The organism is Streptomyces sp. NPDC045021, assembly GCF_056432645.1.
In genome coordinates, this window is the sequence record NZ_JBWKIQ010000010.1 from 173,015 (window position 1) to 230,685 (window position 57,671).

General features: G+C 69.1%; 47 protein-coding genes and 2 pseudogenes (1 of these 49 cut by a window edge). 26 read left to right on the plus strand and 23 right to left on the minus strand.

What is annotated here, in order from left to right; translation table 11 throughout:
• The first annotated feature begins 1,044 nt into the window (after positions 1-1,044).
• The 3 genes from AC07DC_RS28015 to AC07DC_RS28025 all read left to right on the plus strand — a co-directional run bounded on the left by AC07DC_RS28015 (position 1,045) and on the right by AC07DC_RS28025 (position 2,860).
• Positions 1,045-1,542, plus strand: a complete 498-nt coding sequence (locus tag AC07DC_RS28015) for a pyridoxamine 5'-phosphate oxidase family protein (RefSeq protein WP_250979942.1) — start codon at positions 1,045-1,047, stop codon at positions 1,540-1,542.
• A gap of 152 nt (positions 1,543-1,694) precedes the next feature.
• Complete coding sequence (locus tag AC07DC_RS28020) at positions 1,695-2,093, plus strand: dihydrofolate reductase family protein (protein WP_478917425.1); 399 nt, start codon at positions 1,695-1,697, stop codon at positions 2,091-2,093.
• A 41-nt stretch (positions 2,094-2,134) separates the two neighbouring features.
• Positions 2,135-2,860 carry a PIG-L deacetylase family protein gene (locus tag AC07DC_RS28025; RefSeq protein ID WP_478917259.1) on the plus strand — a complete coding sequence of 242 codons (726 nt, stop codon included), beginning with the start codon at positions 2,135-2,137 and terminating at the stop codon, positions 2,858-2,860.
• Positions 2,861-2,879: 19 nt separating this feature from the next.
• Here the strand turns inward: AC07DC_RS28025 and AC07DC_RS28030 are convergent.
• Both AC07DC_RS28030 and AC07DC_RS28035 read right to left on the minus strand, forming a co-directional pair.
• A pseudogene (locus tag AC07DC_RS28030) lies at positions 2,880-3,837 on the minus strand (IS982 family transposase).
• A 57-nt stretch (positions 3,838-3,894) separates the two neighbouring features.
• Positions 3,895-4,542: an MOSC domain-containing protein gene (locus tag AC07DC_RS28035; RefSeq protein ID WP_478917260.1), complete on the minus strand. Its 648-nt coding sequence runs from the start codon at positions 4,540-4,542 to the stop codon at positions 3,895-3,897.
• A gap of 109 nt (positions 4,543-4,651) precedes the next feature.
• Here AC07DC_RS28035 and AC07DC_RS28040 point away from each other — a divergent pair, with 109 nt between their 5' ends.
• The 4 genes and pseudogenes from AC07DC_RS28040 to AC07DC_RS28055 all read left to right on the plus strand — a co-directional run bounded on the left by AC07DC_RS28040 (position 4,652) and on the right by AC07DC_RS28055 (position 8,485).
• Complete coding sequence (locus tag AC07DC_RS28040; RefSeq protein WP_478917261.1) at positions 4,652-5,590, plus strand: alpha/beta fold hydrolase; 939 nt, start codon at positions 4,652-4,654, stop codon at positions 5,588-5,590.
• Between the two features lie 14 nt (positions 5,591-5,604).
• Positions 5,605-6,201 (plus strand): ISAs1 family transposase, encoded by a 597-nt coding sequence (locus tag AC07DC_RS28045; RefSeq protein ID WP_478917426.1) that lies wholly within the window; start codon positions 5,605-5,607, stop codon positions 6,199-6,201.
• A 64-nt stretch (positions 6,202-6,265) separates the two neighbouring features.
• Positions 6,266-6,481 (plus strand): annotated as a pseudogene (locus AC07DC_RS28050) (SAM-dependent methyltransferase); the annotation flags it as partial.
• Positions 6,482-7,027: 546 nt separating this feature from the next.
• Positions 7,028-8,485 (plus strand): RICIN domain-containing protein, encoded by a 1,458-nt coding sequence (locus tag AC07DC_RS28055; RefSeq protein ID WP_478917262.1) that lies wholly within the window; start codon positions 7,028-7,030, stop codon positions 8,483-8,485.
• 154 nt (positions 8,486-8,639) lie between these two features.
• On the opposite strand, the gene AC07DC_RS28060 is transcribed toward AC07DC_RS28055, so the two are convergent.
• From AC07DC_RS28060 to AC07DC_RS28080, 5 genes are all read right to left on the minus strand, one after another.
• Complete coding sequence (locus tag AC07DC_RS28060; protein ID WP_478917263.1) at positions 8,640-9,350, minus strand: hypothetical protein; 711 nt, start codon at positions 9,348-9,350, stop codon at positions 8,640-8,642.
• A gap of 7 nt (positions 9,351-9,357) precedes the next feature.
• Positions 9,358-10,269: a carbohydrate ABC transporter permease gene (locus AC07DC_RS28065; RefSeq protein WP_478917264.1), complete on the minus strand. Its 912-nt coding sequence runs from the start codon at positions 10,267-10,269 to the stop codon at positions 9,358-9,360.
• Positions 10,266-11,186, minus strand: a complete 921-nt coding sequence (locus AC07DC_RS28070) for a carbohydrate ABC transporter permease (RefSeq protein WP_478917265.1) — start codon at positions 11,184-11,186, stop codon at positions 10,266-10,268. Before AC07DC_RS28070 ends, AC07DC_RS28065 begins: the two co-directional genes overlap by 4 nt.
• Positions 11,183-12,448, minus strand: a complete 1,266-nt coding sequence (locus AC07DC_RS28075; RefSeq protein ID WP_478917266.1) for an ABC transporter substrate-binding protein — start codon at positions 12,446-12,448, stop codon at positions 11,183-11,185. The genes AC07DC_RS28070 and AC07DC_RS28075 overlap by 4 nt, the downstream gene beginning before the upstream one ends.
• Before the next feature lie 73 nt (positions 12,449-12,521).
• Positions 12,522-13,541 carry a hydroxyacid dehydrogenase gene (locus AC07DC_RS28080; protein WP_478917267.1) on the minus strand — a complete coding sequence of 340 codons (1,020 nt, stop codon included), beginning with the start codon at positions 13,539-13,541 and terminating at the stop codon, positions 12,522-12,524.
• A 170-nt stretch (positions 13,542-13,711) separates the two neighbouring features.
• On the opposite strand from AC07DC_RS28080, the gene AC07DC_RS28085 reads away from it, so the two are divergent.
• The 3 genes from AC07DC_RS28085 (at position 13,712) to AC07DC_RS28095 (ending at position 19,078) form a co-directional block, all read left to right on the plus strand.
• Complete coding sequence (locus AC07DC_RS28085) at positions 13,712-14,863, plus strand: LacI family DNA-binding transcriptional regulator (RefSeq protein ID WP_478917268.1); 1,152 nt, start codon at positions 13,712-13,714, stop codon at positions 14,861-14,863.
• A gap of 150 nt (positions 14,864-15,013) precedes the next feature.
• Entirely contained in the window at positions 15,014-16,993 is a 1,980-nt protein-coding gene (locus tag AC07DC_RS28090) for a DUF2264 domain-containing protein (protein ID WP_478917269.1), read from the plus strand.
• A gap of 63 nt (positions 16,994-17,056) precedes the next feature.
• Positions 17,057-19,078, plus strand: coding sequence for a heparinase (locus AC07DC_RS28095; protein ID WP_478917270.1), 2,022 nt, complete (start codon positions 17,057-17,059; stop codon positions 19,076-19,078).
• A gap of 85 nt (positions 19,079-19,163) precedes the next feature.
• On the opposite strand, the gene AC07DC_RS28100 is transcribed toward AC07DC_RS28095, so the two are convergent.
• Positions 19,164-21,548, minus strand: coding sequence for a glycoside hydrolase family 44 protein (locus AC07DC_RS28100; protein ID WP_478917271.1), 2,385 nt, complete (start codon positions 21,546-21,548; stop codon positions 19,164-19,166).
• Between the two features lie 766 nt (positions 21,549-22,314).
• Here AC07DC_RS28100 and AC07DC_RS28105 point away from each other — a divergent pair.
• Positions 22,315-22,719: an NUDIX domain-containing protein gene (locus AC07DC_RS28105; protein WP_478917427.1), complete on the plus strand. Its 405-nt coding sequence runs from the start codon at positions 22,315-22,317 to the stop codon at positions 22,717-22,719.
• Positions 22,720-22,835: 116 nt separating this feature from the next.
• A complete protein-coding gene (locus tag AC07DC_RS28110) occupies positions 22,836-23,225 on the plus strand; it encodes a hypothetical protein (protein WP_478917272.1) in 390 nt (129 codons plus the stop codon).
• Positions 23,226-23,510: 285 nt separating this feature from the next.
• Here the strand turns inward: AC07DC_RS28110 and AC07DC_RS28115 are convergent, their stop codons facing one another.
• The 3 genes from AC07DC_RS28115 to AC07DC_RS28125 form a co-directional block, all read right to left on the minus strand.
• Positions 23,511-24,215 (minus strand): alpha/beta fold hydrolase, encoded by a 705-nt coding sequence (locus AC07DC_RS28115; RefSeq protein ID WP_478917273.1) that lies wholly within the window; start codon positions 24,213-24,215, stop codon positions 23,511-23,513.
• A 472-nt stretch (positions 24,216-24,687) separates the two neighbouring features.
• A complete protein-coding gene (locus AC07DC_RS28120) occupies positions 24,688-25,476 on the minus strand; it encodes an alpha/beta fold hydrolase (protein WP_478917274.1) in 789 nt (262 codons plus the stop codon).
• A 174-nt stretch (positions 25,477-25,650) separates the two neighbouring features.
• Positions 25,651-26,694: a saccharopine dehydrogenase family protein gene (locus AC07DC_RS28125; RefSeq protein ID WP_478917275.1), complete on the minus strand. Its 1,044-nt coding sequence runs from the start codon at positions 26,692-26,694 to the stop codon at positions 25,651-25,653.
• 128 nt (positions 26,695-26,822) lie between these two features.
• Between AC07DC_RS28125 and AC07DC_RS28130 the strand changes: the two genes are divergently transcribed.
• Both AC07DC_RS28130 and AC07DC_RS28135 read left to right on the plus strand, forming a co-directional pair.
• Positions 26,823-27,758, plus strand: a complete 936-nt coding sequence (locus AC07DC_RS28130) for a helix-turn-helix domain-containing protein (RefSeq protein WP_478917276.1) — start codon at positions 26,823-26,825, stop codon at positions 27,756-27,758.
• 325 nt (positions 27,759-28,083) lie between these two features.
• The gene (locus AC07DC_RS28135; RefSeq protein WP_478917277.1) at positions 28,084-31,044 is read left to right on the plus strand and encodes an AfsR/SARP family transcriptional regulator; all 2,961 of its coding nucleotides are present in this window, start codon (positions 28,084-28,086) and stop codon (positions 31,042-31,044) included.
• Positions 31,045-31,326: 282 nt separating this feature from the next.
• Here AC07DC_RS28135 and AC07DC_RS28140 read toward each other — a convergent pair whose 3' ends face one another.
• Both AC07DC_RS28140 and AC07DC_RS28145 read right to left on the minus strand, forming a co-directional pair.
• The gene (locus AC07DC_RS28140) at positions 31,327-31,833 is read right to left on the minus strand and encodes a MauE/DoxX family redox-associated membrane protein (RefSeq protein WP_478917278.1); all 507 of its coding nucleotides are present in this window, start codon (positions 31,831-31,833) and stop codon (positions 31,327-31,329) included.
• Positions 31,830-32,390, minus strand: coding sequence for a hypothetical protein (locus AC07DC_RS28145; RefSeq protein WP_478917279.1), 561 nt, complete (start codon positions 32,388-32,390; stop codon positions 31,830-31,832). The genes AC07DC_RS28140 and AC07DC_RS28145 overlap by 4 nt, the downstream gene beginning before the upstream one ends.
• 447 nt (positions 32,391-32,837) lie before the next feature.
• Here AC07DC_RS28145 and AC07DC_RS28150 point away from each other — a divergent pair, with 447 nt between their 5' ends.
• The 7 genes from AC07DC_RS28150 to AC07DC_RS28180 all read left to right on the plus strand — a co-directional run bounded on the left by AC07DC_RS28150 (position 32,838) and on the right by AC07DC_RS28180 (position 38,374).
• Entirely contained in the window at positions 32,838-33,017 is a 180-nt protein-coding gene (locus AC07DC_RS28150) for a hypothetical protein (RefSeq protein WP_478917280.1), read from the plus strand.
• 80 nt (positions 33,018-33,097) lie between these two features.
• Entirely contained in the window at positions 33,098-33,277 is a 180-nt protein-coding gene (locus tag AC07DC_RS28155) for a hypothetical protein (protein WP_478917281.1), read from the plus strand.
• 123 nt (positions 33,278-33,400) lie between these two features.
• Positions 33,401-35,230 (plus strand): ABC transporter ATP-binding protein, encoded by a 1,830-nt coding sequence (locus AC07DC_RS28160; RefSeq protein WP_478917282.1) that lies wholly within the window; start codon positions 33,401-33,403, stop codon positions 35,228-35,230.
• A gap of 66 nt (positions 35,231-35,296) precedes the next feature.
• Positions 35,297-35,887 (plus strand): S26 family signal peptidase, encoded by a 591-nt coding sequence (locus AC07DC_RS28165; protein ID WP_478917283.1) that lies wholly within the window; start codon positions 35,297-35,299, stop codon positions 35,885-35,887.
• Complete coding sequence (locus AC07DC_RS28170; protein ID WP_478917284.1) at positions 35,877-35,999, plus strand: hypothetical protein; 123 nt, start codon at positions 35,877-35,879, stop codon at positions 35,997-35,999. Before AC07DC_RS28165 ends, AC07DC_RS28170 begins: the two co-directional genes overlap by 11 nt.
• A 90-nt stretch (positions 36,000-36,089) precedes the next feature.
• Positions 36,090-37,190, plus strand: a complete 1,101-nt coding sequence (locus AC07DC_RS28175; RefSeq protein WP_478917285.1) for a HesA/MoeB/ThiF family protein — start codon at positions 36,090-36,092, stop codon at positions 37,188-37,190.
• Positions 37,187-38,374 (plus strand): hypothetical protein, encoded by a 1,188-nt coding sequence (locus tag AC07DC_RS28180; RefSeq protein ID WP_478917286.1) that lies wholly within the window; start codon positions 37,187-37,189, stop codon positions 38,372-38,374. The genes AC07DC_RS28175 and AC07DC_RS28180 overlap by 4 nt, the downstream gene beginning before the upstream one ends.
• A gap of 246 nt (positions 38,375-38,620) precedes the next feature.
• On the opposite strand, the gene AC07DC_RS28185 is transcribed toward AC07DC_RS28180, so the two are convergent.
• From AC07DC_RS28185 to AC07DC_RS28195, 3 genes are all read right to left on the minus strand, one after another.
• Positions 38,621-40,246, minus strand: coding sequence for a glycoside hydrolase family 27 protein (locus tag AC07DC_RS28185; protein ID WP_478917287.1), 1,626 nt, complete (start codon positions 40,244-40,246; stop codon positions 38,621-38,623).
• Positions 40,247-40,610: 364 nt separating this feature from the next.
• Positions 40,611-42,071 (minus strand): non-reducing end alpha-L-arabinofuranosidase family hydrolase, encoded by a 1,461-nt coding sequence (locus AC07DC_RS28190; protein ID WP_478917288.1) that lies wholly within the window; start codon positions 42,069-42,071, stop codon positions 40,611-40,613.
• Positions 42,071-42,814, minus strand: a complete 744-nt coding sequence (locus tag AC07DC_RS28195) for a cupin domain-containing protein (protein WP_478917289.1) — start codon at positions 42,812-42,814, stop codon at positions 42,071-42,073. Before AC07DC_RS28195 ends, AC07DC_RS28190 begins: the two co-directional genes overlap by 1 nt.
• A 128-nt stretch (positions 42,815-42,942) precedes the next feature.
• Here AC07DC_RS28195 and AC07DC_RS28200 point away from each other — a divergent pair, with 128 nt between their 5' ends.
• Complete coding sequence (locus AC07DC_RS28200; RefSeq protein WP_478917290.1) at positions 42,943-44,172, plus strand: RNA-guided endonuclease InsQ/TnpB family protein; 1,230 nt, start codon at positions 42,943-42,945, stop codon at positions 44,170-44,172.
• Positions 44,173-44,234: 62 nt separating this feature from the next.
• Here the strand turns inward: AC07DC_RS28200 and AC07DC_RS28205 are convergent, their stop codons facing one another.
• From AC07DC_RS28205 to AC07DC_RS28235, 7 genes are all read right to left on the minus strand, one after another.
• The gene (locus tag AC07DC_RS28205) at positions 44,235-45,095 is read right to left on the minus strand and encodes a DUF6807 domain-containing protein (RefSeq protein ID WP_478917291.1); all 861 of its coding nucleotides are present in this window, start codon (positions 45,093-45,095) and stop codon (positions 44,235-44,237) included.
• Positions 45,092-46,138 carry a Gfo/Idh/MocA family protein gene (locus AC07DC_RS28210; protein WP_478917292.1) on the minus strand — a complete coding sequence of 349 codons (1,047 nt, stop codon included), beginning with the start codon at positions 46,136-46,138 and terminating at the stop codon, positions 45,092-45,094. The genes AC07DC_RS28205 and AC07DC_RS28210 overlap by 4 nt, the downstream gene beginning before the upstream one ends.
• Positions 46,135-47,169, minus strand: coding sequence for a glycoside hydrolase family 10 protein (locus AC07DC_RS28215; protein ID WP_478917293.1), 1,035 nt, complete (start codon positions 47,167-47,169; stop codon positions 46,135-46,137). The genes AC07DC_RS28210 and AC07DC_RS28215 overlap by 4 nt, the downstream gene beginning before the upstream one ends.
• 32 nt (positions 47,170-47,201) lie before the next feature.
• A complete protein-coding gene (locus AC07DC_RS28220; protein ID WP_478917294.1) occupies positions 47,202-48,521 on the minus strand; it encodes a glycoside hydrolase family 30 protein in 1,320 nt (439 codons plus the stop codon).
• 93 nt (positions 48,522-48,614) lie between these two features.
• The gene (locus AC07DC_RS28225) at positions 48,615-49,445 is read right to left on the minus strand and encodes a carbohydrate ABC transporter permease (RefSeq protein ID WP_478917295.1); all 831 of its coding nucleotides are present in this window, start codon (positions 49,443-49,445) and stop codon (positions 48,615-48,617) included.
• Positions 49,442-50,431, minus strand: coding sequence for a carbohydrate ABC transporter permease (locus tag AC07DC_RS28230; RefSeq protein ID WP_478917296.1), 990 nt, complete (start codon positions 50,429-50,431; stop codon positions 49,442-49,444). The genes AC07DC_RS28225 and AC07DC_RS28230 overlap by 4 nt, the downstream gene beginning before the upstream one ends.
• Positions 50,424-51,713: an extracellular solute-binding protein gene (locus tag AC07DC_RS28235; RefSeq protein ID WP_478917297.1), complete on the minus strand. Its 1,290-nt coding sequence runs from the start codon at positions 51,711-51,713 to the stop codon at positions 50,424-50,426. The genes AC07DC_RS28230 and AC07DC_RS28235 overlap by 8 nt, the downstream gene beginning before the upstream one ends.
• Before the next feature lie 254 nt (positions 51,714-51,967).
• Between AC07DC_RS28235 and AC07DC_RS28240 the strand changes: the two genes are divergently transcribed.
• The 4 genes from AC07DC_RS28240 to AC07DC_RS28255 form a co-directional block, all read left to right on the plus strand.
• The gene (locus tag AC07DC_RS28240; RefSeq protein WP_478917298.1) at positions 51,968-52,981 is read left to right on the plus strand and encodes a LacI family DNA-binding transcriptional regulator; all 1,014 of its coding nucleotides are present in this window, start codon (positions 51,968-51,970) and stop codon (positions 52,979-52,981) included.
• A 9-nt stretch (positions 52,982-52,990) separates the two neighbouring features.
• Positions 52,991-55,210 carry a glycoside hydrolase family 3 N-terminal domain-containing protein gene (locus tag AC07DC_RS28245; RefSeq protein WP_478917299.1) on the plus strand — a complete coding sequence of 740 codons (2,220 nt, stop codon included), beginning with the start codon at positions 52,991-52,993 and terminating at the stop codon, positions 55,208-55,210.
• Positions 55,207-56,655: a glycoside hydrolase family 43 protein gene (locus tag AC07DC_RS28250; RefSeq protein ID WP_478917300.1), complete on the plus strand. Its 1,449-nt coding sequence runs from the start codon at positions 55,207-55,209 to the stop codon at positions 56,653-56,655. Before AC07DC_RS28245 ends, AC07DC_RS28250 begins: the two co-directional genes overlap by 4 nt.
• A 748-nt stretch (positions 56,656-57,403) precedes the next feature.
• Positions 57,404-57,671: the 5' end (the start) of an endo-1,4-beta-xylanase gene (locus AC07DC_RS28255; protein WP_478917301.1), read on the plus strand. 1,187 nt of this gene lie beyond the right edge of the window; 268 of the gene's 1,455 nt are visible here — the first part of the coding sequence; its start codon is at positions 57,404-57,406; its stop codon lies beyond the right edge, outside the window.

The window sequence follows — 57,671 nt, forward strand, 5'->3', positions numbered from 1 at the left end:
CGCAGCACGACCTCCCGGCGGGTCCCTTCCTCCAGATGGACCCACCAGCCGCTCACTGAGCCATCAGCCGGGATTTCAGGGCGTGCGCCATAGGCTCGGAGGGTACGTCAGGGCGTGGAGCCCGACCCAGCCGCCCCTTGGTGGTGCTGTCGAATCAGGGGTTCAGGCTCAAGTTCCGGGCTCCGTCGCTACTTTGGGGGTAGTTGGGCATCTATCAGGCGTGATGGGTGGGGTTCAGGTTGCGGACCATTTTCTGCCTCGCGTCGGGGTGAAGGTCGATCAGCTGGTGCTGACGGATGCGGAGGCCCGAGCCGCTGTGCGATCACGGGCCACCTCGGCGGCCTGTTCTGGATGCGGGCAGAGATCTGCCGGTTCCTTCCGCGACGGGGCCCAGGCCGGCGCTCCGCAGGCCCTTCGCCGCAGCACGGTCAACCCAGTCCGCCGTGCCCGCATGCACGCCTCGCTCAGCAGGCGGCTCCTGCCGATGCCCGGATCCCCGCAGATGTCGACCGGCCGACACCGATCCGGGCTCCCCCCAGCCCCGCGAGTAACGCGTCGAGGCGCTCCAGCTGCCCTGATCTGCCCACCAGTTGTTCCACGCCCGCGCCCCTCATCGGTGTCCTGCCCCCACGCAGTCGATCACGGTCCCACCGTCACTCCCCGATGGTCGAGCGCCGACACCCGATTGCCCGCCCTGTGCCCGCACTGTGTCATCGCGTGCTCACTGTCCGGTCCGTCGCGGGGCCTTCCGTACAACCCACGCGAAACGCAGCGGCAGGAACGCGACGTCGCCCTGGGGATCGATGCGCATGGCGATGGTCCACTGGGAGCGACGCGACTACCCCCGACGCGGCGGTCGATCTCCCGGGCCCGGAACACCTTCCCGTCCTCGCCTTCGACGAGCAGGGCCTCGTGGCGCTCGACACCAGAAAGTTTTGAGAATTCGTGCGCCTGGGATGTCGAGAACGTGCGGCCGGCTCCGTCCCAGGGGCACAAGCGGCCGCGAACCGGCCGCTCCACGACCTCGACGAAGGAGCGATCACCATGCAGCCGACCGAGATCACCGGGATCCTGAACCGCCCGATCAGCCAGGAGCTGCTCGCCCGCGACCTGACCCGGCTGGCCTACGTCGCCACGGACGGCACCCCGCGCAGTATCCCGATCGCGTTCACCTGGAACGGCTCGCAGATCGTCCTGTGCACCACGAAGAACGCCCCGAAACTGCCCGCATTGCGCAAGAACCCGATCGTTGCCCTGACCATCGACACCGAGGTCCACCCGCCGAAGATCCTGCTCCTCCGCGGGCGGGCCGAGCTGGACGTCGTCGACGGCATCCCGGAGGAGTATCTCCAGATGAACGGCAGCTACGCGATGACACCGGAGCAGCGCACCGAGTGGGAGGCCGAGGTCCGCTCGCTCTACGACGGCATGGTCCGCATCGTCATCACCCCGACCTGGGCGAAACTCATCGACTTCGAAACCACCCTGCCCACCGCCGTCGAGGAGCTGATCCGGCAGCGCGCCGAACGTCAGTGCGCCTGAGATCACCGCGAGCCAACCAGAATCGGCCCTGCCAACTCCAAGGAACGCCGTAGCAGGCGGAGGTAGCAGGCGTGGGGCACGACCAACGTACGCGTGGGCAGGAGCGCACGGCACCATGTGACGCCCCCTGGAGCGACTTCCCCGCCGTGACCGTGACGCGCGACACGGCCGCCACCATCCGGGAGCTCAAGGAGCCGAGCGGCAGGGACATCTGGCGGTGGGGAGGCTTGACACTCATGCAGTCCCTGCTGGACACAGGCGTCGTCGACGAGATCACCCTGCTCGTCTGCCCCGCGTCACGCGGCAAGGGAACCGGCATTTTCGATGATCGGCAGGACCTCAAACTGCTTGAGGCCACCGCCTTCGAAACGGCGTGGCAGTTCTGCGGTACGAGATCAGGAAATCGGCTGAGACTCCGCTCCATCGAAGAATCCGAACGCCTGCGATGCTGCTCGTTTCGAGCAGCGGCCGGCGTCCGCTCTTCCGCTACCGGCTGCCGGCCCTCCCGTCGGGCTCCGCACATCGCGGCTCGCCGCACCGCCACGGAATAATCCCGGTCCAGATCGACCGGACAGGCCCTAACGTGGCGGAAATGACGGAGCAACTGACACCCATGCCCGATGACTGGCAGCGCGCACTGGCCATCGTCGCCCACCCTGACGACCTGGAGTACGGAGCCGCCGCGGCGATCGCCCAGTGGACCGCAGCGGGACGAGAGATCACCTATCTGCTGGTCACCCGCGGCGAGGCCGGGATCGACGGCCTCGAGCCGAAGGAGTCGGCCCGGATCCGCGAGGCCGAACAGCGGGCCAGCGCGGCCGTGGTCGGTGTCACGGCGGTGGAATTCCTCGACCACCCCGACGGCGTCATCCAGGACGGCCTCGAACTGCGCCGCGACCTGGCCGCGGCGGTCCGCAGGCACCGGCCCGAGCTGCTCATCACGCTCAACCACCACGACACATGGGGCGGCACGGCCTGGAACTCCCCCGACCACCGAATCGTCGGCCGCGCCACGCTCGACGCGGCGGGCGACGCGGGCAACCGCTGGATCTTCCCCGACTTGCCGGACGCGCCGTGGGACGGCGTGCGGTGGGTGGCTGTGGCCGGGTCCCCCCAGGCCACGCACGCGGTGGAGGCCACACCTTCGGGAGCAGAGCGGGCGGTGGCTTCGCTGGCGGAGCACCGGGCGTACATCACGGCACTCTCCGAGCAGTCCCCGAAGGACTACGCCCAGACCTTCCTCCAGGGCATGCTCGACATGGCCGCCCCACGCTTCGGGGGCGTCCCAGCGGTGACGTTCCAGGTCTACCCCCGCTAGATGATCGATTCCAAGGGGCTCAGAGGTCATAGGCAGTCAGCGCGCGCATGACTGGCTGGCCGGTGTGGTCGTTGTGCCAGATGGCTGCGGTGAGGGCGAGGATGCGCTGTAGGACACGGACGACAACACCGCCAGGAGTACGACCGCGGTGGCGTTCGAGGCCGAGCGGGCCCTTGAAGGTCTCGGTGATCGACTCGATGACCTGCCGCAGTGGCTTGAACAGCTGCGATCCGGCCCGCTCGGCCTCGCCCTTGCGAGCCGGCCTCAGCAGTCGGATGTCAAGCTCGGCCAGCTGCTGCTCGAACTCGCGGCCGAAGTAGTTCTTGTCGCCGATCGGTGTCTGCCCTGCCCGATCGCTGGTGAACTGCGGCTCGACGGCGAGCAGGTCCAACAGCGTCTCGCGCTCATCGGCTTTGGCGCCGGTCAGCGCGAAGGCGACGGGGAGGCCGTGCAGGGTGCAGACCAGGTGCAACCGCAGTCCCCAGAAGAAGCGGGTGTGGCTGGCGCAGTACCCGTACTGAGCCCGTCCCGCCAGGTCAGAGCGTTTGACGGTCTCGCGTGACCGGCCGCACTCCACGGGCGTGGAGTCCACGACCCACACGTCGTCGGACCACAGCGTGGTGTCCCGGGCCAGCGTGCGGGTGACGCGCCGAATGAGATCGGCGGCCTTGCGCAGGCGCTTGTTGTAGCCGGGCTGCTGGGGCAGGTAGGGCAACAGGTGCCGCAGGTGGGCGCGGGCGTGCCGCAGGTGGGCGCGGGCGTGCCGCAGGTGGGCGCGGGCGTGCCGCAGCCACCCGGGCCTCGGAGGTGAAGCCGAGCATCGCCTGCATCATCGCCAAGGTCACCAGCTCCGCATCGCTGAGCTGCGGCGCGATACCTATCGTCGGCCGCCAGGGGACGAACTGCGGGGAATACTTCAGCAGGTCGTCGGTCTTCACATAGAGTGCGGTCGCGAGGGAGTCCAGCTCTGTCTTCACACACCGACGTTGGACTCCCTCGCTTCGCCCGCGCAGGCGATCCCCCGTAACCGATGTCTATGCGGAGCGCTTGCGGGCCAGTTCAATGACCTCCAGCGGCAGTGCCTCGGCGACCAGCAGTCGCGGCAACAGGTCCGGTTCCAGCGTCATCGCACGGAAGACGAGCGCGACCGTCACGTCGTGGTCGGGCCGGTGCACGATCTCGACCGGGTCAGCTGTACGGATATCGCCGGGCTCGATCACGCGCAGATACGCGCCCGGCCGTGCGGCCTGCGTGAACCGCTTGATCCAGCCGTCGCGCTCCAGCCAGCCCTGGAAGGTGGCACACGGGATCCGCGCGCACGACACCTCCAAGACGACGTCCGACCCGATCCGCCAACGCTCACCGATCAGGGCGCCGTTGACGTCCAGGCCCAGACTCGTGAGGTTCTCCCCGAAGACGCCGTTCTGAAGCGGCCTGCCCAACTCGGCCTCCCAGTCATCGAGGTCCTCGCGCGCGTAGGCGTAGACGGCCTGGTCGACGCCGCCATGATGCTTCACGTCGTACACCCGATCGCCAAGGAGACCGACATCACCGGTGCCCTTTGGGCCAGGCGCGCTGACGGCGACTGGGCCGTCGACGGGGTGCTTGTCGATGCCCGTCGCGCTCAGGCCCTTCCACGGGTTGGGCCGGGGCCTGCCGACATTGACAGAGAGCAGCTTCATGCCGGGTGACGGTACGGGCCCATCAACGCTGCCGCGACTCATTTCCCAGCCATGCGGCACATCGTCTCGCTGACGTTCTACCGCTGAACCCCTTGGAATCGATCAACTAGTGCCGGATCAAGCAACGTTTGCCCTGTCGACGACGCTGCGGCTGCCCGACGGATTCACCGACGTCTTCACCAGCCGCCTCGTGGAGCTGAACGGGCTGCGGCTGCACGCGGTCACCGGCGGGGACGGCCCGCCGCTGCTGCTGGTCGGCGGGTGGCCACAGACCTGGTACGCCTGGCGGGAAGTGATGCCCGCGCTCGCCCGCGAGCACACCGTCGTAGCCGTCGACTCCCGTGGGGCCGGGCTCTCCGACAAGCCCGACGACGGTTACGACGCCGGCACGCTGGCCGCCGATCTGGTCGCGCTGATGGCCGCGCTCGGGCACGACCGGTTCGACGTGGTCGGCCACGACATCGGCATGTGGACCGGATACGCCCTCGCTGCCGATCACCCCGAGCGGGTGGGCCGGCTCGCTGTCGTCGACGCCGTTATCCCCGGTCTCACGCCGACCCCGTCGGTCTTCAGCCCGACCGCGGTCAACCAGCGGCTCTGGCACTTCGGCTTCAACCGGCTCACCGACCTCAACGAGGAGCTGGTTCGGGGGCGGGAGCGGCTCTTCTTCGGCTACCAGTCCGCCAAGAAGGCTGCCACCCCGGACGCGATCCCCGCGTACGCCGTCGACGTCTACGTCGATGCGATCGTCGCGGATCCTCGCGGGCTGCGGGCAAGCTTCGCGTACTACCGGGCGCTGTACGAGACGAACGCGCAGAACGAGCAGCGCAAGAAGACCCGGCTGACGCTGCCGGTGCTCGCCATCGGCGGCGCGCGGTACAGCGGCGCGATGGTCGCCGAGACGATGCGGCTGGCGGCCGACGATGTCACCGGGGTGGTCCTCGACGATTGCGGCCATTACGTGGCTGAGGAGCAGCCGGCGCGGTTTACCGAGATCCTGGAGGACTTCCTCGGTGGCAAACCGGTAGCAGGCGTGCCGCGCGGCTGACACATTCGCACGAGATCACCCGGTTCCGGCCGTTGCTGGACCAGATCGGCGACCTGCGCGACACCGTGATCACCACGGACGCACTGCATTGCCAGCACGAGCACGTCACCTACGTCGCCGAACGCCGCGCACGCTGGATCCTGACCGTCCAAGGCAACCAGCCCTGCCTGCATGCTCAGCTCGCCGCCTTGCCCTGGCGGGCCGTCCCGGACGCCACCCGCGACACCACCAGCGGTCACGGCCGCCGAGATCCGCACTCTGAAAGTCCTGACGATCTCTACCGGCATCGACTTCCCGCACGCCGCCCAGGCCCTGCAGATCCGCCGTCGCAGACGCCGCATCGACCAGCCGAAACGCTTCACCGAAACCGTCTACGCCATCACCGACCTGCGCGTCCACAAGGCCAGACCGGCACAACTGGCCACCTGGATTCGCGGGCACCGGGCCATCGAGACAAGATTCACTGGGTCCGCGATGTCACCTACGACGAAGACCGCAGCCAGGTCCGAACGGGCACCGGACCTGAGGTCATGGCCGCTCTGCGCAACGCCGCCATCGGGCGCGTTACGCACCGCCTGAATCACCAACATCGCCGCTGGCACCCGCCGTAGTAGCCGCCCACTGGCCCTCCTCGGCATCACCTAACGACTGTGCCGGGCCCCTGGTTGACTTCCCATCAGCTATACCTTCAGACGCACGGCTGACGAAATCTTCGGGCACCCGCGGCTGGCGGCAATCTACGACCCGCTTGATCCAGATCGCAGCGACCTTCACGCCTACCTGGACCTTGCCCTGCAACTCGATGCGAGGCAAGTGACGGACATCGGCTGCGGCACCGGCGTCTTCGCACTCCTACTGGCTGATCGCGGCATCGAGGTCGTCGGTGTCGAACTGCGAGTCCTTCGACAGCTTGAAGGTGTCCACTAGGTGGGGCTTGAGGCCGAAAGCCTGGACCGGGCTTCGTTCAGCCGTGTCAGCAGCGTTTGTTCAGCCGTTTGGGCAGCGAGTCGCGGCGCGAGGTCTCATGAATGTTCGCGAGAAATGACGTCAGTACATGTGCCGGCTCGCCCCTTAAGGGCGGCGGTTCGTCGAGACCGAACTGCGCGCTGTCAGAACGGCAGGGAGGCCCGTCTGTCAGCCTCCGCTGCGAAGCGCGTCGAGGATGTGTGGCCGGGCAACCGCGCCGAGGAGTCGCCCGTCGGCCTTCTGGATCGGATCGGTCTGTCGTGGCGCCCCACGGCAGGGCGGCTGAGAACGCCGAGGAGATGTCGTCAGGCACCCATCGGCGGGGCCCTCACGGGAGGTCCGCTGCCGGGTGTTCGTATGCAATCGTTTCTGTGCGCTTCGGTTCGAGCCGTAGCGAGGCGGTTCAGCGGCCCGTTATTCCTGGTCCTGACCACATCGGGTGGATCGCTGAGCCGCACGAAGGATGAGCTGATGAGACCACACAGCACGATAGCTCGCGGAACATTGCTGACGCTGATCCGGCTGCTCGCCGTGTTCGCCCTGGCAGCAGGAACACTGACCACCCTCGGGTCGACTGCGGCGCATGCGTCCACCAACCAGTTCAAGGGCGTGAACTGGGCTGACCAGCGCGACAACTTCGTCAACGGCGTGCTGTACCCGTCCGGGCTCAGCGCGTCGGACACGCACGCTTCGGCGGCGACTGTGGCCGACCGAGTCGTCGGCCAGCTCTACTCGATCACCGGTGCCAACACCGTCCGTCTGCCGATCAACGAGCCCACCGTGGCGAGCTACTGGACGACCTACACCGGGGCCATCGACACGGCGCTGAGCAAGGGCAAGGTGATCCTCGCGTACTGGGCCTACGCCAATGGCAAGCCGGCGAGCACCACCGGCTTCAACCAGATGTGGGACACCGTCGTCGCCAAGTACGGCAGCAATCCGAACGCCTACTTCGAGGTCTTCAACGAGCCGTACGCCTACGGCACCACCGACCTCGACAACCTGTACAACGCCTGGCTGGCCAGGTACTCCGGTGTGCCGCGCGACAGGGTGATCCTCGACGGTGCCGGCTACGCCCAGAACGTCGCGGCCGTCGGCGGTGACAGCCGTCTGAACGGCACCTTGCTCGCCGTACACGACTACTCGTTCTTCGCGGGTTACGAGGACGAGACCGAGTGGGCGAACCACCTGGCCGGTTACATCGGCGCGTACGCCGCCCGCACCATCGCCACCGAATGGGGCGGCCCGATGAGCCCGGGCAGCAAGAACGGTGTTCCCTACAGCACCATCGACTACAGCGTCCCCAGCGGATCGTTCTTCGCGGACTACCTGAGAGGCGTCAGCAGCGAACTGCACAACCTCGGTGTCGGCAGCGTCTATTGGCCGGGTCTGCGCGATGGCGACTGGTACAGCCTGACCACCAAGAGCGGAAGCGGCTCGGGCATCGCCCTGTCGCTGGTCAATCCCTCGGGCCTGACCCGGTTGCAGTACGCCTGGGGCATCGGCAACGGAGGAGGCACCTACGTCAGGATCGCCAACGCCGCCACCGGCCTGTACGTCGACGGCGCCGGCCGCACCTCGGACGGATCCAATGCCGATCAGTGGAGTAACAGCGCCGGCCGCTCCGAGGAGCAGTGGAGCATCGAGAACTTCGGTACCTATGTGCGCATCAAGAATCGCGCCACCGGGCTGTACCTGGACGGCGAGGGCCGCACTTCAAGCGGCGCCGCGGTGGGTCAGTACGCCGCCAGCAGCAGCACCAACCAGCAGTGGTCGATCCTGACGGACGCCGACAACGTGCGTATCAAGAACCGTGCCACGGGCTTGTACATCGACGGCATGGGCCGTACGGGCGCCGGCTCCGACCTGGCGCAGTACAGCGGGTCCGACGCCGCCAACCAGCGGTGGCGGATCACGGCCGCGGGCTGACCGGCTGATCGGCTTCCTACGGAGCCGACCGCCTGTCGGGCGGGGAGAGCGGGAGTGCCTTCCGGCTGTGATGACGGGGATCTTCGAAGAGCCCGTCCTCACAGCCGGAAGGCACTCCTGTGCGGCCCGCGCCCCGAGTCCTCGTGTCACCCGATCACCCGACACCGCTGGCGTCCTGCGGGTGTGCGGCGCGGACGTTGCGCCACACCACGTACAGAGCGCACCCGGGCAGGACCGCGAGGCCCGTCAGGGGGGAACGGTTGACCAGGGCGGTCGCGGCGAGCAGGAGGGTGAGGTTCGTCAGGGCGAGCGGCCAGCGCCGCAGCAGGCCGTACGGGGCGGCCAGGTAGTCGGCGGCGGTGAGACGGCGGTCCCACGTATCGACTGCGGTCAGGGCCATGGCGTGCACACCCGACAGGGCGGACAGCACCGAGACCAGAAGGAGCGCGGGGCATACCGCGAGCCCGACGGTGGTGTGCCGCAGCAGCACCGCGTCGGTTCCGCTGACCGCCGCCAGGAGTGCGTACGGCGTCCACAGTGCCATCGCCTGGCGGAAGTGGCGCCGGTAGGCGTGGGCCAGCGCGCGGGCCGTGTCCGCGCCGACGTCCGCGGCCCGTTCGAGGTAGCCGAACGCGCCGGCGAGAGCCGGGCCGACGCACAGCCACAGCAGCGTGAAGGGCACGGGGTGGCGCCACGGCGTGTGCGTGGCGGTGAGTGCCGCGAGCAGCGGCAGGCAGGCGATCGCAAGCCCGACGTTCACCACCAGCATCTGGTGGACGTGGGTCCAGATCAACTCCCAGGATCCAAAGGAGACGTTGGTCGGCAGACGGCGCGGGCGGCCGGGGGCGGCGGGGGCAGCGCTCATGACGGGATCACCCCTTGAGTCCGGTGGTGGCGATGCCGCGCACGAAGTAGCGCTGGCCGAGCAGGAAGAGGACCAGGATGGGAACGACGGAGATGACGGACCCCGCCATGATCATGGCGTACTGGGCGTCGTACTGGCCGATGAAGGAGCGCAGGCCGAGCTGGACGGTCCACAAGTCGTTGTCCGTGAGGTAGATGAACGGACCCATGTAGTCGTTCCAGGTGTTGACGAAGGTCAGCAGCGCCAGGCTGGCAAGGGCGGGCTTGGACAGCGGCAGCATGATGCGCGCCCAGATCCCGTACTCACTCAGTCCGTCGAGCCGCGCCGCCTCGCTGATCTCGTCGGGGATGGTCAGGTAGAACTGCCGCATGAGGAAGACCCCGAAGGCCCCGAACGCCTGGATGAGGATCAGAGACCATCGGGTGTTCACCAGGCCGAGCTTCTCCATGATGATGTACTGGGGGATCATGTAAGCCTGCCACGGAACGGCGATGGTGGCGATGTAGCCCAGAAAGAGGGCGTCCCGGCCGGGGAAGCGCATCTTGGCGAAGCCGTACGCGGCGAAGCTGCCGGTGAGCACCTGGAGGAAGGTGATCGCCACGCTGAGCAGCAGGGAGTTCTCGAGATACGTGGCAAGCGGTATCTGCTTCCAGATGTCGGTGAAGTTCTGCCAGTGGTAGCTCTTGGGGATCCACTCGATGGGCACGGTGAAGACGTCCCGGTCGGCTTTCACCGAGGAGATCGCCATCCACACGAAGGGCATCAGGATCGCCGCGGCGAGGACGACCAAAAGCGCGTACATCAGCGCGCGGCCGGCGGTCTGTGCCGTGTGGCGCCGCGGCTGGGCAGCGGGCCGCACCGTGGTGGGCGCGGAGGCCGCGGAAGGACGGTGGCCCTTGGGCAGCACAGTGGTGTTCATCGTTCGCTCCTGCGCTGGAACTGGAACTGGACGAGCGTGACGGCCAGCACGATCACGAAGAGCGCGAGCGAGACGGCCGACGAGTAGCCGAACCGGCCGTGGGTGATGCCCTCGCGGAAGATCAGCTGGGACAGCACCAGCGTGGACCGCCCGGGACCGCCTTCGGTCATCACCTGGACCAGGTCGAAGACCTTGAAGCTGGAGATGGTGAGCATGATCATCACGAAGAACGTGGTGGGCCGCAGCCCTGGCACGGTCACATGCCAGAAGCGCGCCCACGGCCCCGCGCCGTCCATCCGGGCCGCCTCGTACAACTCGGCCGGGATGGTCTGCAGACCCGCCAGGAAGAGCACCATGTAGTAGCCCATGTCGCGCCATACGCTGGTCAGGATCAGCGCCGGCAGGGACCAGTCGGTGGAGGTGGTCCAGCCTGGCGGGTGGGACCATCCCAGGTGCCGCAGCAACTCGTTGACGGGACCGACGTCCGGGCTGAGCAGCATGTTCCACACGACCGCCACCGCGACGAGCGAGGTGACGTAGGGGAAGAAGAACGCGGTGCGCAAAATGCCGACCCCGCGGAGTTTCTGATTGAGCAGGACCGCAAGGCCCAGCGAGGCCGCGAGAGTGAGCGGGATGTGTCCTGCCGCGTACCAGCAGGTGTTCTGGACGGCGGTCCAGAAATTGTCGTCGTGCCGCATCCGGCGGAAGTTGGCCAGTCCGATCCACTTCGGGCTGGAGTACGAGTCCCAGTCGGTGAAGGCGACCACGAACGTTCCCACCACTGGGACCAGGGTCAGGGCGGCGAAGCCGAGGAAGTTCGGCAGGATGAAGCTCCAGCCGATCAGCACGTTGCGCCGGCGCCGGCGGCGGATGGCCGCCGGCGAAGCTGGGACCGACGGGGTATCGACGGTCGTCACTGGACTTCGCTCTTCACGCGGTGGTCCATCTCCTTGATGCCCGCGTCCACGGACTTCTCGCCGGTCATCACGAGCTTGTGTTCCTCGGTGAGGATCTGGTCGACGTCGGATGACGTGTCACTGACCGGCATTTCCAGCTGTACCTTCGCCGGCTGCATGGCCTGCCTGGACACCGCGTCGGTGGGCATGCCCTGAACACCGAAGAACGTGTTCATGACCGAACTGTCGTTGTACGACGGGACGAGGCCGATCTTCGCGATCGCTGCGGCGCCCTCGGGGCCCGAAGCCCACTCGACGAACTGCTTGGCGGCGTCCGCGTTGCGGGCCTTCTTGTTGACCGCGAAGGCGGTGGTCGATCCGAAGGTGGTGGCCTTGCCGTTGGCGGAAACCTGCGGGAGCGGTGCCAGTCCCCAGTCGACCGAATTCTTGCCCTGGGCCTTCTCCGCCAGCAGGGCCGCGGCCCACCAGGTACCCATCGGGACCATGGCCGCCTTGCCCGTCGTGAACTGCGAGTCGTAGGTGATCTTCTGGCTGGACGCGGTGGCGAACGGCAGCGTGGCGCCGGCTTTCTGCACGTCGAGTGCGATGTTGTACTGGTCCTTCATCCAGCCGTAGTCGCCGCCGAGCAGGTTGCCGCCGCTCTGCGCCGAAGCGACCGCCTGCACGACCGACCGCCAGGTGTGCAGATACGTCCCGTAGGTCTTCGACGAACCCGAGCCCTTCGTCAGCTGCTTGGCCAGGCTGTCGAACCCACTCCACGTCAGATGCGACACGTCCGCGTCGCCGACCAGCTTCCTGTTGTAGAACAGCACCCAGAAGTCCTGCCGATAAGGCAGGGCGTAGTACTGGCCCTTGAGGTCGTAGTCCTTGAGGCCGGAGTAGGCCGACTTGTCGGGCAGCTTGGAGACGTCATCGGTGAGCGGCAGCAACTGGCCGCGGGAACCGTAGCGGGCGTAGTCGGTGACGTTCTTCATCGTCAGCACGTCGGTCTTGTCACCGCCCGCGAGCATGGTGGTGATCTTGTCCGGGTAGTCGGCGGCGAGGATGTCGACCGGCTGCACGTCGATCTTGGGGTACTTCGCCTCGAAGCCGTCGATGAGCGCCTTGAACTCCGGGGTCGTCTTGTAGTTCCACAGGGCGACCTTGACGACTGTGCGGCCGTCGGACGTGGTGCCGGAACCGCCGCCGCTGCTGCATGCCGCGACCCCGAAGAGGGTCGCGGCCAGCGCGACGGGGAGGACTCTCAGGGTGGTCTTTCTCATGGGGTGCGGCTCCTTGCGGTGAGGGTTGATGACGTGCGGTGGGAAGTGCCGGTGGTGTCGCGGAAACGTGCGGTCAGGCGCTCAGGCCCAGCGCCCAGTTCTCGGCCGTGATCTCGGCGGTCAGCGGTTGGTGTGCCGTCCAGCGTGCGAGTTCGTCCAGGGTGTGGTCGGTGAGCCGACCGATCTCGGTGCCGAGTGAGCCTGCGAGGTGCGGCGTCACCATGACGCGGGCCGGCTGCCGCAGCGGGGAGTCGAACGGCAGCGGCTCGGGGTCGGTGACGTCGAGAATGGCGAACAGCCGGCCGGCGGCGCACTCGGCCGCGAGCGCCGCGTCGTCGATGAGGCTGCCGCGCGCGGTGTTGATCACGGTGGCGTGATCCGGCAGACGGCTCAGTTCCGCGGCCCCGATCAGGTGCCGGGTCTCGGCCAGTTCGGGGGCATGCAGTGTCAGGACGTCGGCCCTGGGCAGCAGATCGCCCAGGGCCGTCAGGGTGGCGCCGGCTGCCGCGACCTCGTCGGGATCGGCGTGCGGGTCGGCGACCAGACAGGTCGTGCCGCCGAGTAGCCCGAGGAGGTCGACGACCTTGCGCCCGATCCGGGAGAAGCCGACGACTCCCACCGTGCGACCGTAGTTGGACAGGTCGCCGTAGCCGGTCACACTGCCCCAGCCGCCGTAGGCGCGCTGCTCGTCCGCGGCGAGGAAGGGGGCCTTCTTCCCGGCGAAGATGATGGCGGCCAGCGTGTACTCGGCGACGGGTATGGCGTTGGCGTCGGCTGCGCTGGTGACGCGGATGCCCCGCCGCCACACCGCGTCCCCGACCAGGCCCCTGACGCTGCCCGCGCAGTGCAGCACCGCACGGAGCTTCGGCGCGGCAGCCAGCCGGGCCGACGTCAACTGCGGGGCGCCCCATGAGGTGAGCAGTACATCGACCTCCAAGAGGCGGTTCCTCGCGGCCGGGGCGTCGAGGTCGTCGGTCCACAGCGGATCGCCCAGCGTCACCAGAGCAGCGAGCCGGTCCAGGCGGCTCCGGTCGAAGTGCGCGTCGAAGCTCTGCCGGCTCATCGCGATCAGCGCGTGGGGCTTGGTCTGCATCGGGCGTTGGGTCCATTTCCTCGGAACGACTGCCGGCCCGGTGTTTCCAGGGAGTTCCGTTCCAAATACGTTGGAACAGAGATAGTGGTGTCCAGCAGCAGTTCACTAGTGTTCGAACAGAACTGCAAGAAAACGTTCAGATATGAACACCGCTACCGAGAGGCGCCGTGATGAGCGACGACCGACTCTTCGCACCGCAGCGACACGAGCGGGTGATGGAGGAACTGCGCCTCCACGGCGCGGTGCGGGTACGCGACCTGGCCAGGATCCTCGCGGTCAGCGAACTGACGGTCCGCCGCGACCTCGGCGCACTCGCCGACAGTGGCCTGCTCACCAAGGTGCACGGCGGCGCCACACTGCCGAACGGCCTGGGGCCGTCGACCTCCGCGGTCCCCGGCCGTCGACCGCGCTCGGCGGTGGCGGCCTTCACCATTGGCATGGTGGTGCCGTCGCTGGACTTCTACTGGCCGCTGATCGTCGGCGGCGCGCGGGCCTCCGCCGCCGCCCTCGGTGTGCAGATCCAGCTGCGCGGGTCGAGCTACGACCAGGCCGAGGACCGGCGCCAGATATCCCGGCTGATCGCGGCCCAGCAGGTCCAGGGCCTGCTGCTCGCCCCCAACCTCGAAGGCGACGGACTCGACGAGATGATCGACTGGATAGGCAACCTTCCGGTTCCCACCATCCTGGTCGAGCGCCAGACCCCGCATTGGACCCCCACCCCGCGCCAACTGGAGTGGGTCCGCAGTGATCACGCCCTGGGCCTGGAGATGGCGGTGCGTCACCTGTACGAGCACGGCCACCGGCGGATGGGCCTGGTGCTCTCCAAGGGCAGTCCCACCTCCGCCCATCTGGCGACGGGCTGGCAGCGGGTCTGCGCGGATCTGGGCCTGCCCGCCGACTTCGTCGTGCGCGAGAGCGTCGCCCTCGAAGTGCCGGGCCACCGCGAGATCATCAGCGGAGTCCTGGAGCGGTGCCGTCACCACCGGACCACCGCCCTGATCGTGCACAGCGACCCCGACGCGATCTCCATCGCGCAATACCTCGCGGAAGAGGGCGTCGCCATCCCTGGCGACATGGCGATGGTCAGCTACGACGACGAGGTGGCCCAACTCGCGGAGCCGGCCATGACCGCGGTGCGCCCGTCCAAGGCACGGGTCGGACGAGTGGCGGTGGAGATGATGGTCTCCCGGCTGATGGAGGGCAAGCGCCGTCCCGCGCAACGCGTGCTCATCCTTCCGGAGCTGGTCATCCGGAACTCCTCCGTGGCCTCCTCCGGGCAGATCTGGACGACGCCCGCCGGCGACAACGCACCGTTCGGGTGACCGCCTACGCCCACACACAGATCCCCAGCCGTGTTCGAATGAGATCGATCGCGGTCGATTGCGCTCGGAGTCGTTGACTGGACGGCGCTCAACGGTTTGGGTGAGCGGACACCCGCCTCGTCGAGGCCGTTCGCACCTACGGAGTTCGCCATGTTCCCTGGTCTGCCGGCCGAGGACCGCGGTCTGTCACCCTTCACCGGCTGGACCCGGGGGCACTGGGCGGCACTGGCCGACCGCACCGCGGCGGCGGTTGTCCCCTACCGTTCTCCGAAAGGTGCGTTGATCGACCTGCCCGGGCCGGCAAGCCGCAACGGCCGCCGCTCGGACGGACTTGAGGGTTTCGCGCGCACTTTCCTGTTGGCCGGATTCCGTGTGGCTGGGGAAGGCGGCTCCGACCCCGGGGGGCTGCTGGAGCGGTACGCAGAAGGGCTCGCGGCCGGCACGGACCCGTACTCACCCGAGGCCTGGCCGCGACCGGACGAGTTGGATCAGGCGAAGGTCGAGGCCGCCTCGATCGCCCTGAGCCTGCAGGTCACCCGCCCCTGGCTGTGGGACCGCCTCGACGACGGCGTACGCGAGAGGGTGGTCGACTGGCTGGGCGCGGTCGTCGGCCAGCCGTACCCGCCGATCAACTGGGTGTGGTTCAGGGTCGTGGTGGAGTCCTTCCTGCGTGCGTCGGGCGGCCCGTGGAGCGCGACCGACATCGAGGAGGATCTGGCCGTCCACGCCTCGCTGCGGCGCCCCGGCGGCTGGCTCAGCGACGGGCAGGAGCGGGCGTACGACCACTACACCGGCTGGGCGCTGCACCTGTACCCGTTGCTGTGGACCCATCTGTTCGACGTGACGGGGACTCTGTGCCCGCCTGCGCTGCGCAGCCGCTGGGAGGGTGACCTCGGCGCGTACCTCAATGACGCGCTGTGCCTGCTCGGCTCCGACGGTTCGCCCTTGCTGCAAGGGCGCAGCCTCACCTACCGCTTCGCCGCGGCCGCGCCGCTGTGGGTCGGGGCGCTGACCGGCGCCGGAGGAATGGCGCCCGGTCTGCTACGGCGCGCGGCCAGCGGCATGCTGCGGCACTTCCACCAACTTGGGACCTTCGAGCCGGACGGGCTGCTCCGCCTCGGCTGGGGCGGAGAGTGGCTCCCGATCCGGCAGGCGTACTCAGGACCCGGCTCCCCCTACTGGGCCGCCAAGGGCATGCTCGGCCTGATGCTCCCCGCCGACCACCCGGTGTGGACGGCCACCGAGGAGCCGCTGCCAGTGGAAAAGGGAGACGTGACGCGGGTGGTCTCCGCCCCCGGCTGGCTGGTCTCCGCGCGGCAGTCGGACGGCGTCGCGGTGGTCGTCAACCACGGCACCGACCACGCCCGTCCCGACGACACCGCGGGCGACAGCCCCCTCTACGCCCGCCTCGGATACTCCACCGCCACCGTGCCACCGCTGACCGGGCCGACAATGTCGGACCCGCTCGACAACAGCGTCGTCGTGCTGGACGGCGCCGGCCGGGCCACCCACCGCAGCGGCTTCACCACGCTCTTCCTCGGCCGCCGTACCGGCGGCGTCCTGGTGGGGGCCTCGCGGAGCCGGGTGCGGTGGGTCGATTCCACCGAGGACGGCACGCCCGACCATGGGTCAGGGCGCGCTGGCCCCCACACACCGGGTCCACTCGTCACGGTCGCGTCCCTGCTGCACGCGGGCACCGAGGTCCGGCTGGTACGACTCGACGCCGCGGGCGGGCCGTCGGCGACCTGGCGGGCGGTGCGGCTGGGCGGCTGGCCCATTCCCTGCGCGTCGGAACCCCCAGGCGGGCCGGAGGAGAAGGGGGCCTGCGCCGAGGTGGGCGGCGTCCGGCTGCGCAGCCGGGTGTGCGGCCTGCGCGGATTCTCCCGCGCCGGCACGACCTCGGAGCGGGGCACCAGCCCTCTCTCACCCTGGACCGCTGTCCCCTGGCTGGCAACCGCGGAACCCGCGCCTCTCGGTGAGGTGCTGGCCGCGTCCGTACGGCTCGACCGCGGCACCGAGGAGACGCCGGAGCCGACCGTGTCGGTGCGCCGTGAGGGCGATGGGGCGCACCACGTCACCGTCGAGTGGCCGGACGGCGTGCGCACAGACGTCACCCTGCCCGCGCCGTGAGCCATCCTTCCCAACCCCAGGTGCCCCGCGGCGGCCCCCTTCCCCGTCCGACCAGGAGTCATTGTGACCATCCAGCCGCCCGAGGCCGTGACGGCACAGCCGCCCGAGCCCAACCGGCCGCCGGTCGGGCCGCTGGCCCGTCGGTTCGCCGACGCCCTCAGGCCTGCCGAGGCCCTGGCAACGTACACCTGCGCCAGCCGGCTCCCGGTGCCGCCCGCCGAGGACCGCGCGGTGTGGGACGCGGTCGATCCGGCCACCCGGGACCGCCTGGTCGCCGAGGCCCGGGACGAACTCGCCCGCCCGGCACCGTTGCTGCGTGCCTCCGACTGGGCGCGGACCTTCCGCGACGGGGTGCGCACCACCTACGAGGACAAGGTCAGGGCGCTGCGCGACAGGACCGCCCTCTTCACCGTCGCCGCCGTGCTCACCAACGAGGCCGCGCCTGCCGCCGACCCGCCGAGCGGGGCCCCGTATCTCGACGCCACAGCTGACGGCCTGCTGGCCCTGCTGGAGGCGAGCACGTGGTGCTGGGCACCCCACGAGCGCTTCGCCCTGGCGCGCGGAGAACTGCTGCCCGACCCGGACCGCCCCTTTCTCGACCTGGGCGCGGCGGAGGTCGCGCTCCTCGTCGCCTGGACGGACCACGTTCTCGGCAGCCGCCTGGAGGTACGGCTTCCGGGGCTGCGCCGCCGCATTCGGCGCGAGGTGCGACACCGCATCCTCGACCCGTTCCGGCAGGTGCGCGACTGGCATTGGATCGGGCTCGATGGCGACGCGCACAACTGGAACGCCTGGATCCACCATGCCGTTCTGACCTGCGCGGTGCTGCTGGTCGACGACGACGTCGAACGCGCGAAGATGGTCCGGCTGGTGGTCGACGGTCTGGACCATTACCTGGCGGTGCTGCCCGACGACGGAGGCATCGACGAAGGGGTCGCGTACTGGTGGCTCGGAGCGGGACACCTCCTGGAGAGCCTTGACCTGCTGGCTGCCGCCGGCGGGCCCACACTGGACGCGCGCGATCTGCCCGTGTTGGCCGAACTCGTCCGCTACCCGCGCCGGATGCACCTTGCGGGTCCCTGGTATGTGAACGTCGGCGACGCCCCCGCGCGGCAACCGGTCTCACAGCCCTGGCAGTTGCTGCACCGCTGGGGTCGGCTACTCGGCGATCCGGACGTCGCCGCACACGCCGCGGCGCAAGGCAGGGACCTTGCCACCGACGCTCACCCCGACCAGGGGCTCGGCCGCGCCCTGCTGGGCCTGGCCGACCCGGCGTGGCGCGCCGCGCGCCGCTCCGAACCCGACTCTGCCGGTGTCCGACCTCCGGGCAAGGTGTGGCTTCCCCGGGTGCAGGTACTCGTGGCCCGCGAGACGGACGGCGACCCGCAGGGCCTGGCGCTGGCGTTCAAGGGCGGCCACAACGGCGAGCGGCACAACCACCTCGACGTGGGCTCGTACACCGTCGCGCTCGACGGCCGCCCGATGGTTGTGGATGTCGGCAAGCCCACCTATACCGCCGCCAGTTTCGGCCCCGACCGGTACGACGCGTGGCCGCTGCGCTCGGACTGGCACAACGTGCCGGAGCCCGGTGGGCGCAGCCAAGCGCCCGGCACCCGGCACCGCGCCGAGGACGTCACCGTCCGCGTCGCCCCCGACGCCGTGTCGTGCAGCGCCGACCTGGCCGCGGCGTATCCCCAGGGGCTCCTACGCGCCTGGCGGCGCACCGTGTCCCTGGTGCGTGTACGCGCCGGCGCCGGCGCGTACGTCCTGGTGCGCGACGCGACCCCGCACGTGCCGCCCGGCGGTGTGCTGCTGCGGCACGTCCTCGCCGGCGACGTGGCCGCGAACGACGCACTGGGCACCGCGGAGGTGACCGCCGAGGGCGGCCGGGCACTGCGGCTGACGTGGGATCCCGGGCTGTTCACCGTACGCCTCGACCACCGTGTCCTGGATGACCCGCAGTTGATCGCGTCGTGGGGCAGTTCGCTGACCAGACTCACCCTGGTCCTGCGCGAGGGTCCCGCTCGCACGGCGGGCCTGGACGCGGTGGTGCGGATCGAACGGGAGACCCAGGGAGCGGGGTGACGCACGCAGGCGGGGGTCCGGTCAGGCCCCCCACGATCTGGCCGACCCCTACTGTTCGGGGTCGGCCATGCGTGTGCGGGGTGGGTCAGTGGGGTGCGTTGCGTGCGGGTGCGTGTCCGACGGCTGGGGTGGGGGCGGCGGCTGCCGCGGTGCCTGCGGTGGTGCAGGTGGTGCCGTTGAGGGTGAAGGTGCTGGGTGCGGCGTTGGCGCCGGAGTAGGCGCCGTTGAAGCCGATCGTGGTGGAACCCCCAGTGGGCAGGGACGCGTTCCAGCCGGCGTCGTTGACGGTGACCGCGGCGCCGGTTTGCGACCAGGTGCCGCTCCACCCCTGGGTGACCTTCTGGTTGCCGGCGAAGGTGAATCCGAGGTTCCAGCCGTTGACCGGTGCCGCCTGGTTGGTGATCTCCACGCTCGCGGTGAAGCCGGCGCCCCAGTCGGTGCTGATCCGGTAGGCGACGATGCAGCCGCTCGTCGTGGCCGGGCCGGTGGTGATCTGCAGCGGAGCCGACGGAGGTGAGCTGCGGCCCCCCGTGTCGGTGGCCACGACACGGAACGTGTAGGCGGTCGCCGGGGTCAGACCGGTGACGGTGGCGGTGGTCGTCGACGCGGGGACGGTGGCCGACGGAGCCGTGGTGGCCGGGTCGCCGGCGTACACGCGGTAGTCCGCCAGGGGGGAGGTCCCGGGTGTGGCGGCCGGCCAGGTCAGCGTCACGCGGTCGGGGCCGGTCGCGGAAGCTGTGGGAGTGCCGGGTGCCGAGGGCGGGGTGGCCTGGGCCGAGCCGGCGGGAATGACGTACTCGGTGATGGAGTACGCCGGGAAGGTCGCGGTGAAGGAGCGGCCGCTCAGCGGCTGATCGGCCGGGTGCTGGATCACGGTGGGGTCGGCCTGGCCGTAGCGGTAGACCTGCGCCGCGGCCGGGAGCGCGGTGCTGCCCGTCACGGAGACGGGTGCGGCCAGGTCGCCGGTGGTCTTGTTGATCACCATGACCGTGGTGGCATGGTCGCTGCTGCGCTCGGCCGCGTACACCGACAGCTTGTCCTGGTCGGCGCTCGCGGCCTGGACGGAGGTGTCGCCGAAGGTGCCGCCGTGGCCGTCGTAGTTCAGGAACATGCGGAAGGCGTACGCTCCGGGGTCGGTCGCTTTCGGCGGTGACCACAAGGTGGCCAGGTCCAGCCCCTCACGTCCGAAGATCCCCAGCGCGTCGGCCTCGGCCAGGCCGCCGTCGATATGGTCCAGCGCACCCCAGTTGTACTCCGAGATGGCCAGCTTCGTACCCGGGTAGTTCTGGCCGACCAGCGAGTGCATGCGGGGGATGAACTGGATCGGCTGGTTGATCCAGCTCTCGTCGACGTAGGAGGGATCCCACAACTGCCGGGTGGAACGCAGTCGCAGGGCCTGCGTCGCCGCGTCGTCCGCACTGCCGGACACACCGGACTGCTGCGGGTAGATGTGCTCGTCGAAGTAGTCCAGGATCCGGCGCCCGTGCGCCTGCTCGTAGGCCTTCATCTGTTGCAGGTACCACGGGGCGAACTGCACGCCGCCGTGCGTCGCGGCGTCCGGCGGGTTCGACCAGCAACTGCCCCCCTGCTCGCCGCACACCTGCTGGTCCAGGCCGGAGTAGATCAGCGAGTTGAAGCCCCAGCCGACCGGGCCGAGGGTCTGCGCGGCCGGGTCGGCGTTCTTGACGGCTGCGGCGGTGGCGTAGGTGCTGTCGCGCAGTTCGTCGTAGCTCGCCCCGGCCGGGTGGACATCGCGGTGCGTGCCGAACCACAGGTCCGGTTCGTTGTCCAGGTCGTAGAAGCGCACCCCGCCGCTGTTCGCGGTGCCGTAGGCGCCGTCCAGGTACTGCACCCAGCCCTTGACGAAGTCCGGGCCCGCGGGCGTGCTGGTCTCGGCCGGATCGTTGCCCGTGATCAGGGTGCCGTCGGGCTTCTTGCCGTTGCCGCAGTCCGGCCGCCACTGCGCGTCGGTGTCCTGCTGAGGACCGTACTTGGCGACGCTGAACCCGCAACCGTTGTCGCGGCCGGCCGCCGTCCAGCCGATCATCGGCACGGTCATCAGCGTGTCGGTGCCGGTCCTGTGGTTCTGGTCGATGAACTTGTCGGCCTGCGATCCGGCGGGCAGGGCCGCGGTGTCGTTGCTGTAGTGCAGGTCCTCGAAGTACCAGTCGGACCCGGCGTTGTAGGCGTCGAGCTTGTAGTTGTAACGGGTGGTGGCGTTGCCGCCCCAGCGGCCCATCGGCAGACGCAGTTCCTTGGCCAGTGCCTCGTCGGGGAAGTTCATGCCGTAGATGTGGGGGTCGATGGCGTGCCGCCCGCTGGTGGCGTCCACAGTGATCGCCGGGCCCGCGGTGGAAACGGCCGCCCGCGCCGATCGCCCGGGCCCGGTGCCGGCGGCCTGCGCCGCCCCGGTGCCGGCCAGCAACACCGCGCATGCCGCCAGGGCGGCCGCCTTGTGTGTCGTACGCATGGTCTCCTTCTCAGCAGCCGGCAGCGCGGGCGCTACGGCCCGCAACGCCCGAAGGCGTGCGATCGGCCCGTACCGCCAGCAGCGCCGCGGCCTTTGGGTGGGGGGATGAAAACGACCGCGCTGTGGGAACCCGGCTCTCACCGGCCGGTGGGCGGGCGAGGCAGGACGCTGCGGCCGGCGATGGCGTTGCTCGGCCAACGGCGCAACTCCTCAACTCGCCGCGAGGTGGGGCCAGCTGATGCGTGGGAGCGCTCCCACGCAGGAGTCTGGAACGCCTGGCCCGGAGTGTCAATACGTACGTACAAGGGTCCGCACGGGCGCGCCCCTGTACTCCGCGGCGGGGAGCCCGTAGGAGTGTTCCAGCTCCCGCTGGAACACGCGGTAGAGCTCGGCACCGGGCGGAGCGGGAGCGGGGTGCCCCTACCGGGTCCGGTAGGCCCTCCGTGCGAATGAGCAGCGCACCGAACGACGGCCTCGGACGAAAGGGTCCGTCCTCGACCGTTTGAAACCTTCTCGGAAAGGGGCTGTCCCGCTCGGGTGAAATCGCACAGCACTTGGAGGAGGAGTGACCCAGCCCCGCCAGGGGTTTACGGCCAATCCCGAACATCTGACCGGCACATGACCCCACAGGGGGCGTTGCGCGCCGCCACAGGGCTCGCTTCTAGAGCACTCGTCCGAAATCAGGAGGCGTCGTGCACCCCCTTGTCGAAGCTGTCGGTGTCCCCTTGCTGTTCGAAAAGGACAGCCACGTGCGGCTGGGCCGGCGATCGAAGACCTCGTATGCGCAGGCCGCCTATCACGTTCCAGCAGGGCGTTTGAAGCCGGCGAATCGGTGACAGCAGGGGCAGTCCGGGAGGCATATGAGGAGACCGGGGTGATCACCGACGCCGAGTCCGGTCTCCAGTTGGCGCACGTCGTCCACCACCTCGACGGCGATAACGGCCGTGACCGGCTGCAACTGTCTTCCGCGTCCTCGCCCTACCGGCTGCTCGCGACAACGGAGCCGGACAAGTGCGCCGGCTGGGAGTGGCATCCGTTCGAAGCCCTGCCCGAGACACTGGTCGACTACACTCGCGCCGCCCTCGACGCGACCCGCGCCGGCAGCACCTTCACCGCGATCGGCTGGAACACCGCCCCGGCCGCGACGCAACAAGCCGGGGGCCGAGCGTGAAGTCCTTTCGCCGCGCCAGGGCAGCGTCCCACGTATCGCACTCGGCCACCGAACAGCTTCTGTTCGGCGGACGGTTACGGGGCCACTGGGGGTTTACCACCCACGAGGGTGTCGTGTTGAACGTGACGTTCTTCTCGGTGCTCCGGCAACTGCCGGGCATGGTCGGGCAGACCTCCGCGATGGCCTGGGCGGTCGACCGCACCGCGCTGATCGCGGTGGTCATCGCGCAACTTGGCCAAGGCGCTGCAGGCGCCTTCGGCCTGTTGGCCGGCAACCGGGTACTACTGGGCCTGTGCGCCGGCGGCCCGACGGGTGACAAGGTGCGCGCCGCGTTCCCCTCGCTGCTGTGGATGGCGACGGCCAGCGCGCTGGCTGCAGTACTGCAATCCGTCGCCCAGGCGGCCGGGGGGCGCTTGGAGCCGAAGGTCGAGCGGCACGCGGCGGTCAGCATGCTCGCGCGGATCGTGCTACCCAAGGCATGGGGACTCCCCCGGCAGGCCCCGTGATGCGGGCCCTGCCACAGCGCTCGGACCGCCGACCGGGAATGCGCCTACCGCGCCCGTGGCCGAGCGCGCCGTACCCCCGTGAGGCGGTCCCGGGCTCCCCGCACCGCGTACGGCTGCAACGGTCGTTCGGGCGGTCACCCGGCCCCGCCGGACCGGTGGGCCGGTCCGAACTCGGCCCGCCCCAACCATCAGGAAGACCTCATGACGAACCTCTCAATACCCACCGTCCCGCCGCCGATCGGGCGTCAGGTCGGCGGCGGAGTACGTTCACGCCGGCAGCCCTACTCAGGTACGGGCGAAGGTGCGCAGGTCTTCGTTGAGGCGGTCCGCGTGGGTCGCGAACAGCCCGTGGCCCGCGTTCTCGTACACGCGCAGTGCCGCACCCGGGATCAGGGCGGCTGCGCGGCGGCCGGTGAGGTGGAGCGGGGCGGAGGCGTCGGCGGACCCGTGCACGACGAGAACCGGGCAGTCGATCTTCGCCAGTTCCGGTACGAGGTTCAGTGAGGGCAGAAGGTCGTTGAGGGCCGTCCCGGCCCGTGCCGTTGCTCCGTGGCAGAGGTCCACCATGTGCGCCACGTACGCGTCCGAGACGGTGGGGCCCGGAAGATGGCGGGCGAAGAACGCGTTTGCCCCGTCGGCGAAGAACTTCGCCCGATCCTGCCGGAAGGTCTCGTTGAACGCGCGGATGAGCTCTGGATCCAGTCCCTCGGCGTGATCCGAGGACCGGGCAGGCCCCGGCGTCACTCCGCTGACGAGTACAACCCGGGCTACCCGCTCACCACCGCCGAGGGTCAAGTGACGGACGACCTCGGCGGTGCCGAAGGAGTGCCCGACCAGCGTGACGTCGAGCAGGTCCAAGTGGTCGAGTAGGGCGCCCAGATCCCCGGCCAGCGTATCGAGGTCGAAGCCGCCCCAGACGTCCTCGGATCTGCCGTGTCCCCTGCGGTCGAGCCCCACGCACCGGAACCCCTCGGCCGCCAGGGGCAGCATCTGGGACTCCCACATCTCACTGCTGAAGTAGAGCCGTTGATGAAGACGATGACGGGGCCGTTCGCCGGACCGTAGTCGACGAAGTGGAGGCGGGTGTGATCGGTCGTGGACACGAAGTACGGCATGATGAGGGTCCTTCCGTGGGGTGGCTGTGGGGCGTGGCACCGTCCTTGCCCGGTGCCACAGGCCGGCCATCACCTCCGAGGTCATGGCCGAGGCGGTTACCTGGTCTCCTGCGCCGGCAATTCGAGTCCAGGCGTTCGACGTTCTCGACTGCGCTCTTCGCCCAGGTGAAGGGGGCCGGGGGAACGCATGGTTCGTGTCCTGGGGCGTAACCGTCGAACGGGTCCCGACCGACAACGCGTGGGCCTACAGCGAGAACACCGGGCTGGTTCTTCCCGGTTCTTCCGGTGAATCCGGTGAATCCGGCAGCGTCGGCCCGTCGGCGCGGCGGACCGGTCATCACGGTGGTTCAGATGCCCGCGAGGAACTCCCGAACCGCGGTGGCGAAGCCATCGGGGTCGGCTTGTTGGACGAAGTGGTCGGTGTCCAGCCGGCGGTAGACGGTGCCGGGGCGCCTGGAGCACATGGCATGGGCCTGTTCGGCGGGCAGGACCTGGCTGTGTAGCCCATGGATGAGGAGCGCGGGGCAGTCGGTGGCGAGCCACTGTTTCCAGTGGTCACCGTGAACAAGGTTCTCGGAGTCGACGGTGTCCTGCGGGTGGAAAGGCAGCCGCCAGCCGCCGTCGGGCAGCGGGCGCAGCACGGGGCCGAGAACAGCGGCGAGGGGTCCGCAGGCCGCGGCCAGTTCCTCGCGGGTGGCAGCGGTGTAGGGGAAGTTGAGCACGAAGGCGAGGGGGCTGGTTCCGTGGTCGGGGAGGTCGACGGCGGTGTCGATATTGATCAGGGCTTCGACCAGTTCGGGGCGTTCGGCGGCCAGGTGGTAGGCGTTGACCGCTCCGAGGGAGTGGCCGAGGAAGACCGCACGGTCGATGCCGAGGTGGTCGAGGAGGGCGAGGAGGTCGGCGAGGTAGCCGATGCGGGTGTATTCGTGGGCGCGCTGGGAGTCGCCGTGGCCGCGCTGGTCAGGGGCGATCACGCGCCACTCAGGGCCGAGGGCGGATGCCAGGGCGGCGAAGGACGCGCCTTCGGAGAGGTGGCCGTGCAGTGCTACCAGGGGGCGGCCGTTGCCGCCGTAGTCCAGGTAGGACAGGGTGCGACCCTCGAAGGTCATGGTGGCACGGGTGGGCAGGGCGGTCATCGTGGTGTTACTTCCTCGGTTCGAGGTGCGGGGTAGAAGGTCCTTATCGAGGCCGACGTCTGAGGCGTTTGTTCCATACGACCGAAGCGATGGCTTGGAGAGACCGGGCCCTGGGGCCGCGGCGCGCTCGGCGCGTAGGAAGCGGACGACGCCCTCGCGGGTGGAGGGGTGGGCTCAGGCGATCTGCTTCTGTGGGTTCAGGTCGAAGGTGATGTGCGGGGCGAGCGCGTGCAGGAAGTCTTGAGCGTCGAAGATCTCCCCTGCGGAGGCGACGCCCTTGGTCTTGGTGCGGCCGGTCAGGACGCGCTCGAGGGCCTCGGCGACCAGAGGCGCGGTGACCGCGTAAATGTCCTGGCCGCCGGCCGTGGCCCGGCGTTCGGCTCCGCCCGAGCGCACGACGACATCGACGAGGAAGGTCTGGTCCGAGCGCCCGCTCTCGTCGGCGGCGGTCGGGGGCGGTGTGTGGGGGGTGGCGATGTCGCGGACGGCCTCGGCGGTCATGTAGGTGGTCACATCGGGGATGGACAGGTGCTGGGGCACGGTGACGACGTCCGCCATCGTGAACTCCCCGATCACCTGTCGGGGTCCCACCGGGTCCGGGAAGGTCCACTCCAGGGTGGGCGCCTCGTCCACGCTGTGCTCCCACTGTCCGCCGCTGTAGCGCAGGCGGTGGTCGCCGCGCCGCTCGCGGGAGACCGCGCCCGAGAGCCGGGTGCCGGCGGTGGGGTGCCAGCTGCTGAGCGCGTAGGCGATGTGAGCCTCGTCGGCTTCGGTCCAGTCGCCCATCGCCGCGGTGGCCAGCAGGTCACCGAGACCGCCGAAGAAGGCCATGGCCGGGACGATCACCGCTCCCGCGTCCCGGGCCCGCTCGCGGTAGTGGGCGAAGGTATCGAGATTTGCCTCGAGTTCAGCGGCCACGTCCAGGTACGGGATCCCCGCGCGCAGCGCGGCCTCGATGACGGGGCCACTGGTCGAGGCGAAGGGGCCGGCGCAGTTGATGACCGCCGCCGTTCCCGCCAGAGCCCGGTCCAGCGAAGCCGGGTCCCCGACCGACGCCACCCGGGCCTCCAGCCCGTGCTCGCCGGCCAGTTCCTCCAGAGCCTGCGCGTTGCGCCCTGACAGCACCGGAACGAACCCGCGCGCGGCCAGCTCTGCGACCACGAACCGTCCCGTGTGTCCGTACGCTCCGAAAACCGCTACCAGCTGACCTGACCCCATGAGACTGCTCCCCTGTACTCGAACGCCCGCTGCAATGTTGATCCGCTGCGGCCTGACACGCCTATCCTGTCCTCCCGGCAGCACCCCGCACGAGCGTCGGAAACGACATGACGCGTACAGTTTCGGACATGCCCACTGTCGCGCTGGCCGTCACCGACGGCATGCTCCACTACGAACTGTCCGTGGCCGTCGAGATCTTCGGGTCCGACCTGACCCACATCGTGGACCCCTGGTACGACTTCTCCCTCTGCGGGAACGGCCCGGTGCACGTCGACCGCTTCCGCCTTGAACCCGACCATGGACTCGACCACCTCGCGCACGCCGACACGGTGATCGTCCCCGGCTGGGCCGACACGGACCGCGAACCGCCACCCGAACTGGTCGAGGCGGTGCGCGCCGCCCACGCGGCCGGTGCCCGCGTGGCCTCACTGTGCACGGGCGCCTTCGTCCTGGGCGCGGCAGGACTGCTCGACGGCAGGCGCGCCACCACACACTGGGCTCACACGCGGGAATTGGCTCGGCGCCACCCAGCGGCCACCGTCGATCCGGACGTCCTCTACGTCGACAACGGCGACGTCCTCACCTCCGCGGGCAAGGCCGCCGCCATGGACCTGTGCCTGCACCTGGTCCGCCTCGACCACGGCTCGGCCAACGCCAACAAGATCGCCCGACGTCTGGTCATCCCACCCCACCGCGACGGCGGCCAGGCCCAGTTCATCGCCACCCCCCTCCCGGCCCCAGGCAACCACCCCCTGAGCGAACTCTTCCCCTGGGCGTTGGAGCGACTGGACCAACCGCTCAGCGTGGAGGACCTGGCCCGCCAGGCCCGCATGAGCTCACGCCACCTCGGCCGGCACTTCAAACACCTCACCGGCACCACGCCACTGCAGTGGCTCCACACCCAGCGCATCCGCCATGCCCAGGAACTACTGGAGACCACCAACGCCACAGTGGACACCATCGCCGCGGCCACCGGTATGGGCACCGCCACCACCCTGCGCCGCCACTTCCACCGCAGCGTCGGGGTCCCACCCGACACCTATCGCCGCACCTTCCGCCCCTAAATTGGGCCGCGGTGGCTGTCGGCGGTGATCAGCTGGACGTCCTCCAGGCCGCGGGACCGCAGTGACCGCAGGCCCTAATTCCAGGCACGCGGCATGTTGCGGTTCCATTCCAAGATCCGGGGCGACGCGGCGAGGGCGGCGCAGGAGCCGTCGCCTTCCCGCTAACGGCCTGCCAAGGGGCTGCCGGGACGGGTTTGGGGAATGTCGGCCTTCCAGTCCATGATCGGGCTGACGGAACAGCCGTCCGGCGCGGTCCTCGGCGGGTGGCCCGTGTGGCGCCTGGCTCCGTTGACCGTCATGTCCGCAGCACGGGGGAGCATACGACATGCGCTACGGCGTTCTCGGATCGTTGGAGGTCTTCCAGGGCGACCGGCCGCTGGAGGTGGATCGCCCGCGCAGGCGCGCCGTTCTGGCATTCCTCCTGCTCAACGCGAACCGGTCGGTGACAACCGAGCATCTGGTGAACGCGCTGTGGGAAGCGGATCCGCCGCACAGTGCGCGCGGCCAGGTCCACACCGCGGTCTCGGAGCTACGCAAGGTCCTGAGCCCGGGTGGGAACGGCCCGCTGACGTCACGCAACGGGCACTACCGGCTGTCGGTGCAGGAGTGCGACCTTGACCTGGCCGAGTTCGGGTGCCGGATCGATGAGGCCCGCCGGATCGCCGAGACCGGTGACGGGCGCGCGGCAGCTCGCGCCGTGCGCGAGGGTCTTGACTTGTGGCGGGGCACTGCTCTGGCCGACATCACGGCCCCGTTCGCCGGCCCGATCCGGACCCAGCTGCAGGAGCGGCGATTCGCCGCCCAGGAACTGCTCGCCGACATCGAACTGCGCGTCGGTCGGCACCGTGAGCTGGTGCCGGAGTTGACCGCCCTGCTCGCTGAGCAGCCGACGCGAGAGGCACTCGCCGAGCGCCTGATGGTGGCGCTCTACCGCAGTGGCCGGCAGACCGACGCGCTCGCGGTGGCCCGCTCACTGCGTACCTTGCTGCTCGAGGAGTTCGGGCTTGATCCGGGCCGGTCACTGGCCGAGCTGGAGCAGGCCGTTCTGCGCGGCGACCCGGCACTGGCCCCGCCGAACGTACGGTCGCGCGAAGTGCCGGGCACGCCACCGATCGATGTGTCCAAGCAACCGGTGCCCCGCGCACCGGCCGGGAACGCGCCCGCGCAGCCCGCCGGATCGAACGGGTCCGACCGCCTGGCGCAGGCCCGCGCGCACCAGGACAGCGCGCTGGCGACCGCTCGAGAGCTCGACAACCCGCGTCCTGTCCAGCTGCCGCATGCACCGACGGACTTCACCGGACGTGACGCGGAGCTCGCGGCACTGGCCGCAGCGCTCGGCCCGGTGGGTGAGGACGCGCCGGACGAAGGGGGCGGTGTGGCGGTGCTCTCCGGCATGGGTGGTGTCGGCAAGACCGCCCTGGCCGTGCACTTCGGCCACCGGCTGCGCGCGCGGTTCCCCGACGGCCAGCTCTACGCCGACCTGCACGGGTTCGGAGCAGCCACGCCGCGCGATCCGCACGACCTGCTGGGACGCTTCCTCACCGACCTGGGCGTTCCGAGCGCGCAGCTCCCCGAGCACATCGACGACCGCGCCGCACTGTACAGGAGCACCCTCGCCGGGCGCCGCGTCCTGGTGCTGCTGGACAACGCACGCGACAACGCCCAGGTCGCGCCACTCATCCCTGGCGTGGGACGCTCCGCGGCCATCATCACCAGCCGCCGCACCCTCGCCGGCCGTAGCGATGCCGTCCGCCTCACCCTGGCGCCCCTTGGCGACGAGGGGCTCGACCTGCTGGCTGCTCTGTGCGGCCCTGAACGCGTCGCCGCCGATCCCGAGGCAGCCGGCCACATCCTGGCCGCCTGCGGCGGTCTGCCGCTGGCTCTGCGGATCGCCGCCGCTCGGATCGCCAACCGACCGACCTGGCCGCTGAGCACGCTGGCCAGCCGGCTCACCGAGCCACGCAACCGGTTGAGCACACTGGCCGTCGACGACCTCGGTGTACGCGACGCCTTCGCCATGAGCTACCGCGCCCTGACCGGCAGCACCCGGCCGACCGAGGTCGAAGCCGCCCGCGCGTTCCGGCTGTTGGGGCTCTGGCCCGCGACCCCGCTCCCGCTCGAAGCCGTCGCCTGCCTGCTCGGCCGGCCCGTCGACCGCACCGCCGACGTGCTGGACGTTCTCCTCGACTGCCACCTCCTGCAGAGCACCACCGCCCACACCTACTACTTCCACGACCTGCTGGCCGGCTACGCGAGCGAACTCGCGAGTGCTCAGGAGCAGAAGGACCAGCGCACCGCCGCTGTCCTACGCCTGCTGACCTGGTACACCGCCGCCGTCCACCGCGCCGAGTCGCTCTGCTTTCCCACCGTCTTTCCAGCCCCGGACCTGCCGGAAGGCAGCGCCCCACTGCCCGCCCTGGACACCTCCCAGGACGCACTGGGCTGGTTGCGGTCCGAGCTGCCGGCGATCCGGGAGGTGATCCGGCAGGCCGCCGACTCACCCCGCCCGGACCTCGCGTGGCAGGTCGCCTTCCGGCTCCGCGGCTACGGCCAGACCTATTGGTGGGACGGCCAGTTGCACGAGCTGATCACCGACGCCCTGGCCGTGGCCCAGACCCAGCGGGACCTCACCGCGCAGGGCTGGCTGCACAATGTGCTCGCCGCCGCCCACGGTCTGGCCCACCGGCACGACGAGTCCCTCACCCATCTCCAGGCCGCAGAAGAACTGTTCGCCGAGTCCGGGAACACCGCGCTGCTCGCGAGGGTTCTGAGCAACAAGGCTCTGCTCTTCAGTGAGGTCGGCCGTCTGGGCGACGGGTTCGCGGCCATCGACCGCTCCCTGGCCCTGGACCGGGACGCCGGCCGTCCGGACAATCCGATATCTCTCCTGGCCCTGGCCGGGCTGCACCTGAAGGCAGGCGACCCCCCGGCCGCCGAGACGATCTACCGCCAGGCACTGGACCACTTCCGTCGGCACGACCTCATCGCCCCACTCGCCGCCACCCTGGTCAACCTCGGCGACACCCTGCGTGCCCTCGACCGACGAGAAGAGGCCCTGGAAACCCTGGGCGAGGCACTGGCCGTCACCGAGGCACTAGGTGACCGGTCCACCATGGCCGACGCCCTGGAGGCGACCGCCCGGGCCCACCACCACTTCGGTGACACCGATCAGGCCCGCCAGTACTGGACGCGGGCCCTGGCGATAGCCCGTGAGTACGCGGTCACCCGGACCGTCACCGACTGCCTCAAGGGCCTGGCCTCCATCGGTCACACCAGCGGGCCCTGAGCACAGGCCAGGCGGGGTCGGCTACCGGCAGGGGCGATGTCCTGCCGCGTGGCAGGCAGGCCGGTCCGGGCGACCGCGGCAGCACGGCTCGCGCAGGCGCGCCCGGTTGGCGACGCTCTGCACGCCGGACAGGTCCTGCGCCCGCTTCGGCGATGCCTGCGCCCACCACCGGCCGTCCAGTCGGGGCACGACAGACCTGGCCGCAGGTGCTGGGGGCGGTGCGACAGTGCGGATGCCGGGAAGGCCCGCGACCGTGCGGTGACCGGCGGCCTGATGGTGGCTTCAATCAGGTGCCTGGCCGCCGAGCAGATAGGCAAGGTCGTCCCAGCGGGTGATCAGCAGACCGGCGGCCGAACCCGCCAGGACGGCGACCGCCGCGGGGGCCGTGGCCGATCCGCCGGGAAGGAATCCGGCCGCCAGGGTGGCGAGCGCCAGCAGGGCATTGCGGCCGAGAAGGGCGCCCGGACCGGCTGAGGCCCGGGAGGAGCCGAAGCACCGGCAGTTGGACGCTCGGCCGGCCTGCAGGGTGGCTGCAGTGAACACCGCCAGCAGGCCAAGGGCGAGCGCGGCGCCGGCTCGTGCCGCACCGGCCAGGAGTACTACCGTCGCAGCCTCGGCGCCCAGGGTGGTGACCGCTACCGTGCCGCGCAGCCGGGCCGGGATCCAGCCGAAGTCCGCGAGCCCAGCGGTGAACTCGCGGATCGTGGCGCGGCTACGGATCTTGCCCAGGACCGCCGCCACGAACACCACGGCCAGCAGGGCGCGGCAGCCCAGCTGCACAGCGCTCACTGCCGTCCGCCCGCGGTCCCGGCCACCACGCGCGGCGATCGGTGGGGCAGTACGCGGGCCAGGTCGTGGCCCGAGGCGGTGACCACCGCGTCCCGCAGGACCAGCAGGGTCGGGAAGACATCGACCCCGCCGAAAGCCGCCGATGCCTCCTGCCCGTCGCCGACCAGGGCGACCTCGCCGAGAGCCTCCAGCTGTCCGGCCATCTCCTGCGTCCGCGGGTCCGACACGTCGCCGGAGACGAGGAAGTAGGCGGGAATCCCGGCGATCGACAGGTGCTGGGCGAGGTCCGAGACCAGATCGGCGCACGGCCCGCAGCCGACCTGGAGGAACGCCACCATCCGGTCGCCGCCCAGCAGGTGGGCCCGGGTGATCGGGTGTCCGGAGACCGACAGCAGCGAGAAGTCCGACACCAGGGTTCCGGCCGGGGGCCGGCGCGGTGCGCTCTGTGCGGCCGCCTCGACGGCGCGCAGCCGTCGTACGAGCGCGAAGGTCAGCAGGAGGTTCGCCGAAGTGGCGATCCCCAGCAGGACGACAAATGCAGTGAGGGCGTAGAGCACGCAACTGCCTCTCTGAGGTGGCGCACGCAAGGGGTGCGGACGGGTTCGTGGGTCGCTCGGCCGTCCTTCCCGCGGGCGAGAAGAGCGCGAGAAGCGGACGAGAAGGACCCCGGGAAAGGATAGGAAGCACGCCGCAGCGGCGGCGGCCGGCACCGAAGGGGCACGACCCGAGGAGTCAATATCAGGAATAGGAGAAAGTCAATAACAATTTGAATTGTCCGATATTGGACCGAATATCCAGAGCGTGTACCGGGCTCATTGCAAATGGGTTTCTTTGGCCATTTGCCAAATGGAATGCAACCGTATTGCATGTTGCTGCACGAAAATCCCCACATCTAGATCATCGACTTGACACCCGCACGCCAAACGTATTTCATCGAACTCGTTCGAGAGGTAACCGAATCTCGAACGAACGAAAATCCTTCCAACCAACGAAAGGGGACACCCATGTCTCTTTCCCGCACCCTTTCCTCTATCGGCGACCGCATGCTCGGCCGGGTCCTGCCCAGCATCGATGCCTCCGCGCAGCTCGCCCCGTACTGCTGGATCGGCGGCGTCCTCATCAACAACGAGCCCGCCGCTGTGGAGTGCTGCCGTTACAGCGACGGCACCATCAGCTGCGGCTGACCTGCCCTGCCGCCCTCGTTCGAGAAGTCGCTGAATCTCGAACGAACGAAAATCCTTCCAATCAACGAAAGGGGACACCCATGTCTCTTTCCCGTGCCCTTTCCTCTATCGGCGACCGCATGCTCGGCCGGGTCCTGCCCAGCATCGATGCCTCCGCGCAGATCGCCCCGTACTGCTGGGAGTACTTCGAAGTTATCAACAACGAGCTCTACCCTCGCGAGTGCTGCCGTTACAGCGACGGCCGCATCAGCTGCATGTGACCCTGCCCCGCCGCCGCGCGGTCCGGCCGGCTGGTTCCCCTCCAGGGAGCCGGCCGGCCGGGCCGCCGCGCCGGCAATGTCCCAGAACGGGATCCGTTGAAAAAGCCCGAGAAAAGCCCACCCATGCAGATCAGTGCAAAGAAATCCGGCGGCTATCCCCGCCTTCTTCTCACCATTCTTCGGATCGCCTTCCGGGCGGCTCCGATCGCGGCTTCTGGATATCTGTTCCTCACCGTCCTCGGGGGAGTCGTTCCGACGGCGGTCGCCTGGTCGATGAAGGTGCTGATGGACGGGATTGTCGACGGTTCCACCCCGGACGGGACCATTCACCAGGCATCGGTCCTGGCCCTGCTCGGCATCGCCTCCACGCTGACTCCGCGCCTGGCTCGCCACTATCAATCCATGACCCAGCGCGCCACACGGCTGTGGATGCGCGACCGGCTGTTCCGCGCCCTCAACGAAGTCCACGACGTCTCCTGGTTCGAAAACCCGTCCTCGATGGACCGCGTTCAGCTGGCGCTGAAGGCCAGCACCACCTCGCCCGAAGTGCTGCTCGGAGCCTGCTTGTCCTGCCTGCAGGGCGTGATCGTCGCCGTCGGACTGCTCGGCAGCCTGTGGATCATCAGTCCGGTGGTCTTCGTCCTGCTCGGGGCGGCCTCGGCCCCGGTGCTCCTGAGCCAGCTGATGCTCTCCCGCGAGCAGATCCGGTTGGAAGAAGACACCGTGCACGCGTCCCGGCGGGAAGTGTTCTACCGGATGCTGATCACCAGCCCGAACGCGGTCAAGGAGGTCCGAATCTTCGGGCTCGGAGACTTCTTCCGGGAACGCATGAACCACGAGACCCGATCGATCCACGTCAAGGAACAGCGCGTCGAGGTCAGGCAGTTGCGGCGCCAGACAGCGTTGTCGACGCTGTCGGCCGCCATCGTGGGGGGCTGCGTGATTTGGTCGGCCGTCCAGGCCGCCGACGGTCGGCTGAGCATCGGAGACCTGTCGGTCTTCCTCGCCGCCGCCGCTGGTGTCCAGGCCAGCGTCCTGCAGGTGGCCACGGGCATCGGCGACGGCTACAGATCCGTGCTGGCCTTCGACAGCTACCGGCGGATCGCGGAGCCGACGCGCAAGCGCCCCCCGCAGCCGTCCCAACAGAGCGTCCTGCTCGCCGGCGACATCGAGGTGAGGGACCTGTGGTTCCGCTACACGGAAGAGGGCGACTGGGTCCTGCGAGGCGTCGACCTGACCATCCCGGCGGGCAGTTCCCTGGCCCTGGTGGGCCTGAACGGCGCAGGCAAGAGCACCCTGGTGAAACTGCTCTGCGGCCTGTACGAACCCACCCGTGGATCGATCCTGATCGGCGGACGGGACATCCGGACCGTACCCGCCCAGGACTACCAGCTCGGCGTCAGCGCGATCTTCCAGGACTACATGAGCTACGACTTGTCGGCCGCCGAGAACATCGGTCTGGGCGATCTGGCCCGCCTCGACGACCAGGAAGCTGTCCGTGAGGCGGCACGCAAGGCGGGCGCCGACACCTTCCTCCAAGCCCTGCCGGACAGCTACGACACCCTGCTGAGCAGGATCTTCTTCGCCGGGGACGCGACGAACAAGCGAGCCCTGGGGACCCACTTGTCCGGCGGGCAATGGCAACGGCTCGCCGTTGCCCGGGGACTGATGAAACGCCGGAGCCACTTGGTGGTCCTTGACGAACCCAGCTCCGGACTGGACGCCCAGGCCGAGGCCGCGCTGCACGACGAACTGCTGCGCGACGCGGCGGGCACGACGCGCCTGCTGATCTCTCACCGGCTGGGCGCGGTGAAGGATGCCGACGCGATCGCGGTGCTCGAGGACGGGCGGATCACGTCCGTGGGTGACCACCGCGCGCTGATGGATGCCGCAGGCACCTACCACCGGCTGTTCACCGTCCAGGCCGCAAGCTACACCGATGCCGCCGTCTGACACCTCGGAGCGGCCGGTCGCACGCCGCCCCGCCTCGGGACGCGACCACCGGACGAAGGGAAAGACATGACATTCATCAGCGCCGCAACCGCGGGCGTCGCTGCCGGAGCACTGTGCGCCCTTTCCCTTCTGGCGATACGCCTGCTGGGCCGGCGGCTGTATCTGGTGACCGTCAAAGGGCTGAGCATGGCACCGACGCTGATGCCCGATGACCGGCTGCTCGTCACCCGCCCGTTCCGCAGGCCGGCCCGGGCCGGCGACATCGTCATCGCACCGGCACCCCGCGCCGTCGGCTGGGCGGGACAGCTGACGGTACGGCCGGCCACGGACCGCACCGACTGGGTGATCAAACGGGTAGCGGCCGTCGGCGGGGAAGCCGTTCCCGAGCGTCTGCGCGCGTCCTCACAGCTGCGCGAGCAAGAGACCGTCCCCAAGGGCACCGTCGTCCTCCTCGGAGACGGGCGGCACAGCGAGGACTCCCGCCACTGGGGGTTCTGCCCCCAGCAGCTGGTCCTCGGCCGCGTCCTGCTCCGCGTGGCACGCGGCCCCGAGCAGGCCCCCAGGCGGCCCGCGGCAGGTCGGGCCATGAGGCTTCCGGTACCGCTCCCGGCGCCGGACGGCGACCACCTGGAAGGAGGTGAGACAGATGCACAGTGAGAACGAGCTCCACGAAGAGACCGCGACGCCGGTTGAGGACAAGGCCGAAATCATCGAGATTCGCATGCTCGACCGGATCGAGACGATCGGCGCCAAGTCGGTAAACAACTGAGTTCCGTCCCCGGCACCCGGGCCCGGTCCGGTGCGGACTTCCACTCCCACCGGGCCGGTCCCGCAGCCCAGTCCAGGAGGAGACGCCCGTATGCGACGTCCGACGGTAAAGTACGAACACCTCCCGTACCGGACCGGCGATGGTTCGGTACGGATCGGCGGCGGAGTCTACGGGCTCGCCGCCGAGATCCGCGATCCCCATGGCTGGATATGGGCCGCCCTTGGCCTGATGGACGGGAGCCGGACCCGCGCCGAACTCCTGGACGCCCTAAAGGCCCGCTGCCCCAACCTGCCGCCGCCCGGCGCGGCTCGGATGATCGACGCCCTGGTCGCCACCGGCTATGTCGAGGACGCGGCTGCCGAGGACCCGCAGCAGCTGAGCCCGTCCGAACGCGAACGCTACCGCCGCAACCGGGAGTTCTTCCGAATGGTCGACCTGCGGCCCCGGCCCGGTCGCTGGGACGCCCAGCTGCATCTCAAGCGAGCAAAGGTCGCCGTACTCGGGCTCGGCGGAACCGGAAGCCACGCCGCCTGGGCGCTCACCGCCGCAGGGGTGGGCCGGGTGCACTGCGTGGACCCGGACGTCGTCGAACTGGGCAACCTGAACCGGCAAATCCTCTACACCGAAGAGGACCTCGGCCGGCCCAAGGCGCAGACGGCGGCCCGCAGACTGCGGGCCGTCAACTCCGAGGTGGAGGTCACCTACGACAGCCGAGTGGTCGACAGCCGCGAGGCGCTGGCGCAGTTGGTGACAGGATGCGACGCACTGGCGCTGTGCGCCGACGAGCCGGACTCCGCGACCCTACGGGGGTGGGCCTCGAAGGTCAGCGTACAGACCGGGGTGCCGTGGGTCGGCGGTGGTTACCACGGCCCCTTCGTCTCGGTCGGGGTCTTCGGTCCGAAGGGACCCTGCTTCCAGTGCCTCGCCGCAGCCGAGGAGGCACGGCTGCCAGGCAACTCTCCCCGGCTCGGCGGGAGCGGCGTGATCGGCCCGTCCGCCGCGATCTCCGGAAACCTGGTGGCCTACGAGATCATCGCTCTGCTCACCGGCGTCTCCCGGATGCCCCCGGGATATCTGCGAGGGATCAACCTGATGGCCCCGGACGAACACGTACTCGTCCGGCACCCGCCACGGCCGGACTGCCCCCGCTGCTCGGCCGACCCAAGCGGCGCCGGACGGGCGGTCGGATGAACAGCGTGCAGTTCCACCCGCTCAGCATGCGTGAGGACAGCGGCGAGTGGATCGTCGGACGGGCGGACACCGGAACCTATGTAGCCCTGCCCGAGCTCGGCATGCGCGCCATCCTCCTGCTCCAGCACGGTCTGTCGACGACGCAGACGGCACGCCACATCGAGCGGGAGACGGGCCGACGGCCGGCCGTCGACGCCCTCGTGACCTCCCTGGCAGCGCTCGGCTTCGTCCGGCGGATGGACGGCCGGCAGGTCGCGTCGCCCTCACCCATCCGCCCGACCCTTCCCGGCCTCCGCCCCGGCCACGTCCGGTGGGTCCTGCACCCGCTCCTGCACGGCGCACTGATCGCGGTGGCCTGCGCGGGTACCCTCGCAGTCCTGATCGACCCGCGACTGCAGCCGCACTGGCAGGACTTCCTGTGGAGCGGCCAGGGAACGATCCTGCTGGCAGGGCAGGCGGCACTGACCTGGGCACTACTGGCCCTGCACGAACTGGCTCATCTGCTCACCGCGCGGGCAGCCGGCGTTCCGGGGACCATCCGGCTCGGCACCCGGCTGCAGTTCCTCGTCCTGCAGACCGACGTCTCCGGCATCTGGCAGTGCAACAGACGCACCCGGGTCACCGTCTACCTCTCCGGGATGCTGCTGGACCTCGCACTGGCCGGGGCATGCGTGCTGCTCCAGGCGGCGATCGGCCCCAATCGCCTCCTCGCCGTGGTGGTGCTCACCAAGCTCCTCGCCGTGGCAACCGAGTTTCTGGTCTTCATGCGCACCGACGTGTACTTCCTGCTCCAGGACCTGCTCGCCTGCCGGAATCTGTACCGCGACGCGAGCGCGTACGCGAAGTACCTCGCCCACCGCTGCCTGCGACACCCCCGGCCCGACCCACTGGCTGGGCTGCGGCCAAGCGAGCGACAAGCAGTGCGCGGCTACACGCTCCTGATGTTGGTCGGGTCCGCAGCCTCTCTGGTCCTGGGCTACCTGGTGCTGACCCGGGTCACGCTGGTGCTGCTGACCCGAGCGCTCCACACGCTCGCCCGCCCTTCAGGATGGGCGGCGGCCGACGCGGTGACCACCGTCGTGATCCTGCTCGGGCTCCAGGCCGCGTGGGCCGGGGCCTGGTGGCGCCGCCACGGACCGCGCGTGCGCGCCGCTCTTTCCCACCGGTACCGGACCGCCAGCTGAGGTCACGGCCGGGGGAAGGCGTCCAAGCAGCGTCCGCGCGACCGCCACCCCTACGAACGCCGGGAACGTCGGCCGGTCCAACCGCAGGCTTTGTGAGCCCAGCTCCTCGAAGACCTCACGGCCCCAGCTCTCGAACAACCGGGCTGCGGTCTTCGTCCAGACGTAGGGTTTCGGGTCGGTGTTCCAGGTGGCGATCCAGTTGCGGATGTCCTTCTCCAGGGCCTGGTCATGAGGGGATTGTTACGGTCAGGCGCGGTTCCACCGTTGGTTGCCGGCATTGTTGCATGTCCAGATCTGGAGGAAGACGCCATTGGCCGTGGCGTTGCCGGGTACGTCCAGGCACTTGTTCGCGCTGAGGGCGGTGATGCTCCCGTCGGTGCCGAAGCGCCATTTCTGGTTGTTCTGGCCGTTGCAGTCCCAAATGATCACGCTGGTACCGTCGGCGGTGCCGTTGTTGTTCACGTCGAGGCACTTGTTTCCGTAGAGTCGCAGTTCACCGGCTGCTGTGGAGGTCCACTGCTGGTTGATCTGACCGTGGCAGTCCCAAATCTCCACCCGGGTTCCGTTCGTCTGGGAGGCTCCGGCGGCATCGAGGCACTTTCCCGATCCCACGCCCTGGATCATGGACACGGGGTTGGGCGTTCCGCCGCTGGTCCGGAACACGACGGTGCCATGGGACGGCACGTTCGCCGAGATGGCTCCGGTGGTTGAGGTGACGGCGTTCGTCCAGGCCTCACGCAGGCTGAAGGAGTTGCCGGACAGGCCGATCGCCGAGGCGGTGGTGCTGATCGTCGTCGTACTGCCGCCCTGGTTGAACAGCGCAACCGCGACGTCGCCGTTGCTCAGGCGTTTGGCCAAGACACGGCGGGTGCCGTCGTTGCTGATCTGGGTGGCCTGGAGGCCGAGCGGGTCCTGGCTGATGGCGATCAGGTTCTGGTTCTTCATGATCGTGGCGGTCGCGGCGTCCATGTTCCGCATGTCGTTGCCCGCGATCAGTGGAGCGGCCATGATCGCCCAGAGGGCGAAGTGGCTGCGCATCTCGGTGTCGGTCATGCCGCCCCGGCCGACCACCATCATGTCGGGGTCGTTGAACTGCCCCGGCTTGGCGTAGCCCGACAAGGGCGCGTTGACGTTGACGATGTTCTGGATGCCCATCGGGTAGCCGTTGGTCTGACCGGAGTTCCAGACGTTGGTGATGTCCTCGGTCGTGCGCCAGATATTGGCGACGTCGCCCCAGTTCCGCTGCGGGCCGGTCTTCTCGTGGATGCTGTTGGAGTTGATGCTGTAGAGGATCGGCCGACCGGTGGCCGCCAGGGCGTCGCGCATCTTCCCGAATGTGCGGACCTGGTCGTCGATGGTGCCGGTCGGGGAGCACCAGTCGTACTTGAGATAGTCGACGCCCCAGGCGGCGAACTGCCGGGCGTCCTGGACCTCGTGGCTGAGACTGCCGGTGGCGCCCGGATAGGAGCCGAAGTACTGGGCGCAGGTACGGTCCAGGGGTGCTTGGTAGAGGCCGAACTTCAGGCCCCGGGTGTGCAGGTAGTCGCCGAGCGCCTTCATGCCGTTCGGGAATCTCGACGGATTGGCCTGCAGGTTGCCTGCGGAGTCACGGGTCGGGTTGAACCAGCAGTCGTCGACGACGACGTACTCATATCCGAGGTCGCGCATGCCGGAGCTGACCATCGCGTCGGCAGTCTGACGGATCAGCGCCTCGCTGATGTTGCAGCCGAAGGTGTTCCAACTGTTCCACCCCATCGGCGGGGTGCGGGCTACGCCGTTGTCGAGCGCCTGAGCCTGAGGGGCCGGGGTCAGCGGCACGGCCAGGGCCAGGGCCACCGTGGTCAGTAGCGTGCGGATTCGTTTCCTGCTCATGGGGATCGCTCCTCAGCGAATCGATGACCGGGTTCATGGGGGTGGGCCGGGCACCCCCATGAACCCGGTGCTCAGGGCCTAGGCGGCCGTCGGGGTGGCCGCGCTGCGGTTGGCGATGGAGCCGAAGGGCGTCCTGCTTGCGGTGCCCGGGGCGGGGTGTCGTGACATGGTGCGGCTCATGTCACCGGAAGGAGGCCTCGCCGATGAAGAGGCCATCGGTGGCCGAGGCCGTCTCGACGGAGAAGGACGTAGAAGGAGGCGTTGGCCGGCGTCCCGGTCCAGGAGACGGTCGCGTGGCCGGGCTCGGCCTTCCGCCGAGCCCGGCACGCCGGCCCCGCACCGGAGCCGGATCCGTGGCGCGCCGTTAGCGCTGCAGTGTCAGCAGACCCGGCCGCCACGGCAGTTGGTCGTAGGGGCCGCTCGCGGTGGGCGACTTGCCCTGGTAGAGGAGTTGCAGGTTGCAGGGGTCGATGGTCATGGTCTGGTCGGGGTTGTTGCGGACCAGGTCACCGTGGCTGATGTCGTTGGTCCAGGTGGCGCCGCTGTTGGCCTTGCCCGCGAAGGGGTTGCTCTCGGTGGCGGCCTGCGGAGTCCAGGAACCGTTCAGGCTGGTGGCTGTGAACGAGCGGAAGTAGCGCTGCTCACTGGCACCCCGCGCCTCAACGATCATGAGGTACTGGTTCTGGCCCTGGACCTTGTAGACCTGCGGCGCCTCGAACAGGTTCTTCACCGTGTCGCTCATGACCGTCGTGTACGACGAGCCGAAGTTGCCGGGGAAGTTCCCGATCGGCATGCTCGCCCGGTAGATGCTGCCGTTGTCACCGGCGAAGAACAGGTACATGTTCTGGTCGTCGGCGATCAGCGTCTGATCGATCGGGGCGGCGCCCGGGATGCCGCCGGTGAACAGCGGCTGCGGCGCGGACCAGCCGTTGGGGTTGGTGGGATCACTCGAGGTGCGGTAGATGAAGGGCCACGCACCCCACTGGTACGCCAGCACCCAGATGTTCTTGGGCGCGAAGTAGAACAGCGTGGGCGCCACCGTGGACTGGCTCATCCCGTTCTGGCCGGCCGACGCCATGTCCGACCAGTTCGTGAAAGGACTGAACGCCATCGAGCCGTACGACGAACCCGACACGTTCGACGCGTAGACCACGTGCTTGCCGTTGTACACCACATTGGTGAAGTCCTTCAGTGAGACCCACCCGTTCGCCGGCTGCGCCAACGCACCAGTCGACGACCACCGGTACGTCGACGGAAGAGCACACGGGCCGGGGTTGCCGCCGCCGACCTTGACGAGCTGCCACTGCTGGTTGGCGCCACCCCAGTCGTCGTACTGCACGATGTTCGCGTTGTCGGCGGTGGAGGCGCCTTGTACTTCGAGTGCCTTGTTGCTGTTACGCGAGATGAACCTCACGTAGCCATCCGAGCTGTCGGCCAGCCGCCACTGCTGGTTGGTGCCGTTCAGGTCGGTCCACTGGACGATCGAGCCGCCGTTGGCGGTGGACCGGTTGTAGACGTCCAGCACCTTGCCGGAGAGGCGGGACTTGATGCGGTAGTAACCGCCGCCGGAGTCGACGAACTGCCACTGCTGCTGGTTCTGATCGTTCCTGGTCCACTGGGTGACGCGCGCGCCGTCATTGGTCGCCAGGTTGTAGTCGTCCAGGGCCTTGCCGCTGTTGCGGTTGACCAGCACATACGAGGCGTTGGTGTCGATGGTCGCGGCGCTGGCGGGCTGGACACTGAGGAAAGTGACCAGGAGCAGCAAGGGCGAAAGGACAGCGAGCAGGCGTCTCAGGTGGGTCAGGGACGGATGGCGAAACCACATCAGAAGAACTCCTTCGGGGGGCGGGGGTGGGGTGACCCCAACGAACCGCGGTTCGGCCGCGCTGGGGGGTCGGGGACGGGATAGGTGTCAAGGCGGCCGCACATGCCGAAGAGCTGGTGCTCCGGGCACTCCAGCCGGAGCACTTCGCCGTGGCCGAGGTGCGAGAGGTCGCCGGCCTTCAGCCGTTCCAGCTGACGGCCGGTCGTGACGGCTGCGGCCAGGGGGCCGTCACGCCAGCGGATCCACCAGGCGTCCAGGAGCTCACGTTTCAGCCGATGGGCCGCGGTGTGGAACTCCCGCAGCCCGCCGTTGCGCAAGGCCAGGAAGCCTTCGAGTGCCAGGTCGCGGCGGCGGCGCGCTGCCGCGGCCTGGTCGCCGGTCAGGGCGGCCGCCGCCTGGTAGGCGTGGGGATCGGCCAGCACAGCGGCGGGGAAGGTGAAGACGGCGTCGCCCGCCTCGGGCAGTCCGCTGTTCTGCATGAGCACCACGAGGCGCAGGCCGCCGTCGTTGACGAGGCGGTGGATCGTGCCAGGGGTGAACCAGACGACGTCGCCGGGGTGCAGGGGGGTGTCGGCGAAACCGGAGGTGGTGAGGGTCTGGACGCTGCCCGCGCCGCCGATGACGACGTAGGCTTCGGAGCAGACCAGGTGCATGTGGGGTGTGCCGCCGCACAGCCCGTCAGCGGCCTCCCAGTCGTACACGGTCAGCCCGGAGATCCCCACGCCGCCGGGGAGCGGAGTCACCTGATACCTCCGAGGATGCCCCGGCCTTCAGGCCGGGGAGGAATCGGACTCCTGGGGAGCAGGGCCGGAAACGCCGTTCCGCCTCCGGGCGGAACGGCACTGTCAGTGGCCGCCGGTAGGTTGATCGCATGACGGCACCGGAGATGGCCGAGGGGTCCGCGCACGCGCGGTACACCTACCGGCTGCGTGTGTCGTCGACGGCCCGCACGGCACTGACGGGCGAGTGGGACCGGTGCCGGTGGGTGTGGAACGAGTCCTGCGCGAAGTCGAAGCAGACGCACCTCGCGAACAAGAACCGCCCCGAAGGAACGGGCAAGCGGACCTGCGGCCCCGCGCAGCTCGACAAGATGCTGACCGAAGCCCGCAAGGCGAACACGTGGCTGCGTGAGGGCTCCAGCGTTCCGCAGCAGCAGTTGATCCGGGACTTCGGGAAGTCCCGCGCCAAGGCGCAGATGGACATCAAGGACCGGCTGCCGATGCGTCAGCGGTCCGGGATGCCGAAGTACAAGAAGAAGCGGGAAGCCCGGCCGTCCCTCAACTACACCAAGCACGGCTTCCGGTTGAAGGACGGGAAACTGCACCTGGCCGGCGGGATCGTGCTGACGGTCGTGTGGTCGAGGGAACTCCCGGCCGCTCCGTCCAGCGTGCGTGTCTATCAGGACGGCACGGGAGCCTGGTACGCGTCCTTCGTCGTCTGCGCCGGGATCGAGCCGCTGCCGGAGACCGGCCGTGTGATCGGTATCGACTGGGGCGTGCGCGAGACCGCGACCACCACATCCGACGCCCACGACCTCCCCCACGCCCAGCACGGGCGCACGGCCGCGACCAAGCTCGCTCGCTACCAGCGGATGATGACCCGGCGTAAGCCCCCGAAGGGCAAGCCCGCATCGAAGGGCTACCAGGCGGCGAAGAAGCTGACGGCGAAGCTCCACAAGAAGGTCGCCCGGCAACGCCAGGACACCGGCCGCAAGTGGGCCAAGTCCGTGGTCCGCGACCACGACGCCCTCGCGGTGGAGGACTTCCGTCCGAAGTTCCTCGCGAAGTCCACCATGGCCCGCAAGGCGGCCGACGCGGCGATCTCCGCGACGAAGACGGCCCTGATCGAGATAGGCCGCAAGCACGGCCGGACCGTGCACCTTGTCCACTCCGCGCACACCACGATGGACTGCGCGCAGTGCGGAGCGAGAACCAAGCACGCACTACCTCTTTCGATGCGAACGTATGCCTGCACCGTGTGCGGAGCCGTGTCCTCCAGGGACAAGAACTCCGCATACGTGATGCTGGTCCGGGCTGGTCTCAACCCGGCTAGTGCTGATCGTGGAAGACCTGACCAGGCGCTGCCTGGCCTGGCAGCGTGAGCTAGAAATCCCCAATCAGCCCTGGAGAGTGAGGAATCGCCTCCCTTCAGGGAGGGGAGGATTCAACACGGGTGTTCCGCGATATGGCGGGACAGCCGCCCGGGGGCCCAGGCGCCGTTAGCCACGACGATCCGGTAGCGGCGCGACAGGGTGTCGCCCGGGGCCAGCGGCAGTTCCTTGTCGAACGCCAGAGACGGGTTGACGGCGGGGATGGGCTCGCTGCGGACGAACCAGTGGCAGGGGGCGTCGGGATCGTCCAGGAACAGGAGCGTGGAGGAGCGGTCGACCTCGTCGTGGGTGCCGATGAAGGCCAGCCAGTCGCCCTGTTCGCCCATCGCGGGGCCGATCACGTCGCCGCCGGTGAAGTCGCGCGGGCCGCGCCAGAACAGGCCGGAGTATCCGGCGAGCTTCCTGCCCTGTGTGCCGGGGCTACCGAACATCAGATCGGTGTCGAGGACGTTGGTCAGCGCGGTGGTGACCTCCAGGGTCCAGGAGTCGGCCTCGACGTCGCGTGCGGTCAGCGTGCGGCGCTCGTCGATCCAGTGCTCCCCCGCCATCGTGTGCCAGGCCAGGTCCTCGGTGATCACGGCGCGGCCGTGGCCCGTTGCGGCGGACAGGGTGAGGCTGCGCATCGTGCCGAGGTTCGGCAGGTCCACGTAGCCCTGGCCGCGCAGGTAGGTGCCGCCGCCCCAGAAGTTCTGCCCCGACACCCATGACGCCGTGATCTGGACGCCCTTGTGCCAGCGGTGGTCGTGCGGCCGGTACCCGGTGACCACGTCGCCGGCGAGCGTGCGCACCGGATGCAGGTAGGGCTTCGGTGCCTCGAAGGGGACCATGACCGGCTGGTGTACGTACCGGAAGAGGTCGACGTCGCGGGCTCGGACGGTCAGCGAGTCCTCGTTCTCGAGGAGTTCGAACGTCATCGGAACACCTCCGGGTGCCCTCCGTTGAGCGAGCCGTAGAACGGGTCGGCCGCGTCGATCTCCCCGCGCCGGACCGGCAGGCCGGTGATCGCGGCCTTGTACAAGGCGGTGACCAGTTCCATGGTGGGCCTGCCGAGGTCGGGCCGGATGCCCGCGTCGTAGCCGTCCAGGAAGGCCGCGAGCTGGGCGGTGTGCGAGCTGGGCAGGTCGTCCGGCGGCTCCCACTTCACGCCGGACGACCTGGTCGTGAACGTCCAGTCCGCGTTGGAGTAGCCGTAGAGATGCCGCAGCTCGACCGTGGCGTCGGTGAGATCGAACCGCAGGTAGCTCTCCTCGCGTGGGGACAGGACGCTGTTGAGGACCGTCGCGATGGCTCCGTTGTCGAACCGGACCAGGGCCGCGGACACGTCCTCGGTCTGGACGTCGCGCTCGAGGCGGCCGGCCATCGCGCGTACCTCGGCCCATTCGCCGAGTACCGCGAGCATCAGGTCCATCTGGTGGATGCCGTGGCCCAGCGTCGGGCCGCCGCCCTCGCTCTCCCAGGTGCCGCGCCAGGGCACGTCGTAGTAGGCGTCGTCGCGGTGCCACGCCGTGACGCACTGCGCGACCAGCGGACGGCCCAGCGTCCCGGCCGCGATCTGGTCGCGCAGGTTCCGGACCCCCGAGCCGTACCGGTGCTGGAACACCGCGCCTGCGAGGGCGGGCCCCTCTGCGGCACGGATCCGGTCGAGCTCCGCCAGCGACAGCGCCACCGGTTTCTCGCACCACACCCACGCCTGCGACTCCAGGCAGGCCACGGCCTGGTCGGCGTGCAGGAACGGAGGCGTGCACAGGTGCACGAGGTCCGGTCGCTGTTCCTCGAGCATCGTGCGCAGGTCGGTGTAGACCGCGGGAATGCCGTGTTCGGCCGCGAACGCCTCGGCGCGCGTGGCGTCCACGTCGACGGCTGCCACGATCACGGCCCGGTGCGCCTGGGCCCGGAGGGCGGGAACGTGGCAGATGCCCGCGATCCCGCCCGTTCCGACGATCGCCGTTCTGATCATCCGCCCAGCACCTTCTTGATCGAGTAGTAGGCGGGCTTGGGCAGCAGGTTCTCGTCGTAGGGCAGTGCTGCGCCCTCACCGGGGAAGACCGCGGGGATCCACGAGTACTTGTCGGTGTAGTCCCAGATGGTGACGCCGACGCACTTCTTGACCGCCAGGCAGGCCTTGACGTAGTCGGCGTACCAGGTGGCCTGGGTGGCGAGCTTGTCCGGGGTGGCGGGCAGGTTCATCCGGATGTCGAGCTCGGTGACCGCGACCTCGACCCCGAGGTCGGCGAAGCGCTGCATGTTCTGCTGGACGTCGGCGGGGAATCCGTACTGGAGCGCCAGATGGCCCTGGATGCCGAGGCCCTCCACCGGGACACCGTCGGCCTTCAACTGCTTGATCAGGGTGTAGTAGGCGTCGCTCTTGGGGCCGATCCCGTCGATGTTGTAGTCGTTGAGGTACAGCTTGGCGTGCCGGTCGGTCTCGTGGGCCCAGCGCAGGGCGTCGGCGATGTAGCCGGGGCCGAGCGTCTTGTAGAAGAGCGTCTCGCGGTAGGTGCCGTCCTCGTTGAAGGCCTCGTTGACGACATCCCAGTGGATCACCTGGCCCTTGAAGTGCCGGACCTCGGTCTGGATGTGGTTCTTGAGGATGGCGCGCAGCTCGTCGGCGGTCCAGGTGCCCTCGGTGAGCCAGGCGGGGAGCTGGTTGTGCCAGATGAGGGTGTGGCCGCGGACCTTCTGGTGGTGGGCCTTGGCGAACGCGACGACCTGGTCGGCGGCGGTGAAGTCGAAGACGCCGCGCTCGGGCTCGGTGGCGTACCACTTCATGGCGTTGCCCGGGGTGGTCTGCCCGAATTCGCTGCCGAGGAGCTTGAGGTAGGAGGCGTCGGTGAACTCGGGGTTGTCGGTGGCGGAGCCGAAGTACTTGTGGTGCTTCTCGGCCAGTTCGCCGAGCGTCCTGGGACGGTGCTCGGCGGCGGCGGGCGCGGCGGCGAGTCCGGCCGCGAGGCAGACGGCGGCCGACAGGGCGGCAAGTATTCGGGTCATGGACATGCCGGTCTCCTCGGGTGCTGGGCTGGTCAGTCGAGGACGATCGTGGTCAGCGCGCGCGGGGCGAGCGTCGCCGTGAGGGTCGTGCCGTGCGTGGAGACGATGTCGGCCGGGGTGACCGAGCGGGTCTCGTCGGTGACGTAGCCGTCGGGGTGCCGGTCATGCCCGCCGCGAAGCGAGAACTCGGCGGAGCTCTCGGTGGCCGCGGTATTGAGGATCTCGATCACGCGGCTGCCGTCGGCGTTACGGAAGGCGGTGACCCGCAGTGCCGGGTCGGCGTCCGTGACCGGCACGCGGACGGCGCCGGGGCGGATGAACCGGCTGAAGGCGGCCAGTGCCCAGAACCGCTTGGACACCCGGTAGTCGTCACCGGGGTTGGCGAGCTGGATGAGCCCCCGGGTCGCGCCGAGGGACGCGCCGGTCCAGTAGACATAGGCACTGGCGTTGCCGACGGTCAGGGTGTTCTGGATGTCGGCCGCGACGGTGAGACCGTCGTAGCCGCTGCCGTCGTCCCAGTGCTCGTCCCACGTGGAGCCGTCCGGCGACCATTCCGACATCCACACGTGTTTGTCGGTCGGCTGCGGGACCTGGGCCGGACCGCTGTAGCGGTGGCCGGTGATGGTCCGCACGGCCTTGTCGGCCGCGGGGTCCGCCTCGATGGCCTCGGTGTAGGCGGCCTGCCGGTCCCAGCCCGCGGCGTCGCAGCAGACCACTCCGGTCTTCAGTCCGGACGCGCGGACGGTGGGCCCGAGCACCTTGAGGAAGTCGACGGCCTGCTGCGGTGTGAACCGCATCGAGGCGTAGGTCGCCGTCCAGTCGGGTTCGTTGGTGAATCCCAGGTCGGTGATCCTGATGCCTTCCTGCCGGTAGAACTTCGCGTACTGGACGAGGTAGTTCGCGTAGGACTGACGCCATTCGGGCCGAAGCTCGCCACCGTTGTTCTCGCTTCCGTTGGTCTTCATGAAGGCCGGGGCGCTCCAGGCGTCGGCGAAGAACCGTTTGACGCCGTAGGCCTTGGCCTCCTTTGCGAGCCAGACCTGGCCGCCGTCCCAGCCGTCCCAGACGTACTTCGGCGTAGCGTCCGGCCCGCCGGGATCGGCCGGCAGGATCGTCGGCATGTGGTCGTAGACCGTGTCGGTCGACGACCCGATGCCCAGGCGCAGGATCGAAAGGCCCGCGCCCTTGTCCTGACTGAGCAACAGGTCGAGCACCTCGCGCTGCTTGGCCGGGCTGAGGCCGCGCGCGCCGTGCAGCAGGTCGGCCCGCTGGAAGGCCATCGAGAAGCCGAATCCGTCGATGGGCTGGAGCGCGGCGCTGAAGTCGATGCCGGGTCGCGCGGGGGCGGCCACGGCCTGGGATGTTAACGCTAACAAAAATACCGCTGTCAGTGCGGTCAGGCGTTTCACAACGTCTCCTCGGGGGTGGAGGTCACGCGGGACGGGTCAGCCCTTGGTGGCGCCCGCGGTGAGGCCGCCGATCAGCTGCCGCTCGGCGACGGCGTAGAAGGCGAGGGCGGGGACCATGGCGAGCACGATGTAGGCGAGGACGAGCGCGTAGTCGGTCGAGTACTGGCCCTGGAACTGCTGGACGCCGACCGGGATCGTCTGCCATTTCGGGTCGTTGAACACCAGCAGCGGCAGGAAGAAGTTGTTCCAGCTCGTGACGATCGCCAGCACTGAGACCGTCCCGAGCGCCGGACGCGCCATCGGCAGCAGGATCTTCCAGAAGAAGCGGAACTTGCCGCAGCCGTCCACGATGGCCGCCTCCTCGACCTCCGCCGGGATGGTCCGGAAGAAACCGCGCAGAATGATGATCGTCATCGGGAGCCCGAAGGCCGCCTGCGGGAGGATCACTCCGAGCGGGTTGTCGAGCAGGTCGAAGTTGCGCAGCAGCAGGAACAGCGGCAGGACGGCCACCGCGAACGGGAACATCAGCCCGATCGTGAACAGCGTGTAGAACAGCTCCCTGCCCCGGAAGGCGTAGCGGGCCAGCACGAACGCAGCCATCGCGGAGACCGCCACCGTGCAGCTCGCCGTGCCGATCGCGATGCCCGCGCTGTTGGCGATCTGCCGCCAGAACATGCCGTCGCCGAGAATGCCGGTGTAGTTGCCGGCCTTCCAGTGCTCCGGCAGCCCGAACGGGTTGGTCGTCAACTCGCCGGTGCTCTTGAACCCGGAGATCACCGCGTAGATCAGCGGCACGACGACGAACGCGCCGATCAGCCAGATCACCGCATGCAGCGACAGGCCGCGTGCCGTCCTGCGGGCGTTCATCGACCGCCTCCTGAGGTGATGGCCCCGCTCAGGTCACGGCGGAGCGCGTAACGCTGGTAGAAGAGGGAGAAGATCATGCAGATCATGAACATCACCACGCTGATCGCGCTGGCGTAGCCGACCTGGTAGCGCTTGAAGCCGAACTGGAACATCGAGATCGCCATCGTCTCGGAGGAGTGGTTGGGCCCGCCCGCGGTCATGACCCAGACGAGGTCGAAGAGTTGGATGGCCCCGATGATCGAAAGGAAGACGCTGATCCGGATGGTCGGGCCGAGCAGCGGCAGCGTCACGTGCCGGAAGCGCTGCCAGGCGCCGGCGCCGTCGATGGAGGCGGCCTCGAGGATCTCGCCCGGGATGCTCTGCAGCCCGGCGAGGTAGAGCATCATGTGGAAGCCGAAGTACTTCCAGACCATGACCACGAACAGGGTCGGCATGACCGTCGAGGGGTCGGCGAGCCACTTGCCCTGCAGCCCCTCCAGGCCGAGAGCGCCGGCGAGATGGTCGGCCATGCCGTCGCCGGGAAGGAAGATCATGGTGAAGAGGACCGCCGTGACCACCTCGGACAGGATGTACGGCGCGAAGAACAGCATCCGGTAGACGGCCCGGCCACGCAGCCTCTGGTTGAGCAGGACCGCGGTGAACAGCGCGAACGGCAGCTGCACCGTGATCGACAGGACGATCAGGTACAGCCCGCGCCCCAGATCACCGAGGAAGACCTGATCGTCGAACAGCTTGGTGTAGTTCTCGAAGCCGACGAAGTCGTCCATGGGGCCGATCCCGCCCCACTTGAAGAAGCCGGTGTAGACGGCGACGGCGATCGGGGCGAGGACGAAGACGAGGAAGAGGACCAGGGCCGGGACGAGGTACCAGGCGACCGACGCCCAGCTTCTCAGCCCGCGCAGGCGCGACCGGGCCGGGGCCGGCGGGCGCACCCGCACGGCGTCCCGCGTCCGCTCCTTGGTCGGGGTAGACACGGAGCTAGGCACCCTTCGCGGCCGCGGTGATCGACTTGGTGACCTGCTCGGGCGTCTTCTGGCCCGCGATGAGGTCGGCGACGCTGTCGTTGACCTCCTGGCCGACTGCCGGCGGGTAGGCCTGGTCGAGGAAGAGCTGGAAGCCAGTCGCCTTGACCAGGCTCTCGGCCACCACCTTCTTGTTGGGGTCGGTGAGTTGGCTCTCCGCGCCCTTGACCACCGGCAGGTAGCCGTTGGAGGCCAGCAGCTTGGACTCGTTCTGCAGAACGAAGAACTTCAGGAAGTCCAGGGCCTCCTTCGGGGCGCCCTTGCGCAGCGCGAAGCCGCCGCCACCGCCGAACACCTCGGTGGCCTGGCCGACTCCGCCGTCGACTGTCGGGAAGGGGAAGAATCCCAGGTCCGCTCCGAGGTCGGCGCCCGCGTCCTTCTGCACCGACGGTGCCCACTGCCCCATCAGCTCCATGGCGGCCTTGCCGTTGCCCATGGTCGCGGCCTGGCCGCCGGGGGTGGAGTAGCCGGCGCCGAGGAAGGCCATCTGGAACGGCTGGAGGTCGACCAACTCCTTGAGGTGGGTGCCCGCCTGGACGAAGCCGGCGCCGGTGAAGTCCTTGGTGGTCGCGGCCTGCTGCAGCGCGGGGAGGCCTGCGACGCGCATCGCGAGGTAGGCCCAGTAGTAGTGGCCTGGCCATTTCTCCTTGCCCGCGAGGGCGATCGGAGTGACGCCCGCCGCCTTGAGCTTCCTGACGTCTTCGAGGAACTCGGCCCAGGTGGCCGGTGGCGCGGTGATCCCGGCCTTGGCGAAGAGCTTCTTGTTGTACCAGAAGCCGACCATTCCGACGTCGTAGGGCACCGCGTAGGTCCGGCCCTCGAACTGATAGGCCTGCAGCGAGACCGGGGTGAGTTGTGACGACCAGCCGAACACGTCGGTGAGATCCTCGACCAGCCCCGCGTCGATCTGCTGCCGCAGCACGCCGCCGCCCCAGGTCTGGAAGACGTCGGGGAGCTTGCCCGACGAGGTGGTGGCGGTCAGCTTGGACTTGAACGCCTCGTTCTCCAACGAGGTGGCCTTGATCGTGATGTTCGGGTGGGCGGCCGTGAACGCCGAGGAGATCTGCGGGAAGAGGGACTTGCCCGGTTCCGTCGTGGCGATGTTCCACCACGCGAAGGTCACCTTGCCGTCGGCCGCCGGCTTGTCGGAGTCGTCACCGCCGCAGGCCGTGGCCAGCGGGACGGACAGTGCGGTCAGGGCCGAGAGCGCCAGGAAGCGTCGTCGGCTCGGGAAGGTACTGGCCATGGGACCTCCGGGGTGGGAATGTCGGATTCGCGCTCGAAATTGTTTCGAAATCCTCTCGAATTCAGTGCTGCCATAAACTAGGAACATGAGGCCTCTCGGTCAAGACCTGTCGTCGAATTTGGTCAACCCGTCGTCGATTTGTCCATGAACAGGACCTCGCCTCGGGCTTGACAGGCAGGTCGCGCCGACCGGAAACTCTTCGAAAGTTTGCGATACTTGTCGCCGGCCCAAGGCGTCCGCGCAGAGGAGAGAAGTTGAGCGAGCAGCGTCCGACCCTGGCCGTCATCGCCGCGGAGGCAGGGGTCTCCCAGGCCACCGTGTCCAAGGTGATCAACGGCCGCTCCGATGTCGCACCCTCCACACGCGAACGCATTGAGAGCCTGCTGCGGTCTCGCAACTACCTCCACCCCGGCCGGCAGGGCAGGGCCCGCAGGTCGGGCCTGGTCGACTTGATCATCGGCGGCCTGGACAGCGCGTGGGCGGTGGAGATACTGCGCGGCGTCGAGGCCGAGTGTGCCCAGCGCAGCGTCGGCACCGTCGTCTCGCTCGTCCCACCGGGCGAGGCCACGCCGTCGAGCTGGGCCGCGCTGCCGGTCCTGCACCACAGCGACGGCGTCATCCTCGTCACCGCCTCGGTCACCCACGCCCAGCGCGCCCAGGTCGAACAGGCCGGGGTGGCCCTGGTCGTCATCGATCCGATCGACCTGCCGGGCAACGGTGTGCCGAGCATCGGCGCGACCAACTGGGCGGGCGGCCTCGCCGCCACTGAGCACCTGCTCGAGTTGGGGCACCGCCGGATCGCCACGATCGGCGGGCGCAAGGAGATGCTCTGCAGCCAGGCCCGCATCGACGGGTACCGGGCCGCGCTGGAGCGGGCCGGGATCGAGGTCGACCGCGATCTGATCCGATTCGGCGACTTCCAGCACGAGGGCGGGTTCCAGCGTGCCCAGGAACTGCTCGCCCTCCCCGAGCCGCCGACCGCCATCTTCGCCGGCAGCGACCAGCAGGCGATGGGCGTCTACGAAGCGGCCCGGCAGGGCGGGCTGAGCATCCCGCAGGACCTGAGCGTGGTCGGCTTCGACGACCTGCCGATGTGCGAATGGCTGTCACCACCACTGACGACGGTGCGCCAGCCGCTGGAGGAGATGGGCCGACTCGCCGCCCGCACCCTGTTCCAGCTTCTGGAGGACCAGCCCCTGGTCAGCCCCCGGATGGAGCTCTCGACCGAGCTCAAGGTCCGGCTCTCCACCGCCCCGCCCCGTCCCTAGGAGAACCCCTTGACCGAGCCCTGGCGTGACCCCCTCCTGCCCGCGTCCGTGCGCGTCGCCGATCTGCTGAAACGGATGACGATGGAGGAGAAGGCGGGGCAACTCACCGGCTTCTGGGCGTTGCCCTCGAATCCGGGAACACCCGTCGCGCCGATGGAGGACGATTCAGGTGAGTCCGCGCCCGGCCTCGACGACATCGTCGCCCACGGACTCGGCCAGCTCACCCGGGTGTACGGCACCGCGCCGATCACCGCGGCAGCCGGGATGGAGCGGCTCGCCTCGCTCCAGCAGCAGGTGACCGCATCCGGACGGTTCGGGATCCCGGCGGTCGCTCACGAGGAATGCCTGACCGGGTTCATGACGTTCGGTGCGACGGTCTTCCCCGGGCCGCTGGCCTGGGGTGCGTCCTTCGATCCCGGGCTGGTGCGCCAGATGGCCGCCGCCATCGGCGCGGGGATGCGGCGGGTCGGCGTCCACCAAGGGCTGGCTCCGGTGCTCGACGTGGTCCGCGACTACCGGTGGGGCAGGACCGAAGAGTGCATAGGTGAGGATCCTTATCTCGTCGGAGCGATCGGCACCGCCTACGTGCAGGGCTTGGAAGGCTCCGGGATCGTGGCGACACTCAAGCACTTCGCCGGGTACTCGGCCTCGCGCGGCGGCCGGAACATGGCACCCGTCTCGTCGGGCCCGCGCGAGTTCGCCGACGTACTCGTCGAGCCGTTCGTACGGGCACTGCGCGAGGGAGGCGCCCGGTCGGTGATGAACAGCTACACCGATGTGGACGGCGTCCCGGTCGCCGCCGACGAACGACTGCTGACGGAGCTGCTCAGGGGCGAACTCGGTTTCAGCGGTGTCGTCGTCGCCGACTACTACGCCATCTCGTTCCTGGAGACCCGGCACGGTGTCACCGGATCGCGCGGCGCGGCCGGCGCACTGGCGCTGACCGCCGGAATCGACGTCGAGCTGCCCACGGCCCGCTGCTACGGCGAGCCGCTGACCGACCTCGTGCGGTCAGGAAGCGTATCCGAGGAGCTCATCGACCGGGCCGCGGAACGGGTCCTGCTGCAAAAGGCCGAACTCGGCCTGCTCGACCCCGACTGGGAACCCGTCAAGCCCGAGCCGGTCGACCTCGACCCGCCGGAAAACCGGGCACTGGCCAGGCTCCTGGCCGAACGGTCCACCGTGCTGCTCGCCAACGACGGCACACTGCCGCTGCAGCCGTGCCGGGTCGCGATCAGCGGGCCGTACGCCGACGACCCTCAGTCCTTCCTCGGCTGCTACTCCTTCCCCAACCACGTCGCGCTGCCCGGCGACCTCGGGGTGGAGATCCCGACGCTCGGCGAAGCGCTCACCGCTGCCGGGTTCACGGTCACCGTGGACGATCCGGACGTGAACGTGCTGCTGCTCGGGGACCGGGCCGGGATGTTCGGCCGCGGCACCTCCGGGGAGGGCTGCGACGCCGAGACCCTCGACCTGCCCGGCGACCAGGCCGCCCTCGCCTCCGCCGTCCTGGACTCCGGGGTGCCGACCATCCTGGTCGTCGTCTCCGGACGGCCCTACGCGCTCGGCTCGCTGGCCGAGCGGGCCTCGGCCGTGGTGCAGGCCTTCTTCCCCGGCGAAGAGGGCGGGACGGCGCTGGCCCGGATCATCCGCGGAGCCGCGGAACCGTCCGGGAGGCTGCCCGTCTCCATCCCCCGCCAGGTGGGCGGCCAGCCCGGCACCTACCTGCACGCCAGGCTCGGCGGCCACACCGACTGGAGTTCGGTGGACCCGACTCCGCTGTTCCCCTTCGGACACGGACTGAGCTGGACCAGCTTCACTCACTCGGAGCTCTCGGTGGATCCCGTCACCGCGACGGACGGGGCCGTCGCCGTTTCGGTCACCGTACGCAACATCGGCGAAGTGGCCGGGACCGAGGTGGTCCAGCTGTACCTCTCGGACCCTGTGGCGTCCGTCGTCCGGCCGCAGCGGTGGCTCGCCGGATTCGGCAGGGTCGAGCTGCAGCCGGGCGCGGCCGCCCGGATCACCTTCTCCGTCCATGCCGACCGGACCGCTTTCACCGGTCTCGATCTGCGCAGAAGAGTGGAGCCCGGGGAGATCGGCGTGGCCGTCGGACGGTCCAGCGGCGACCTCCCGCTCCAGGGCTCCTTCACTCTGGAAGGACCCATACGTCACCCGGCGGGCGACCGGGTGCTGTCCGTACCGGTCGAGATCGTCCCGGTCCCATGACCACACGGTTCGGTGATCCCGTCCTGCCCGGGTTCCGGCCCGACCCGTCCGTCTGCCGAGTGGGAGCGGACTACTACCTGGTGACGTCCAGCTTCGAATGGTTCCCGGGCCTTCCCGTGTTCCACAGCCGCGATCTCGTGAACTGGCGGCGCCTCGGCTCCGCACTCGACCGCGCGTCTCAGCTCGACCTCGATGGGTGCGAGCCCTCACGCGGCCTGTTCGCACCGACGATCCGGCACGATGACGGCGTCTTCCATCTCGTCTGCACGCTGATGGACGGCCCCGGCCATTTCGTCGTCACGGCGACCGACCCGGCGGGGCCGTGGTCGGAACCGCACTGGCTGGACGGCGAGGGCTTCGACCCGTCGCTGTTCTTCGACGACGACGGCCGGGCCTGGTTCACCGCCGCACGAGTCGTGGACGAAGCCGCGGGCCACACCGAGATCTGGATGCGCGAATACCTGCCCCGCGAACGACGGCTCACCGGCCCCGAGCACGTCCTGTGGCCGGGAAGCCACCCGGGCGCCCGATGGTCGGAAGCCCCGCACCTCTACAAGATCGACGGCAGCTATCTCCTGATCACCGCCGAGGGCGGCACCGACGTGGACCACAGCGTGGTGGCCGCCCGCGCCGAGCGCGTGACCGGCCCCTACAGCGGCGCCCCCGGCAACCCGGTGCTACCACCGGCCGGGGGACCGGTCACCTGCACCGGGCACGCCGACCTCGTCCAAACCCCGTACGGCGACTGGCGGGCCGTCCTCCTGGGCGTCCGCCCGGGCTCCGCCCTCGGCCGTGAGACCTTCCTCAGCCGGATCAACTGGGACGACGGCTGGCCGGTCTTCTCCCCCGTCAACCACACCGACCTCCGCCGCCCGCTGCACGACGACTTCACCGTCCTCTCCCCCGACTGGAGCGCCCTCCGCACCCCGCGCGCGAAGTTCTGGACCACCGGCGACGGGCTCCGCCTCCGGCTCCGGCCGGAACGCCTCGGCGAACGCACCGCCCCGTCCCTCCTGGCCCGCCCCCAGGAACAGCCCGCCTGCGACGTCTCCACCGAACTGCACTTCACCCCCGCCGCACCGGACGAACAGGCAGGCCTCGCCGTAGTCCTCGACGACGACACCCACCTCCTCTTCCTCCGCACCACGCAAGGGCTCAGCCTCCTGCACGGGCCCGAGGTCCTGGCCGGCATTCGCGTCCCCGCAGGCCCCATTCGCCTGGGGGTCCGCATCCGCGGCTTCAGCCACACCTTCGCCCACGCGGCACCCGACGGCGCCTGGCAGGACCTGGCCACCGTCGAAGCCACCTTCCTCACCCCGCTGTTCACCAGCATCCAGCTCGGCCTCTACGCCACCTCCAACGGCCGCCCCTCCAGCACCCAAGCCCACTTCTCGTGGTTCGACATCACGTACCCAAGCCGTCAGGAACCGCCTGGACACCAGTAGTGCTCTGTCGGCCGAGGCCGCTGGTTTCTCGCCGGGCAGGACGGTTCGCTGGAAGTGCGCCACCGCGACCGCGGCTTGAGCGACGGCGATGCCGTTGGTGCAACGTTCGCCGAGGTCCTCGCCGGCAGCAGTCCCGAGGACCGTCCATCTGCGCGGGCCGGATACGGATTGCACATGAAGTTACGCTCCCCGTCAACGGGTGGCCGCCCTGGCGCAACGGATATCGGCGTCCCCGAGATGTGAACTGAAGGAAATACTCCTTTATGGCGGGATCTCTCCTCAGGGGCCGCCCTTCAGATCCAGCGCCCACTTGCCGGCGCCCACATCTGTGCCCGGCCCGGGTTCCTCTCTGCTTTTGTCCGAAAGTGAATGTGGTGGATGTCCAGAAGCCGGCACAAGACGGCAGGTGACATCACGTGATCTACCGATTTTGCCTGTTCAATAACAGCCCCGTTCAGGTGATCCTCATCGAAAACTTTCGATGACCTTTGTGTATCCGAATGCCACTAACGAGCTTCCTCGAAGGAAGCATTATCGAAATCCTTTCGAAACTCTTGACATGTTTCGGCAAGGTTTCCACACTGAGTTCCGAGGTGGTATCGCACGTCCGCCCGAGTTCCGAGTGCCGCCCTTGGATAGTTGCGCCCTGGTGGTGAACGTCCTTTGTCAATGGACGCGGGCGTCGCTGACGCGGATTTATGCTGCCGCGCTCCAATCCTTCCGTGATTTCCATCCTGGAGGCTCAGCCATGCGCTTAAATGCCATTCCCCCACCCACGGTCCACCGGAAGATCGCCGGTCTGTGTACGGCCCTGGTCGTCGGTGTCCTCGGTGCGGCCGCCGTGCTGGTGGCGCCGCTGACCTCACACGCCGCCGACAGCACGCTCGGTGGCGCGGCGGCGCAGAGCGGCCGTTACTTCGGCACCGCCATCGCCTCGGGCAGGCTCAACGACTCGGCGTACACGACGATCGCGGGCCGCGAGTTCAACATGGTGACGCCCGAGAACGAGATGAAGA

Coding starts and splice junctions, on each gene's coding strand:
- AC07DC_RS28235 (WP_478917297.1), bottom strand. CDS start 51,713: ATGGCCAGTACCTTCCCGAGCCGACGACGCTTCCTGGCGCTCTCGGCC.
- AC07DC_RS28125 (WP_478917275.1), bottom strand. CDS start 26,694: ATGGGGTCAGGTCAGCTGGTAGCGGTTTTCGGAGCGTACGGACACACG.
- AC07DC_RS28250 (WP_478917300.1), top strand. CDS start 55,207: ATGACCACACGGTTCGGTGATCCCGTCCTGCCCGGGTTCCGGCCCGAC.
- AC07DC_RS28185 (WP_478917287.1), bottom strand. CDS start 40,246: ATGAGCAGGAAACGAATCCGCACGCTACTGACCACGGTGGCCCTGGCC.
- AC07DC_RS28025 (WP_478917259.1), top strand. CDS start 2,135: ATGACGGAGCAACTGACACCCATGCCCGATGACTGGCAGCGCGCACTG.
- AC07DC_RS28120 (WP_478917274.1), bottom strand. CDS start 25,476: ATGACCGCCCTGCCCACCCGTGCCACCATGACCTTCGAGGGTCGCACC.
- AC07DC_RS28170 (WP_478917284.1), top strand. CDS start 35,877: ATGCACAGTGAGAACGAGCTCCACGAAGAGACCGCGACGCCGGTTGAG.
- AC07DC_RS28115 (WP_478917273.1), bottom strand. CDS start 24,215: ATGCTGCCCCTGGCGGCCGAGGGGTTCCGGTGCGTGGGGCTCGACCGC.
- AC07DC_RS28160 (WP_478917282.1), top strand. CDS start 33,401: ATGCAGATCAGTGCAAAGAAATCCGGCGGCTATCCCCGCCTTCTTCTC.
- AC07DC_RS28165 (WP_478917283.1), top strand. CDS start 35,297: ATGACATTCATCAGCGCCGCAACCGCGGGCGTCGCTGCCGGAGCACTG.
- AC07DC_RS28135 (WP_478917277.1), top strand. CDS start 28,084: ATGCGCTACGGCGTTCTCGGATCGTTGGAGGTCTTCCAGGGCGACCGG.
- AC07DC_RS28225 (WP_478917295.1), bottom strand. CDS start 49,445: ATGAACGCCCGCAGGACGGCACGCGGCCTGTCGCTGCATGCGGTGATC.
- AC07DC_RS28065 (WP_478917264.1), bottom strand. CDS start 10,269: ATGAACACCACTGTGCTGCCCAAGGGCCACCGTCCTTCCGCGGCCTCC.
- AC07DC_RS28085 (WP_478917268.1), top strand. CDS start 13,712: ATGAGCGACGACCGACTCTTCGCACCGCAGCGACACGAGCGGGTGATG.
- AC07DC_RS28190 (WP_478917288.1), bottom strand. CDS start 42,071: ATGTGGTTTCGCCATCCGTCCCTGACCCACCTGAGACGCCTGCTCGCT.
- AC07DC_RS28055 (WP_478917262.1), top strand. CDS start 7,028: ATGAGACCACACAGCACGATAGCTCGCGGAACATTGCTGACGCTGATC.
- AC07DC_RS28090 (WP_478917269.1), top strand. CDS start 15,014: ATGTTCCCTGGTCTGCCGGCCGAGGACCGCGGTCTGTCACCCTTCACC.
- AC07DC_RS28155 (WP_478917281.1), top strand. CDS start 33,098: ATGTCTCTTTCCCGTGCCCTTTCCTCTATCGGCGACCGCATGCTCGGC.
- AC07DC_RS28060 (WP_478917263.1), bottom strand. CDS start 9,350: ATGAGCGCTGCCCCCGCCGCCCCCGGCCGCCCGCGCCGTCTGCCGACC.
- AC07DC_RS28075 (WP_478917266.1), bottom strand. CDS start 12,448: ATGAGAAAGACCACCCTGAGAGTCCTCCCCGTCGCGCTGGCCGCGACC.
- AC07DC_RS28130 (WP_478917276.1), top strand. CDS start 26,823: ATGCCCACTGTCGCGCTGGCCGTCACCGACGGCATGCTCCACTACGAA.
- AC07DC_RS28205 (WP_478917291.1), bottom strand. CDS start 45,095: ATGACGTTCGAACTCCTCGAGAACGAGGACTCGCTGACCGTCCGAGCC.
- AC07DC_RS28210 (WP_478917292.1), bottom strand. CDS start 46,138: ATGATCAGAACGGCGATCGTCGGAACGGGCGGGATCGCGGGCATCTGC.
- AC07DC_RS28200 (WP_478917290.1), top strand. CDS start 42,943: ATGACGGCACCGGAGATGGCCGAGGGGTCCGCGCACGCGCGGTACACC.
- AC07DC_RS28175 (WP_478917285.1), top strand. CDS start 36,090: ATGCGACGTCCGACGGTAAAGTACGAACACCTCCCGTACCGGACCGGC.
- AC07DC_RS28180 (WP_478917286.1), top strand. CDS start 37,187: ATGAACAGCGTGCAGTTCCACCCGCTCAGCATGCGTGAGGACAGCGGC.
- AC07DC_RS28015 (WP_250979942.1), top strand. CDS start 1,045: ATGCAGCCGACCGAGATCACCGGGATCCTGAACCGCCCGATCAGCCAG.
- AC07DC_RS28035 (WP_478917260.1), bottom strand. CDS start 4,542: ATGAAGCTGCTCTCTGTCAATGTCGGCAGGCCCCGGCCCAACCCGTGG.
- AC07DC_RS28100 (WP_478917271.1), bottom strand. CDS start 21,548: ATGCGTACGACACACAAGGCGGCCGCCCTGGCGGCATGCGCGGTGTTG.
- AC07DC_RS28080 (WP_478917267.1), bottom strand. CDS start 13,541: ATGCAGACCAAGCCCCACGCGCTGATCGCGATGAGCCGGCAGAGCTTC.
- AC07DC_RS28150 (WP_478917280.1), top strand. CDS start 32,838: ATGTCTCTTTCCCGCACCCTTTCCTCTATCGGCGACCGCATGCTCGGC.
- AC07DC_RS28215 (WP_478917293.1), bottom strand. CDS start 47,169: ATGACCCGAATACTTGCCGCCCTGTCGGCCGCCGTCTGCCTCGCGGCC.